This is a genomic window from Nonomuraea sp. NPDC050663 (genome assembly GCF_044456985.1).
In the GTDB taxonomy this organism is placed as follows: domain Bacteria; phylum Actinomycetota; class Actinomycetes; order Streptosporangiales; family Streptosporangiaceae; genus Nonomuraea.
The window spans coordinates 1-55809 of sequence record NZ_JBITGL010000020.1 but is presented as its reverse complement, the minus strand read 5'-3'; the positions used below and the strand labels follow the sequence as shown (position 1 = coordinate 55809).

Below are 55809 nucleotides of genomic sequence, written 5' to 3'. Positions count from 1 at the left end.
ACCGCTCGCTGCCCGACCGGCTCGACGGCGACCCGGCCGTGGCCGGAGTCTCCACCGACGGCGTGATCGGCTTCGCCGCCGCCGTGCCAGCCGCCGTGCCAGCCGCCGGGATGCCCGACGTGTCCTCCATGACGCGCAACGGCGACCCCGCCAAGGCCGAGCCGCTGGCCCGCCGCCAGTGGGACATGAAGATGATCGGCGCCGACCGAGCCAACGCCGCCCAACCCGGCTCGAAGAAGGTCCTGGTCGGCGTCATCGACACCGGCGTCGACGGCAAGCACCCCGACATCGCCCCCAACTTCAACCGCGAGCTGTCGCGCAACTTCGTCACCGACATCCCCAAGGACGCCGACGGCGAGGAACTCGACGGCCCGTGCGAGGTCAAGAGCTGCAAGGACCCCGTGGACGTGGACGACGACGGCCACGGCACCCACGTGGCCGGCACGATCGCCGCCCCGGTCAACGGCATCGGCATCGCCGGCGTCGCCCCGAACGTGCAGATCGTCAACCTGCGCGCCGGCCAGGACTCCGGCTTCTTCTTCCTCAAGGCCAGCCTCGACGCCCTCACCTACGCCGCCGACATCGGCGTCGACGTGGTCAACATGAGCTACTACGTCGACCCCTGGCTGTTCAACTGCGCCGACAACCAGGCCGACAGCAAGAAGCAGCGCCAGCAGCAGCGCGCCATCGTCACCGGCATGCAGCGCGCCCTCGACTACGCCCGCGGCAAGGGCGTCACGCTGATCAGCGCCCTGGGCAACGGCTCCACCGACCTCGGCCACCCGCGCTCCGACACCGGCAGCCCGAACTACCCGCCCGGCAGGGAGAAGACCCGCCGCGTCGACAACTCCTGCATCAACGTGCCCGCCGAGTCCAAGGGCGTGATCTCCGTCGCGGCCGTGGCCCCCAGCGGCACCAAGGCCGGCTACTCCGACTACGGCCTGGAGCAGACCGACCTGTCGGCGCCCGGCGGCGACGTCAGCGACGGCACCGGCCTCGCGGTCACCCGCTCCATCCTGGCCCCCGCGCCTGAGCACGTGCTGCGCGCCACCGGCAAGCTCGACGACGACGGCAGCCCGAACACCAGCGAGGTCGTGCGCGACTGCACCGCGGGCCCCTGCTCGTACTACCAGTACCTCGACGGCACCTCCATGGCCGCGCCGCACGCCACCGGCGTCGCCGCCCTGCTCATCAGCCGCTTCGGCAAGCCCGGCCAGGGCGGCCTGCACCTGGACCCGGCCACCGTCGAGAAGTACCTGTACGGCACCGCCACGCAGAAGGCCTGCCCGGCCTCCTACCCGCTGGACCACAAGTGCGAGGGCGACAAGGCCAGGAACGGCTTCTTCGGCCGCGGCGTCGTGGACGCGTTCAAGGCCGCGACGTTCCAGCCCTGACCAGCCGCCGCACCGGGACGGCCAGCCAGATCGTCGCCAGCGACCCCCACATCGCCGCCAGCACCAGGCCGAACAGCCCGGACACGACCCCGGCGACCACGGCGGCGGCCAGGAGCGCCGCCCACCCGGCCAGCACCCGGCGGGCGGACCTCCCGCCGGTGTAGGCGGCCTCCAGCACGGGCGTGACCAGCGCCAGCACCGCCACGCCCGCCGTCGGCAGCAGCTCGCCGCCCGCCGCGACACCCGCCGCCAGCACCGCCGCGCCCACCGGCAGCAGCCCGGCCGCCAGCGTCGCCGCCCGCACGTGACCACGCTCCAGCAGCAGCCGCGTGTACGACCCGCGCGCCAGCCGCAGCGTCGACAGCGCCTCGGCCACCCACGCCGCCCAGTGCGCCAGCATGACCAGCACGAACACCAGGATCACCGGAGGCACGGCCGGCAGCAGGAAGATCAGCCGCCAGCTCGCCCGGTAGGCCGACAGCCTGGACAGCCACCGGTACAGCGGGTTGCCCCGTTTGAGCGCCTCCACCAGCAGGTCCCTGGCGTGGTCGGCGCCCGGGTCCAGGCGCAGCACCTCACGGAAGGCGCCCGCGGCCGTCCTGGCGTCGTTCACGGCCAGCGCGGTGCGTCCCAGCACCAGGTGCGCGTTCGAGTTCTCGGGATCGAGCGCGATCGCCCGCCCTGCCGCCTCGCGGGCGGCCGCGCGATCGCCCGCCCTGCCGCCTCGCGGGCGGCCGCGCGATCGCCCGCGCCCTCCAGGGCGACCGCCAGCACCAGCGCCACGTCCGCGTCCTCGGGGTCGAGCGCCTGGCCCTGCCGCGCCGCCCGCTCGGCCTCGCGCCAGCGGCCCTGCTTCAGCATGACGCGCCCCAGCAGTTCCCAGGCCGGGGCGTACTCGGGCTGCTGCGACAGGACCGTCTCGACCGCGCGCTGCGCCTCCTGCAGCCGTCCGGCGCGCATCAGCACCTGGGCCGTGACGTAGTGGGCGAACCACCACTGCGGCGCCAGCCGTACCGACTCCAGGGCCTCGGAGACCGCCTCAGGGGCCCGGCCATGGCCCTGCGACACCAGGGCGAGCGCCAGCAGGGCGTGCGAGGCCGCGTGCTGCGGCTCGCGGGCCAGCGCGCCGCGCAGCTCGCGCTCGGCCTGCTCGGGCCGTCCGAGCTGGATCAGGGTGCGGGCCCTTGTCACCGCCTCGTCGGGCGTCGTCATGCTCACCACGCGTCGCGGATCCAGGGCATCAGCTCGTCCCAGGCGCCGCTCTCGTTGGCGTGCAGCACGTAGTTGCGCGCCGTGCCCAGCCACTCCCGCACCGCCGTCGGCTTCACCGACGAGGCGGCGTTCATCAGGTCGGCCATCGTCAGCGGCACCAGCCTGCCCGCCTTGATCGACTCGTGCAGCTTGGCCTCGACCGCCCGGTCCACCAGGCCCTTGAGGTCGGCGCCGACGAATCCCTCGGTCGCCCGCGCGAGCCCGCCGAGGTCGATCTGCGCCAGCGGCTTGTCGCGCAGCAGGATCGACAGGATCGCCGCGCGCGCCGACACGTCGGGCGGCGGCACGAAGATCAGCTGGTCGAAGCGGCCGGGGCGGCGGAAGGCCACGTCCAGGTACCAGGGCGCGTTGGTCGCCGCCAGCACCAGCACGCCCTCGTTCGCCCGGTCGTCGACGCCGTCGAGCTCGGCCAGGAACTGGTTGACGATCTGCCGGTTGTGCGCGGCCCGCATGTCGGAGCGGCGCGCCGCCAGCGCGTCGACCTCGTCGAAGAACAACACGCACGGCTTGCTGCGCCGGGCCAGCTGGAAGACGCCGCGCAGGTTGCGCTCGCTGGAGCCGACCCACATGTCCAGGATGTCGGCCAGGCCGACCTCCACGAACGACGCGCCGAGCTCGCCCGCCGCCGCCCTGGCCAGGTGCGTCTTGCCCGCGCCCGGCGGGCCGTACAGCAGCACGCCGCCGCCCGCCCGCTTGCCGAACGCCTGGAACAGCTCGGGCTGCTGCAGGGGGAGCAGGAGCTTCATGCGGAGGGACTCCTTGACGGCGTCCATGCCCGCGACGTCGTCGAACGTCACTCCCGACCGGCGCGGCTCCGGCCCGTCCGGCTCGGCTCCCACCCTCTCCGCCTCGGGGACCCGCTCGACCGGGGTGATCGTCAGCCGGGCGGCCAGTTCGGGGTCGGCCAGCGAGGCGTCCATCGCCACCGCCCTGCCGTACAACCCGCCCGCGCGCCCCGCATCGCCCTCCTCCAGCGTCGCGCGCGCCGCGACGACCAGGGCGGCGGCGGGGCAGTCCGGGCGCCGCAGCAGCGGCTCCAGGGCCGCCAGGGCGGCACTGTGCCTGCCCTGCCGGGTGAACACCTCGGCCAGGCTCACCGTGATCTCCACGTCGCCCGGCGCCAGCACCAGCACCGCGCGGAACTCCGCCTCCGCCTCGGCCAGCAGCCCGGCGGCCAGCAACTGCCCGGCCAGGTGCCGCCGCAGCGGAAGATTGTCAGGGGACAGGCGGGCCGCTTCGCGCAGCGCGTCCAGACTCACGAGCCAACGTCCTTTCCACGACATAGGGTCGGCTCTATGTTGTATCGCCTGATCGGGGAAGCCGCGATGGTGGTGCACTTCCTCTTTCTCGCCTTCATGGCCGTCGGCGGCTTCCTGGCCTGGCGCTGGAGATGGCTGATCTGGCCGCATCTGGGCGTCGCGGCGTGGGGGATCGTCTCGGTCGTCACCGGCGTCGAGTGCCCGCTCACCGTCGTGGAGAACTGGGGCCGCCACCACGCGGGCCTCGCGGGCCTGCAACCGGGCGGTTTCATCGACACCTACATCGAAGGCGTGATCTATCCGGCGGAACACACGAATCTGGTACGGCTAGGCGTCGTGATCCTCGTGTTGACCTCCTGGACTGGTTTTGTTCTCCGAAGACGGTGACTGCCAAGTGGTCTGTACCAATTAAGGTAGGACCTGTGACTCGTCGCGCGAAAATCGTCTGCACCCTCGGCCCCGCAACCTCCTCCCCGGAACGGCTCCGCGAGCTGATCTCCGCCGGGATGGACGTCGCACGCTTCAACCTCAGCCACGGCACCCATGAGCTCCACAAGGAGATCTACGACCGGGTGAGAGAGGTGGCGGCCGACCTCGGCCGCGGCGTAGGCGTCCTGGCCGACCTGCAGGGACCGAAGATTCGCGTGGGCAAGTTCGAGGAGGGCCCGGTCCGCCTCGGCTTCGGCGACGTGTTCACCGTCACCACCGAAGACGTCCCGGGCGATCGCGAGCAGGTCTCCACGACCTACAAGGGCCTGCCCAACGACGTGCGCGCCGGCGACACCATCCTCGTCGACGACGGCCGCCTCGTCCTGGAGGTCACCCGCGTCGACGGCCAGCGCGTCACCACCCGCGTGGTGATCGGCGGCATGATCTCCGACAACAAGGGCCTCAACCTGCCCGGCGTCAACGTCTCCGCGCCCGCGCTCACCGACAAGGACGAGGCCGACCTGCGCTGGGCTCTGCGCACCGGCTTCGACATGATCGCCCTGTCGTTCGTGCGCCGCCCCTCCGACGCCGACGTGGTGCGCAACATCATGGAGCAGGAGGCCGTCCGGCTCCCGCTGCTGGCCAAGATCGAGAAGCCGCAGGCCGTCGACCGCCTCCCCGAGATCATCGAGGCCTTCGACGGCATCATGGTCGCCCGCGGCGACCTCGGCGTCGAGCTCCCGCTCGAAGAGGTGCCGATCGTCCAGCGCCGCATCATCGAGCTGTGCCGCGAGAAGGCCCGCCCGGTCATCGTCGCCACCCAGATGCTCGACTCGATGATGCACAGCCCGCGCCCGACCCGCGCCGAGGCCTCCGACGTCGCCTACGCCGTCATGGACGGCGCCGACGCGGTCATGCTCTCCGGCGAGACCTCCGTCGGCAGCCACCCCGTCGAGTCCGTGGCCACCATGGACCGCATCGCCTGCGCCGCCGAGAAGGCTTCGCTCACCGCGACCCACAACCTCGACCGGCTTCCCGAGACCACCGGCGGCGCCATCGCCCGCGCCGCCGCCGAGGTGGGCGCCATCGTCGGCGCCAAGGCGCTGTGCGCGTTCACCATGTCGGGCGAGACGGCGCGCCGCCTGGCCCGCTACCGCTCGCCGATCCCGCTGCTCGCCTTCACCAGCGCCCCGCACGTGCGCGGCCAGCTCTCGCTCACGTGGGGCGTGGAGACCTTCCACGTGCCGTTCGTCCACCACACCGACGACATGGTGCGCCAGGTCGAGGCGTCGCTGCTGGCGCTCGGGAAGGTCGAGAAGGGCGACAAGGTCGTCATCGTGGCCGGCTCGCCTCCCGGAACCCCGGGCTCGACCAACGCGCTGCGTGTCCACACCATCGGCTCCGCGGTCTCCCACCCGTAGTCTCACGACGAAGGTCCCGCCTTGCGAGGCGGGACCTTTCTCGTCGCCGGTGAGTTTCCCCGCCCCCGCTGGTCGGTATGTCTGACACACCGTCACCGCGAGGAGAGCACCATGACCGCCAGCTACACCTTCGACGTCTTCTCCAGCCTCGACGGCTTCGGCGCCGCCACCGGCGACTGGACCGGCTACTGGGGCAAGCAGGGTCCCGAGCTCCTGGCCCACCGCCTGGCGGTGTACGGCGAGGAGCAGCGCATGGTCTTCGGCGCCAACACCTACCGGGCCTTCGCCCGGATGCTCTCCGAGAGCACCGAGGACTCCGAAGTCCGCGACCCGTGGGTCACCCGGATGGTCACCCTGCCCGCCACGGTGGTGTCGACCACCCTGCAGGCCCCTCTCGGCGGGCTGGACGCCGACATCGTGAGCGGCGACGCCGTCGAGGTCGTCGCCAGGCTCAAGGAGGAGTCCGCGGTGCCGCTGCGCTCGCACGGCAGCCTGGCGATGAACCGGGCGCTGATGGCCGCCGGGCTGGTCGACCGGGTCCAGGTGACGCTCTTCCCCGTGATCACCGGCCGGACCGGGCTGGACCCCGTCTTCGGCGGCGCGGCCGACTTCGACCTCGAGCTGATCGAGCACCGCACGCTCGACGGCGACATCCAGGAGCTCGTCTACCGTCCCACCCTCCACGCCTGAACCTCCGGATGAGGCGACGGCCCCTCCAGGACAGCCTGCTTGCGCCCCTTCAGGTGCAGGTCGAGAAAGGCTCCCACGTACGTCCTGGTGAGCTCGGCCCCGCGTTCCGCCGCCAGCATCCCCGGCAGCGGCTCCAGGCCGATGGCGTGCGCCAGCAGGGGGACGTCGGTGAACGACTGGTGCTCGCCGTCCTTCAGCACGATCCAGCGTTTCCACCCGGTCAGCAGCTTCCAGTCGCGATCCCACGACTGGTCCCGCCCGCCGGGGACGTGCTCGCGCGAGCCCAGGAACATGAACGGCCGCGCCAGCCCGCCAGGAGGGATGCGCGCGTACGTGGTCCCGTCCATGTCGATCCCGGCCCGGACGCGGGGATCGGCGACCATGACCGCGACCGCGCCGGCCCCGCCGATCGACTGGCCGACCATCGCGATCCTGCCCCGGTCGATCACCTGCGCGTGCGGCCATCGAGAGGCGAGCTCGTCCAGGACGAACGAGACGTCGGCGGCCCGCACCCCCACGAGCGCCGCGCGGAATCCGGGGTCGGTGTCGCTGTCGCAGGCCAGGCATTCGGCGACCCGGCCGTCGCCCAGGGTCGTGGCGTAGCTCTCGTAGGTGTGGTCGACGCCCGCCACGACGTACCCGCGGCTGGCCAGATCCTCGGCCAGCGAGGTGAGCGTGCCGGCGGGCTTGGTGAAGCCGGGCGAGAGCACCACCAGCGGCAGCCCGCGCCCGGCGGGGTCGGCGTCCTTGACGGCGTGGGTGCGGGTCAAGGCCAGCGTGGCGGCGGGCGCGGTGGAGCTGCCCGAGCCTCGCAGCAGGAGCTCGGCCTCCTTGACCGTCATGTACGGCGCGCGCGGGCCGTCGCGCCGCTGCGCCGGGTACCACAGGGTGACCTTGAGCTCCCTGGCGCCGGCGTCGAGGTTCCACGGATCGGGACGCGAGGCGTCGGTCAGGTGCAGGACCGTCGTGCCGACCGGCCGGGGACCCGTGGGGGCGGGCAACGTGACCGGACCCGACGGCTGCGCCTGCCGTACGGCGGAGCGGGGCGGCGCGGGCGCGGAGCAGGCGGTCAGGACGGCCAGCCCCGCGGCGACGATCAGAAGTCTTCTCATGGCGAGTCACGGATCCCTTCACGCGGGCAGCAAGGACAGCGCCTTGGCCAGGGCGGCGTCGTGCCCGGCCGCCGCGTCGGCCGGGGTCGCGGGCACGTGGTGGTCGGGCGGCACCCCGATCCGGTCGATCACCTGGCCGCCCGGCGCGCGGTGGTGCCGGGAGGGCAGGCTCAGGAAGGTGTTGTTGGCGAGCAGGTACGTCCGGGCGGGACCGGAGACCAGTCCGGCGGTCCTGGTGCCGACCAGCGGCCCGAGGCGCAGGTCCTTGACGGCGGCGCCGAAGTGTTCGCAGGCCGAGGCGCAGCCGCGGTCGGCGAGCACCACGAGCGGCAGGCGGAGCAGCTCGACGGTGTCGTCGGTCGGCGTCGTCTGGCAGGCGCCGTCGGCGGTGCACTGGTAGGCGGTGTTCCTGCCGTGGACGAACGCGCTCAGCAGCCGCGTCGCCTCCACCGGGCTGCCGCCGCCGTTGCCGCGCAGGTCGAGCACGACGCCGGACAGCGTGCGGCCGGCGCGCATCCTGGTGACGGCCCGCAGGACCCGGTTGGCGGAGTCGGGGGCGAATCCGGTCATCTTCACGTACGCGACGTCGTCCATCAGCCGGGATCGCACCACCTGCAGGCTCGCCAGGTCGCGTGGGAAGAGGCCGGGCTTGAGCGTCACGCTCCGGCTGGCGCCCTGCCGCAGCAGGCGCAGCCGTACCGGCCGAGCCTCTGGATAGGCGGGATAGAGGGCGGTCAGGGCGGGGGAGGCGCGCCCGTCGGCGAAGGGCGCCGAGCCGTTGATCGATTCGATGACGTCGCCCGGCCGCAGCCCGGCGGCCCGGGCCGCGCCTCCCTGCACGGCGGTGACGAACAGCGGAGGCGCGGCGTCGACCAGGTCGCCGGAGGCCTGCATGCCACTGACGCTCGCCTCCAGGCCCAGGCCGTAGCCATCGCCGTCGTAGAAGCCGGGCGGGCGCGGTGCCTGGCGCGTCCAGGAGGCGTGGTTGTCGCCGAGCGCGGCCACGAGCGCCTCAAGGGTGACGACCGCCAGCTTGTCGCGCAGGCCGGGCACCTGATCGGTGACACGGCCGGCGGCACGGCCGGTGACACGTTCTGTGACACGGGCGGTGACCTTCCGGTAGGCGGCCTCGAAGGCGGCCCAGTCGGCCGTGCGGTCGCCGCTCAGCGCGGGCATGACCGCCTCGGGCACGTCGTGTCCGGCCCGGTCGAGCTCCCTGGCCAGGGCGGCGAAGGCGGCGACCAGCAGCGGGCGGGAGTCGAGGGTGGCGCCGCCGTAGTGGTTGCCGAGGATGCAGCGGTAGGCCTGCCCGATCACGTCGATCGTGGTGGCCGTCTCCGCGCCCGGCGCGGCTCCCGGCGGAGCGCAGGCCGTGCCGGACTGCGCTCCCGCCTCGGCGCGCGGCGGCGCGGGCGCCGTGCAGGCCGCCGCCAGGACGAGCACCAGCGCCGCCACCACGGTTCTGGCGATCGTCATGACAGGCGCCTCCTGATCCACCAGAAGGACAAGCCCGTGAGGCCGAGGGTGAGCAGGCCGTAGATCCCGCTCTCGATCCACTGGAACGCCCAGAACCGCTCCAGCGGGTGGTAGGTCGCCTGCTGCCGGTAGCCGAGCCGGTTGATCTCGGCCGTGCACCCGCCGCCGGACAACGCCTGCGGCGAGCAGGGCCCGGACGTCGTGGAGACCGGGACGGCGCGCACGATCGTCGACGACGGTCCCGAGCTTCCGTCGCTGGCCGAGACCGTACGGCCGGCCTGGTCGACCAGCCTGCTCGACAGCACCCAGGCACCCGGGTGCCCGGGAACGGCCGAGGTCCTCAGGAAGACCTGCAGCGACCCGCCCTGCGGCGCGCCGATGCCGTCGAGGTTCTCCCTGCCGAGCTCGAAGGTCCCGCTGGCCGGCGGCATCAGGTGCGGGCGGACGAGCATCGGCATGGCGAGCTGGATGGCGGCGAAGGCGACCAGCGTCAGGGCCATGGCCGGCAGCATGCGGCGCACCAGCATGCCCACGGTCACGCCGAGCACGAACGCGAAGGCCGCGTACGCCATCGGGGCGATGCCGCGCGCGCCGAACACCACGGGCGCCATCTGCGCCATCTCAGGAACGGCCGAGCGGTCCAGCGGGGCCGACCACCAGGTCACCGCCAGGCCGCACACCCCGGCGGCGGTCATCGCCGCCAGGCCCGCGAGCCCGAGCTTGACCGCCAGCCAGCGGCCGCGGGTGACGCTCTGGTTCCACACGAGCAGGTGGGTGCCCGCCTCCAGCTCCCGGCTGACCAGCGGCGCTCCCCAGAAGAGCCCGACGAGCGCGGGCACGACCAGCACGACGAGGGTGAGGGCCAAGAAGGCGATGTCGTGCCCGGCGAAGAACCGGTCGAAGAAGTCGATGCAGGTGCCGTCGGGGACGCATTCCTCGATCCCGGCGGCGTAGGCGGCGGCCAGCTCCGGCCCGGTCAGGGCCAGGGCGGTGGCCAGGACGGCGAGGACCGCGGCGGTCATCGTGGCCGAGCCGCGGAACTGGCGCCAGGTGAGCCAGATCATCGCCGCACCTCCGCGACCGCGCTGCCGTCCATGTAGGCCAGCACGAGGTCCTCCAGCCCGAGGCGGGGATGGGCGGCCAGCAGCCGGCCCACCTCCCCGGCCACCTGCACGCGCGAGCCGGCCAGGACGATCACGTAGTCGCAGATCTGCTCCAGGTCGGAGACCAGGTGGGAGGAGAGCAGCACGCTCAGCGCGTGCGCGGCGGCCGCCTCCGTCAGCTCGTGCAGGAAGGCGCGGCGGGCCAGCGGGTCGAGCGAGGCGACCGGCTCGTCGAGGATCAGCACCTCCGGCCGCTTGGCCAGGCCCAGGGTCAGGGCGAGCTGGGCACGCTGCCCGCCGGACAGCCGGCCCGCCTGCTGCCCGCGCGCCAGGCCGAGCCGCTCGACGCGTTCCCGGGCCAGGGGCGCGTCCCAGCGGGGGTTGAGCTTCGCGCCGAGGCGCAGGTGGTCGGCGACGGTCAGGGCGTTGTAGACGGGGGTGCCCTGGGCGACGAACCCGACCTTGGCCAGCTGCGCGGGCGCGTGCCCCGGCCGGCCGCCGAGCACGGTGATCGCGCCGGCGGTGGGTTCTAGCTGCCCGGCGGCGAGCTTGAGCAGTGTCGTCTTGCCCGCGCCGTTGGGGCCGACCAGGCCGACGACGCGCCCGGCCGGGATGTCGATGGTGCAGTCGCGCAGGGCCCAGCGCCTGCCGTACTTCTTGCCCAGGGCCTGGGCTTCCAGGACAGAGGTCACGCGATGTCCTCCTGAACCGCTTCGTCGGGGGTCTCGACCGTAGGCGCGGCCCCCGCGGGGACGCCTCGGCCGCCGAAGCGATATCGCCTCCGCCGCGAGGACGAAGGGCCGCGAGGTCATCCCTGCGACCTACTCCCGGAGGCCGTGAGGCTCGTCACGGCGGCCGATGCGGTAACGACGGCGCGGGCGTGACAATGGGCGCGTGGAGACCGGCGAACGGCCGCCCTGGTGGCGGCATCTGCTCGACCTCGGCGGCGGACGCGGGAGGCCGCCGGGCGGCGAAGGACCCGCCCGGCCCTCGCGCCGGGCGCTGGCCGCCGACGCGGCGGTCGCGGTGGTCCTGACCGTCGTCGCGCTCGCCGTCGCGTCGAGGCACCCGGCGATCGGCCCGGTCGCCGACCACCCCGACGTGCTCGACTACTTACAGCTGCGCCCCGCCTCCCCGGCCCCTCCGGACTCCCCGCCGCTGCCCGACCCTCCGATCGGCGCCCCGCCGGCTCCCGACGTCCCGTTCCCGCCCCCCGACCCGGCGTCGTCCGGCGCCCGGCCGTACGACCCGCCCGAGATCCTCGTGGCGCTGACGGCGCTGCCGCTGGCGGCGCGGCGGCGGTTCCCGCTCGTCACCTTCTGGGCGGTGATGGCCGCGGCGCTCGCCACTCACCAGGCGGCGACCTGGATCACGGTGCTGACCTGCGCCGTCGCGGCGTACGGCGCAGCGGCACACGGCCGTAACCGGTTCCTGGCCGTGGGCGGCCTCGTGCTCGCGGCCGGTCTGGCCGGCGGCGCCTTCCGCGACGTCGCACCCGCCCTGCCGGACTGGATGGGCCCCTTCGTTGTCCTGCTGGGCGTCGGCGCCGCCGGGAGCTTCGTGCACGTCTGGCGGCGGCAGCTCGGAGCCAGCAGGAACCGGTTCGCCGAGCTTGAGCAGGCGCAGGCCGACGCCATGCGCAGGGCCGTCGCGGAGGAACGCTCGCGGATCGCCGCCGAGCTCCACGACGTCGTCACGCACAACGTCAGCGTCATGGTCATCCAGGCGGGCGCCGCCCGCAAGATCATGGACGACGAGCCGGAGCAGTCGAAACAGGCGCTGCTCGCCATCGAGTCCGGCGGCCGGGCCGCCATGTCCGAGCTGCGCAACGTGATGGGCCTGCTGGCCGGTCCCGGCGGCGAGCGGCTCGACGGGCCCGCCGACGGGCTGGCGCCGCAGCCGGGGCTCGACCAGCTCGGCGAGCTGGTCGAGCGGGTGCGCGCCGCCGGGGTGCCGGTGCGCGTCACGGGGTCGCCGCCCGCTCCGCTGCCGCCCGGGGTCGACCTCGCCGCCTACCGCGTCGTGCAGGAGGCCCTCACCAACACGATCAAGCACGCCGCCGGGGCCGCCGCGTCCGTGACGATCGGCCACGAGGGCGACTGGCTGGAGATCCGGGTGAGCGACACCGGCGGAACGCGGACCGCCGGCCCACGCGCCGGGGGAGGCAGGGGGCTGATCGGCCTGCGCGAACGGCTCGCCGTCTACGGTGGCACCCTGCACGCCGGAAGCACGGCGGGCGGCGGATTCCTGATCAAGGCCCGTGTCCCGTGGAGGACCCCATGACCGGACGGCTGCGCGTCGTCATCGCCGACGACCAGGCCCTGGTGCGCACCGGCTTCCGCATGATCCTCGCGGCCGACGGCATCGAGGTCGCCGCCGAGGCCGCCAACGGAGAGGAGGCCATCGCCGCCGTCCGCCGCAGCAGGCCCGACGTCGTGCTCATGGACATCAGGATGCCGCAGATGGACGGGCTGGAGGCCACCAGGCGGATCCTCGCGGGCGGCGCCGAGGGCACCCGCGTGCTGATCCTGACGACCTACGACCTCGACCACTACGTGTACGCCGCGCTGGCGGCGGGAGCGAGCGGATTCCTGCTCAAGGACGTCACTCCGGAGCACCTGGTGGCGGCGGTGCGCCTCGTGCGCTCGGGGGACGCCCTGCTCGCGCCCACCATCACCCGCCGCCTGGTCGAGCGGTTCGCCCGCCGCGACAACGCCCGGCCCGACCTCCACCGCGACCTGTCGGAGCTGACGGCGCGCGAGCTGGACGTGCTGCGCCTGCTGGCCACCGGCCTGAGCAACGCCGAGCTCGCCGACCGGCTGACGCTCAGCGTGGCCACGGTGAAGACGCACGTCGCGAGCATCCTGTCGAAGCTCGGCCTGCGCGACCGCGTGCAGGCCGTGGTGGTCGCCTACGAGACCGGCCTGATCGCCCCGGGCGGCCCGGCGTCGTGAGCCCAGGTCGGCCCTGGGAGGGCCTCAGTTGGCGTGCAGGGCCGCGTTGAGCTCGATCCCGGTGCCCTGGCGCTGCACGGCCTCCACGGCGCCGCTGCGCGAGTTACGGCGCAGCAGGAGCCCGTTGCCGCCCGACAGCTCCTTGGCCTTGACGACGCGCCCGTCGGGCAGCGCCACCTTGGTGCCCGCCGTCACGTAGAGCCCGGCCTCGACCACGCAGTCGTCGCCCAGCGAGATCCCGATGCCCGAGTTGGCGCCCAGCAGGCAGCGCTCGCCGACGGAGATGACCTCCTTGCCGCCTCCCGACAGCGTGCCCATGATCGAGGCGCCGCCGCCCACGTCGGAGCCGTCACCCACGACCACGCCCGCCGAGATGCGACCCTCGACCATGGAGGCGCCCAGCGTGCCGGCGTTGAAGTTGACGAAGCCCTCGTGCATCACCGTCGTGCCCGAGGCCAGGTGCGCGCCGAGCCGTACGCGGTCGGCGTCGGCGATGCGCACCCCGGACGGCATGACGTAGTCGACCATGCGGGGGAACTTGTCGACCCCGTAGACGGCCACGGCACCCCGCGCGCGCAGGCGCAGCCTGGTCCGCTCGAAGCCGTCCACCGCGCACGGCCCGTGGCTGGTCCACACGACGTTGGCGAGCAGGCCGAAGATCCCGTCGAGGCTCAGCCCGTGGGGACGCACCAGGCGCGACGACAGCAGGTGCAGGCGCAGGTAGGCGTCGTGCGTGTCGGCGGGCGGCTCGGACAGCTTGGCGATGGCCGTGCGCACCACCACGACCTCGACGCCGCGCGCCGGGTCGGGGCCCGCCAGCTCGGCGAACTCGGCGGCGCGCTCGTCGCCAGCGGCCAGGCGCTCGGTGCCGACGAAGGACGGCTCGCCCAGCTCGGGAGCGGGGAACCAGGTGTCGAGGACGGTGCCGTCGGCGGCGATGGTGGCGAGGCCCGTGCCGTAGGCGCCGGTCACGGTGGGATCGAAAGCAGTCACGTGCCCAAAATACTGGGTGCCCTGGGTGGGATTCGAACCCACACTTGACGCTGTTTGAGAGCGCTCTCTCTGCCGTTGGAGTACCAGGGCAAGGGGATTTTCCCCGTTGGTTGCCGTCAGCTTACCGTCGATCAGATCCACGGGGGCTCCGGCCTCGCTCTAATCTAGCGGACCTCGGTACTCTTGCGCTCGTGAGTACGCAGCGGCGAGTAGTGATCGCGGAAGACGAGGCCCTGATCCGCCTTGACCTCAAGGAGATGCTCCAGGAGGAGGATTACGTCGTCGTGGGCGAGGCCGGCGACGGCGAGAGCGCGATCAAACTGGCCACCGAGCTCCGCCCCGACCTGGTCATCCTCGACGTGAAGATGCCCATTCTCGACGGCATCTCGGCGGCCGAGCGCATCGTGGCCGACCGGATCGCGCCGTGCCTGATCCTGACCGCCTTCTCCCAGCGCGACCTGGTCGAGCGGGCCAGGGACGCCGGCGCGATGGCCTACCTGGTCAAGCCCTTCACCAAGGCCGACCTGGTCCCGGCGATCGAGATGGCGGTCAGCCGCCACGAGGAGATGGTGGCGCTGGCCCAGGAGGTCTCCAGCCTCAGCGGCCAGCTCGAGACGCGCAAGCTGGTCGAGCGGGCCAAGGGCCTGCTCATGGCCAAGCACGGCTGGAGCGAGCCGCAGTCCTTCCGCTGGATCCAGAAGGCCTCCATGGACCGCAGGCTGAGCATGAAGGAAGTCGCCCAGCTCGTCATCGACGACGCGGCCCAGAACGGCTGAGGCGCGGCTACGGCAGCCCGCAGACCTCCTTGGCGTAGTCGAGCATGACCCGCTGGCTCTGCTCGTCGGGCACGACGATCACGACCTTGGCCTCGTCCTGGCCGAGCGCGGCCCGGACGGGGAACAGGTAGGCCTTCTTGGCCTCGGCGAAGGCGTGCGGGTCGCAGCGGCCGGGCAGCACCACCACGGGCACCTCGAGCCGCTGCTCGGTGCCCTTGAGCACCGACTTCGGCGCGCTGATCTGGTAGTGGGTGGTGCCGTCGACGGACACCACGGTCACGGGGTCGGCGCCGGTGCGCCTGCTCACCTGGAGCGTGCCGTGCAGCTCCTCGCCCTTGCGGGTCCACTCGGACCCGAAGCTGAGATCGACGACCTGCTTGACCAGGTAGGCCTGGCACTCGTCGCGCAGGAGGCGCTGGAGCAGCGGGTCGGGGTGCGGCACCGGGAAGATCACCTTGCGCAGCGGCTGGTCGCCGACGCGGATGTGCGCGACCACGGAGGCGGGCTGGAGCGGCGGGACTCCGTCGGGACGGCATCTGGCTGCGCCGTACGGCATCTTGAGGTCGGTTCGCTTCGTACGGCGGAGCGTCGCGTCGGTGCGCGCGGGCGGCACGATCTCGAACGAATCGCTGACGAGCTGGACATCAGCGAAATAGATGGGAATGTCGGTCGAATTTTTAACCGCCGCCTGCAAGCGGTGGACGGGCTCGTCCATCCGCCACTGCCCCAGACCGACGGTGACTCCGACCGGCGGGTCCGTGGACGGCGGGGTTTTCGCGGTCGTATCGGGCTGTGCGGAACAGGCGGCGACTGTCAGGATCACCATCAGTACACGCTTCACCCCTCGCACATTAGGGCTGACCTTCACTCTCGTAAGTTGAGGAGTGATTACGACTCCGCATCCAAGTGCCGACAGTTCTTCCAGGACTCTGGCCCAGATCAGCAGGAGTTTTGTACGTTTCCGTCATTCGATCGGGAACCGTCGGCGGTGCTGACCTCTCCCGGGCCTGGATGGAGGAGACATTTCATGATCCGCATTGCCCCTCTCGGGCGCGCGCTGGCCGTCGCGGCTGCGGCGAGCCTCGCCCTGGCGGCGTGTGGCGGCGGGGGAACCACCGCCAACCCACCCGCGGCCACCGACACCGGCAGCGCGGCGCCCGCCACCTCGGCCGCTGCGCCTGCCAAGGGTGACGGCACGCTGATTCTCGGCACGCTGCTGCCCCAGACCGGCTCGCTCGCCTTCCTCGGCCCGCCCGAGTTCGCCGGCGTCGACGTCGCTGTTCAGGAGATCAACGAGGCCGGTGGTGTTCTCGGCAAGCAGGTCGAGAAGATCCACACCGACTCCGGTGACACGACCACGAACATCGCTTCGCAGTCGGTCGACAAGCTGCTCGCGCAGAAGGCCGACGCCATCATCGGCGCCGCCTCGTCCTCGGTGTCCGAGTCCGTGATCGACAAGATCACCGGCGCCGGCGTGATCCACTTCTCGCCCGCCAACACCTCGGACAGCTTCACCACGATCGAGGACAAGGGCCTGTACTTCCGCGCCGCCCCGCCGGACAAGCTCCAGGGCCGCGTTCTCGGTGACCTGATCCTGGCCGACGGCAGCGACACCGTGGGCATCATGGCCATGCAGGACTCCTACGGCACCGGCCTGGCCGACAACACCACCAAGGCCGTCGAGGCCGGCGGTGGCCAGGTCGTCGCCCGTGTCGACTACGACCCGAAGGCCGCGGACTTCTCGGCGGACATCGCCAAGATCAAGGCCGCGAACCCGAAGGCCATCGCCCTCATCGGCTTCGAGGAGACCGCCAAGGTCATCCAGGAGCTCGTCAAGCAGGGTCTGACCGCCGACAAGCACAAGTGGTACATGGTCGACGGCAACCTGTCGAACACGAACTACGTCAAGATGCCCAAGGGCACGCTGACCGGCGTCAAGGGCACCCAGCCCGGCGCCGCGGCTCCGGAGGAGTTCCAGAAGAAGGCCCTGGCCATCAACCCGGACCTGAAGGACTGGAACTACGCGGCCGAGTCCTACGACGCCGCCAACCTCATCGCCCTGGCCGCCGAGGCCGCCAAGTCCGACGCGGGCGTCGACGTCGCCAAGGAGCTCATCAACGTCTCCAAGGGCGGCGAGAAGTGCAAGGACTTCAAGACCTGCGTCGAGCTGCTGAAGGCCGGTAAGGACATCGACTACGACGGTCTGTCCGGCCCGATCGAGTTCGACGAGGTCGGTGACCCCGCCGTCGCCACCATCGGCATCTACACCTACGGCGAGGACAACACCCTCACCGACAAGGTCGACTACCGCACGGGCAACATCGCCGGCTAAGTCCACCTGAGCACGACGAAACAGCCCCCGGCCGTCACGGCCGGGGGCTTTTTCACGTGCCAGCGCAGTGCTTCCTGATCTCGTCGGTGGCCGCCCGATACCGCTTGAGCAGCTCCACCTGCCTGTCGCGGGGGATGTCGGCGGTCGCCAGCCCGGCGGCCGTGCGCTCCACCTCGCCGGCCGCGGCCTGCGCCCCGGCGGGCAGCCGCCCGCCGAACTCGGCGTTGATGCCCCGCGTCTCGGCGATGCGCCCGAGCACCGCGGCCTCGAAGTTCTGGCTCTCCTCCCGGCCCTTCGGCTCCAGCATCAGCTCGGCGTAGCCGATGGCCGACACGACGCGGGCGCAGGGGGAGTCGGTGTTGTTGTTGCTGCTGTACTTGGGAGGGGGCTCGCTCTGGCAACCGGCCAGGAGCACCAGTACGGCTAACGCCAGAAAAGATCTCACGAACCCACACTAAAGGGGCACGGCCCGCTGGCCGTACCCCTTCAGAGCGGTGCGAAGGTCAGGCGCGCGCGAGCGTGCCCAGGTAGAGCTCGATGACCTTGGGGTCGTTGGCGAGCTGCTTGCCGGTGCCGGAGTAGGCGTTGCGCCCCTGGTCCAGCACGTAGCCGCGGTGGCAGATCTGCAGGCAGCGCCTGGCGTTCTGCTCGACCATGATGACCGTGACGCCCGCCTTGTTGATCTGCTGGGCCTGGATGAACACCAGGTCCTGCAGCTTGGGCGACAGGCCGGCCGACGGCTCGTCGAGCAGCAGCACCGACGGCTCGGTCATGAGCGCCCTGGCCATCGCCACCATCTGCCGCTCACCGCCCGACAGGGAGCCCGCGCGCTGCTTGCGGCGCTCCATGAGGGCGGGGAAGAGCTCGGCGACGAAGTCGAAGCGCTCCTTGAACCTCTTGGGCTGCTGGAAGGCCCCCATCTCGAGGTTCTCCTCGATGGTCAGGCTCGGGAAGACGTTGTTGGTCTGCGGGACGTAGCCGACGCCACGGGAGACCAGCGAGTGCGCCTTCATGTTGGTGATGTCTTCACCGTTGAGCTTGACGGTGCCCCGGCGCACGTTGACCAGGCCGAACATGGCCTTGAGCAGCGTGGACTTGCCGGCGCCGTTGGGGCCGATGATGCCGATCAGCTCGCCCTGCTGGGCGTAGAGGTCGGAGCCGTTGAGGATGTTGACCCCCGGCAGGTAGCCGGCGATCAGCTCGTCGCAGCGCAGGACCGCCCCCTCTGCGCCGCTGAGGTGGGTGCTGCGGTCGATGACCGCCGCCTTGGACTCGGGTGCGGAGCTCATTTGGCGGCCTCCTCCTCAGCGGCCTCGGCCTCGAGAGCGGCCTCGGCTTCGTGCAGCTGCTGCTGCAGCTCCTCCTCCGACAGCGGCGCGTCGTGGTGGGCGCCCAGGTAGGCGTCGATCACCCGGTGATCGGACATGATCGAGTCCGGCGGGCCCTCCGCGATGATGGCGCCCTGGGCCATGACGATGACCCAGTCGCTGATGTCGCGGACCATGTCCATGTCGTGCTCGACGAACAGCACCGTCATGCCCTGCTCGCGCAGGTCCTTGACGTGGCCGAGCAGCGACTGGGTGAGCGCCGGGTTGACGCCCGCCATGGGCTCGTCGAGCATGACCAGCTCGGGGTTGACCATCAGCGCCCGCGCCATCTCCAGGAGCTTGCGCTGGCCGCCGGAGAGGCTGCCCGCGAAGTCCTCGCTCTTGGCGTCGAGCTTGAAGCGCACCAGGAGTTCCTCGGCGCGCTTGGTGATCTCGTCCTCCTGGGCGCGCCACGAGCCGGGGATCAGGGCGCGGAAGAAGTTCTCGCCCTTCTGGCCCTGCGCGCCCAGCCGCATGTTCTCCATGACGGTGAGCTTCGACAGCGCCTTGGTCAGCTGGAAGGTGCGGACCATGCCGGAACGGGCGACCCTGTGCGCCGGCACTCCGTTCATGGCCTTGCCGTTGAAGGTCCACGAACCGGCGTCGGCGGTGTCGAAGCCGGTGAGCTGGTTGAAGAACGTGGTCTTGCCGGCGCCGTTGGGGCCGATCAGCGCGGTGATGGAACCGCGCTGGATCTCGACGTGCCCGACGTCGACGGCGGTCAGGCCGCCGAAGCGCCTCACCACGTTGTCGGCGGTCAGGATCGCGTCGGGCTTGGCCACGCCGGGCTCGTGCTCCAGCCCCTGGAAGGCGGCCAGCGCGGCGGCCTTGCGGGTGGTCGTCTGGTTATCGGGCATCGAGTGCGATCTCCCTCTTGTCACCGAAGATGCCCTGCGGCCGGAAGACGAGCAGCAGGATGAAGCCGAGACCGACCAGGGCGTAGCGGATGGGCCCGACCTGCGTCTCGGTGATGACCGTGATGTACCCCGCCCGGACCGCCTCGCTCAGGAAGTTGCCGATGAAGACGAACAGCACCCAGAAGACCATGGCGCCGACGACGGGCCCGAGAACGCGGGCCGCGCCGCCCAGGATGACGATGGTGTAGGCGAAGAAGGTCATCTCGGTGCCGAACACGTCGGGCTGGACCGAGCCGTTGTACAGGCCGTAGAAGAAGCCGCCCAGGGCGCCGATGACGCCGCCGAGGATCAGCGACTGCATCTTGTACGAGAAGACGTTCTTGCCGAGGCTGCGCACGGCCTCCTCGTCCTCGCGGATGGCCTTCAGCACGCGGCCCCACGGGCTCTTCATGAGCAGGTAGACCACCGCGCAGCACACCGCCAGCGTGACCCAGCCGACGACGAGCAGCCAGAAGGTGCGCTCGTTGAAGCCGAACGGGCCGATGCCGTAGTGACCGGGCGGGAACGGGTTGATCGCGTAGAAGTCGTTGTTGAAGCCGCGACGGCCGTCGGATCCGCCGAAGGTCTCCTTGAAGGCCACCGAGCGGAAGATGAGCCGGATGATCTCGGCCGCGGCGATCGTGACGATCGCCAGGTAGTCGGCGCGAAGCCGCAGAGTGGGCACACCCAGCAGCAGGGCGAGGAGCACGGCTCCCGCCAGGCCCACGAGGATGCCGACCCAGAACGGCAGGCCGATGACGACGATCGTCACCGCCAGGCCGTAACCGGCGACCGCCATGAAGGCGGCCTGACCGAAGTTGAGCAGGCCCGTGTAGCCGAAGTGGATGTTGACGCCGATCGCGGCGAGGCCGTAGACCACCACTTCCCAGCCGATCGCGGCGTGGACGGTGGTCGTGAGAATCGTTAGCCAGTCCATGAGTTACCCCCCGTCAGCCGATCCGCTCGCGGCGGCCCAGGATGCCCTGCGGCCGGACGAGGAGCACGATGATCAGAATGGCCAGCGCGCCGACCGACTTCAGCTCCGGTGGCACCCAGAGCGTCGAGAGCTGGATGAACACGCCCACGACGATGGAGCCGACGAGCGCGCCGAACGCGGTGCCGAGGCCGCCGAGGGTGACGCCGGCGAAGATCAGGAGCAGGATGTCCTGGCCCATGGTGAACTTCAGCGACTGCGACAGCCCCAGCATGATGCCGGCCAGCGCGGCGATGGCGGCGCCGAGGGTCCAGATGATCCGGATCACCCGGTCGACGTCGATGCCCGAGGAGGCGGCCAGCGCCGGGTTGTCGGAGACCGCGCGGGCGGCCTTGCCGAGCCGGGTCTTGAGCAGCGCGATGCCGACGACGACCAGGACGAGCAGCTCGATGCCCATGGCCCACAGGTTCTTGGGAGCCACGGTGATCGGGCCGAGCTCCATGCCGGCCTGGGCGGTGTAGTCGGAGAACGACTCGTTCTGGGCGCCGAAGAAGAACTGGATCAGGTTGCGCAGCAGGATCGCCACACCGATCGAGATGATCATCATCGCGATCACGCCGGTGCCGCGCTTGCGCAGCCGGCCCCAGAAGAAGCGGTCCTGGAAATATCCGAAGGCTCCGCAGACGATCAGCGACAGCAGGGCCGCCAGTTCCAGCGGCATGCCCGACCAGCCGAAGATGCCGGTGTTGAACATGAACGCCACCACGGCGCCCAGCGTCACCAGCTCGCCATGGGCGAAGTTGGTCAGCCCGGTCGTTCCGTAGATCAGCGACAGGCCGAGCGCGGCCAGGGCGATGATCAGGCCCAGGTTCAGGCCTTCGAAGGCGAGCTGCGCCGCCTGACGGAAGAGCGCGCCCTCGCTGGGGTCGGCCGCCGGGGCCTCACCCGGCGCCGCCTTGGCCTCCAAGGGGAAGAGCACCGTACTCACGTTGCCCGCGAAGACCGTGGGCGTGCGGACGTTCTGTCCTCCACGCGGCTGGAGGTTGGGGGGCAACGTACTGGCGTCCAGAGTGACCTTGTACTTCCCGGCCTTCGGGACGGTCACTTCCCACGTGCCCTGGGCGCTGGTGGTGACCTCTTCGACGGGTTGACCGTCGTCCGTGGTCACGACGATTTTCGCGCCATTCACTGGTTGGCCTTGGTGTGTGAGAGTGCCCTTCAGCGCCTCTTTGGCGGGATCGGCGCTCGCCGGTCCGCCGAACAGGAGAATGAGCCCACCCAGGAAGGCCGTGAACGCGATCACGGCTCTGCGCAAATCTTGCTCCCTTGAAGTCCGAGGAGGTCCGGTCAGGACCCCCCCTCTCGACACGCAGGCATCGCAGGCACGACTGGGATGCTGTTGCGGGAGCCTATTCCGGGTACGCCCGGTTCCAAACCGTTCGTCACCAATTAGTGATGGGACTGATGTAAGGAATCCACCGAGGTCAGTGACCTGGTTGGGGCAAAATTGGGACTATCGGGGAAATGTCCTACGAATTCCTTACGGGCGTGATCCGCCCAAGGATTGGGGGCGTCCGGAAGCCGTCACGGACGGTGGGGAAGATCGAACCCGGGGGAGGACCTTTGGGACCATGAAGGGCTTCCCCGGCCCCACACGTTATCTACTCGGCCTCCCCGCGGGCTCTGCTGGGACAACGGTAGCGACCCTGGGAGCCGTGCGCAAAGGGAGACCGAAACTCACAGAAGGTTCACTGGTCGCGGGGTGTGTCCCCCGTTACGGGCGGTCGCGCAGCATGCAGGTGATGCGCGAGGTGCACACCCGACGGCCCCGCTCGTCGACGATCTCCACCTCGTACGTCGCCAGGGTGCGCCCGGCGTGCAGGGCGGTCGCCGTACCGGTCACGAAGCCCTCGGTGGCCGAGCGGTGGTGTGTGGCGTTGATCTCGATGCCGACCGCGATGCGCTCGGGACCGGCGTGGATGGCGGCGGCGATGGAGCCGACCGACTCGGCCAGCACGACCGAGGCCCCTCCGTGCAGCAGGCCGTACGGCTGGGTGTTGCCCTCGACCGGCATGCGGGCCACGACGCGCTCGGCGCCGGCCTCGAGGAACTCGATGCCCATGCGCTCGCCCAGGGTGCCCTGGTTCAGGGAGTTGATGAAGTCGGTGTCTGTCAAGGTCAAGGTGTCGTCTCCTCAGGTTTTCTGTCGCACTTGGAGACTAGGCTGCGTGTGTGCCGAAGAGTGAAGCGACCCCCGTGAGGCCCCGTCTCCTGCTGCTGGACGGGCATTCCCTGGCGTACAGGGCGTTCTACGCCCTCAAGGACGCGAACCTGATGACCACCGACGGTCAGCCCACGGCGGCCGTCTACGGGTTCACGTCGATGCTGACCAACATGATCAGGGATGAGCAGCCCACGCACATCGCGGTCTGCTTCGACCGGTCGGAACCGACGTTCAGGCACGAGACCTACGGCGATTACAAGGCCAACAGGTCGGCCACGCCCGACGAGTTCCGCGACCAGATGCGGCTCATCTTCGAGCTGCTCGACATCCTGCACGTGCCCTACCTGTCGAAGCCAGGCTTCGAGGCCGACGACCTCATCGCCACGCTGGCCACCCAGGCCGCCTCCGCCGACATGGACGTGCTGATCGTCACCGGCGACCGCGACGCCCTGCAGCTGGTCAACGAGCGCATCACCGTGCTCATGACCCGCCGCGGCATCAGCGACATGACCCGCTTCACGCCCGAGGCGGTCTTCGAGAAGTACGAGCTGACGCCGCAGCAGTATCCCGACTTCGCGGCGCTGCGCGGCGACCCCAGCGACAACCTGCTGTCCATCCCCGGCGTGGGCGAGAAGACCGCGGCCAAGTGGGTGCGCGACTTCGGCTCGCTCACCGCCCTCGTCGACCGCGTCGACGAGGTCAAGGGCAAGGTCGGCGAGAAGCTGCGCGACCACCTCGACCAGGTGCTGATGAACCGCCGCCTCACCGAGCTGCTGCGCGACGTGCCGATGGACGTCCCGATCGACGAGCTCAGGCAGGGCCAGTGGCAGCGCGAGGAGATCAACAAGCTCTTCGACTCGCTCCAGATCCGCGGCGAGCTGCGCGAGCGCGTGTTCAAGGTGCTCGGCACCGGCGAGGCGGACCCCGAGCAGGGCTTCGAGGTCGAGACCGTGATCCTCGGCCCCGGCCGCGTCGCCGGCTGGCTGTCGGCGCTGCCAGAGGGCCGCGCCGGGCTGGCGTTCAAGGGCGCGTACGGCAGCGGCACGGGCCGCATCGACGGCATCGCCGTGGCCTCGCCCGACGGCACCGCCGCCCACATCGACCCCGTCAAACTCACCGAGGACGACTTCACGGCCCTGGCCGCCTGGCTGGCCTCCGACGCCCCCAAGGCCGTCCACGACGCCAAGGGGCCGATGCTGGCGCTGTGGACCATGGGCATGGAGCTCGGCGGCCTGTCGTGCGACACCGCGCTCGCCGCCTACCTCGCCATGCCCGGCCAGCGCACCTTCGACCTCGAAGACCTGGCCCGCCGCTACGTCAACCGCGACCTGCGCGCCGAGACCGAGTCCAGCGGCCAGGCCGCGCTGTTCGGCGACGACGAGGACGCCCCCGCCAAGGACCTGGCCCTACGAGCCGCCGCCGTGCGCGAGCTCGCCGACGCCCTCGAAGACTTCCTCGGCGAGCGCGGCGGCACCAACCTGCTCGGCGTCGTCGAGCTGCCGCTGCTGGGCGTGCTGGCCGAGATGGAGCGGGCCGGCATCGCCGTCGACCGCGAATACCTCTCCGGCATGGAGGCCCAGTTCGCCGCCGGGGTCAAACAGGCCGTCGAGGAGGCCCACCGCGTCGTGGGCGAGCAGTTCAACCTCGGCTCGCCCAAGCAGCTGCAGGAGATCTTCTTCACCAAGCTGGGGCTGCCCAAGACGAAGAAGACCAAGACCGGCTACTCCACCGACGCCGAGCAGCTGGCCTGGCTGGCCACCCAGACCGACCACGAGCTGCCCGTCATCATGCTGCGCCACCGCGACCAGCAGAAGCTCATGACCACCGTCACCGGGCTGCTGGCCGAGATCTCCGACGACGGGCGCATCCACACCACCTTCAACCAGATCGTGGCGGCCACCGGACGGCTGTCGTCGGAGAAGCCCAACCTCCAGAACATCCCCATCCGCACCGCCGAAGGCCGCCGCATCCGGCAGGGCTTCACCGTCGGATCCGGCTTCGACACGCTGCTCACGGCCGACTACAGCCAGATCGAGCTGCGCATCATGGCCCACCTGTCGGGCGACCAGTCGCTCATCGAGGCCTTCGCCTCCGGCCACGACTTCCACCAGGCGACCGCCTCGCGGGTCTTCGACATCCCGCCGGAGCAGGTCGACGGCGAGCTCCGGGCCAAGATCAAGGCGATGAACTACGGCCTCGCCTACGGCCTGTCCGACTTCGGGCTGGCCGGGCAGCTCAACATCCCGGTCGCCGAGGCGAGGGCGCTGAAGGACGAATACTTCGAGGAGTTCGGCGGGGTGCGCGACTTCCTCCAGGCGATCGTCCAGCAGGCGCGCACCGACGGCTACACCGAGACCATCATGGGACGCCGCCGCTACCTGCCCGACCTCACCAGCGACAACCGGCAGCGGCGCGAGATGGCCGAGCGCATGGCGCTCAACGCGCCCATCCAGGGATCGGCGGCCGACATCATCAAGGTCGCCATGCTCAACGTGCGCCAGGCGCTGGCGGAGGCGGGGCTGGCCTCGCGGATGATCCTCCAGGTGCACGACGAGCTCGTGTTCGAGGTGGCGGCGGGGGAGCTGGAGGCACTGACGGCCCTGGTGCGCGAGCAGATGGCGGGTGCGTATCCGCTGCAGGTGCCGCTGGAGGTCTCCGTCGGCGTCGGCCGCACCTGGGAGGACGCGGGCCACTGACCCGCCCGCCTCCGGGCCAGCGGCTTTAGGGCCCTCCGGGTCCGCGGCTTCGGGCCCGCCGCCTCCGGGCCGGCGGCTTTTAGGGCCCGCCGCTACCGGGCCCGCGATCTCGGTCGTGGGCCCCGGGCGGGCCGCTCGCTGCCCGCGGGCAAGGCGCACGTCGCCTCGTTCGCGGGCCGGCCGTTTCCGCCCGGCAAGGCCCCAGCGGTCATGACCGCGGTGCCCCTCCGTCATGTCCGTATTTGCGGCCGGTTCCACTACGCTGAAGATTTGCTGGCAGCCCCTTCGGCCATGGAGTTCCGTGCGGAGTACAGCGTCACTCGCCCGAATCATCGCGATAGCCAACGTCGTCGTCGTGGTCCTCGCTCTGACGGCCCTGTGGTTACTGCCCTCCGACGAGCCCGTCACGGCCGCCAGGCCCGCGGCTGATCGGCCGAAGCCGCAGCCGAGCACCGTCTACCAGCCGCCGCCCGGAGTGGTCGCGACGCCGGCCTTCGCCAAGCAGGTAAAGGCGAACGAATCGGGGCTGATCCCGGTCCTCATGTACCACCGGATCATCAAGAAGCGCCTGGCCTCCATCGACCGCACACCGTCGCAGTTCCGCCAGGAGCTGGAGAAGCTGGCCAGGCAGGGCTACGTGCCGATCACCGCCAGGCAGTTCGCCACCGGCGACATCCGGGTGCCGGCGGGCAAGTACCCCGTGGTGCTCACGTTCGACGACGGCCACGAGTCGCACTTCCGCCTCGGCCCCGGCGACCGCCCTGAGCGCAACACCGCGGTGGCGATCCTCATGGACGTGGCCAGGAAGTACCCCCACTTCCAGCCGGTGGCGACCTTCTGGATCAACAAGCGGCCCTTCGGCCTCGACGACCCGGCCGAGCAGGCCAGGGCGGCGCAGTGGCTGGTGCGGAACGGGTTCGAGGTGGCCAACCACACCTGGAGCCACTACAACCTGCGCACGCTGAAGACCAAGAAGGTGCGCGAGCAGATCGTGCGGCTGGAGCGGCTGCTGAAGAAGCTGGGCGTGGAGCCCTCCCAGACGATGGCGTTGCCGTTCGGGAGCATGCCGCGCAGCAAGAAGGCGGCGGCCAAGGGTGCGTGGGACGGCACGCCGTACGGCATCGCGGGGGTGTTCCTCGCCGGGGCCGAGCCGTCGGTTTCGCCCTACGCGAAGTCCTTCGACCCGGGAGCGATCCAGCGGATCCAGAGCAACGGCAAGAAGGGCGAATGCCGCAAGTGGTGCTCGCAGTACTGGCTGGAATGGCTGAACAAGCACCCAGGTGAGCGGTATGTCTCCGACGGAGACCCTGATCACGTCTCCGTTCCCAAGGCGCTGCGAGGTAAAATCCACCCCAAGCGGAGGGGTCAGATCATCGCCTACTAGGCGACCGCCGAACCGGTCCCGGATTGACCCCTGGCTCCAGGTCTCATATGCTGATCGCTGCGCTGTGGGCTCGCGCGCGCCTCAGACGGAGCGGGCTCGCGCTCGATCTGGTCGAACCGGCTTGAACGAACAAAGGCCTGCAACGCGCCCGCCAATCGACTTCTGTCCGCGTTCGGAGCAATTCCACACATGACGTCCAGCACTGAGGCCACCTCGACCACCCCGCAGGTTGCGGTCAACGACATCGGGTCCGAGGAAGCCTTCCTCGCCGCGATCGACGAGACCATCAAGTACTTCAACGACGGCGACATCGTCGAGGGCACCGTCGTCAAGGTCGATCGAGACGAGGTTCTTCTCGACATCGGCTACAAGACCGAGGGTGTCATCCCCTCGCGTGAGCTTTCCATCAAGCACGATGTCGACCCGGCTGACGTCGTGGAAGTCGGCGAGCACGTCGAGGCTCTCGTCCTCCAGAAGGAGGACAAGGAGGGCCGCCTCATCCTGTCCAAGAAGCGCGCTCAGTACGAGCGGGCCTGGGGCACGATCGAGAAGATCAAGGACGAGGACGGCATCGTCACCGGCACGGTCATCGAGGTCGTCAAGGGCGGTCTCATCCTCGACATCGGCCTGCGCGGCTTCCTCCCGGCCTCCCTCGTGGAGATGCGCCGGGTCCGCGACCTGCAGCCGTATGTCGGCCGTGAGCTCGAGGCGAAGATCATAGAGCTCGACAAGAACCGCAACAACGTGGTTCTGTCGCGCCGCGCCTGGCTCGAGCAGACGCAGTCCGAGGTCCGCCAGACCTTCCTCAACACCCTCCAGAAGGGCCAGGTCCGCAAGGGCGTCGTGTCCTCGATCGTCAACTTCGGTGCCTTCGTGGACCTGGGTGGCGTCGACGGTCTGGTCCACGTGTCCGAGCTGTCCTGGAAGCACATCGACCACCCCTCCGAGGTCGTCGAGGTCGGCCAGGAGGTCACGGTCGAGGTCCTCGACGTCGACATGGAGCGCGAGCGCGTCTCCCTGTCGCTCAAGGCGACCCAGGAAGACCCGTGGCAGCAGTTCGCCCGCACCCACCAGATCGGCCAGGTCGTGCCGGGCCGCGTTACCAAGCTGGTGCCGTTCGGTGCGTTCGTCCGCGTCGAGGAGGGCATCGAGGGCCTGGTCCACATCTCCGAGCTGGCCGAGCGCCACGTGGAGATCCCGGAGCAGGTCGTCCAGGTCGGCGACGAGATCTTCGTGAAGATCATCGACATCGACCTCGACCGTCGCCGCATCAGCCTCTCGCTGAAGCAGGCCAACGAGAACGCCGGTGTCGACGTCGAGTTCGACCCGACGCTCTACGGCATGGCCGCGACCTACGACGACCAGGGCAACTACATCTACCCCGAGGGCTTCGACTCGGAGACCGGTGAGTGGCTCGAGGGCTTCGACAAGCAGCGCGAGGAGTGGGAGCGGCAGTACGCCGAGGCCCAGACCCGCTTCGAGGCTCACAAGAAGCAGATCGAGGAGGCCCGCAAGGCTGAGGCCGAGGCTGGCGAGGTTCCGTCCACCTACACCGGTGAGACCGCCCCGTCCGCCCAGGCTCCCGCCACGCAGGGCGCCCTCGCCTCCGACGAGGCTCTCGCCGCTCTGCGCGAGAAGCTCGCCGGCGGCCAGAGCTGAGGCTGGCTCTGAGGTAGCTTCATAGAACGGCCCCGCACTTCGGTGCGGGGCCGTTTCTTCGTTCCGGCACGTTCTCGTGGGGTCTTGTACGGCACGCATGGGTCACCCCCAGCCGCCGCACAGGGCCGGGCTCCGTCCAGGGAGACGGACAACGAGCGGGCGTGCCCGGCCACCGTTACGCGACGGCGGGGAAGGCAGGCGGTGACGCGCTTGGAGGGCCCGGTGGCGCGGCGGGAGCGGCATCGCCGCGAAAGCGGGTGCGGTGTTCCGGTGGCGCACCAGTAGGGTGGCCGCGTGGAGCACACGACGCGGATCGAGCCCGCCGGCCCCGGTGACGCGGGCGAGATCCTCACCCTCACCCGGGCCGCCTACGTCAGCGAGGCCCAGCTCTACGGAGATCCCTTCATCCCGCCCCTGGTCGAGTCGGTGGAGCAGGTCCGCAAGTCCATCGACACCGGCATCGTGTTCACCGCACGCGACGGCGCCCGCATCGTGGGCGCGGTGCGCGCCCGCATGGCGGGTTCGACGTGCCTGGTCGGGCGGCTGGTGGTGGCGCCGGACGCGCAGCGGCGCGGCATCGCGACGGCGTTGCTGGCTCACCTGCACGGGCAGTGCCCGGACGCCGAGGCGTTCGACCTGTTCACCGGTCACCTGTCGGAGGGCAATCTGCGGCTCTACCGCAGGCTGGGCTACCGGGAGACGCACCGCGAGCGCATGGACGACCACCTCACGCTGGTCCACCTGAGGCGAGCGCGACCCGGCGATGGTGCAGGCCGATGACGGGCGTCTCCAGGGGTGTGCCCGCGTACAGGTAGTGGGTCATGCCGAGCAGCAACCGCCGCACGTCGGGGCTGGGCCGTACGACCAGCCGCAGGAACTGGCTGGTGGTTCCGAGCTTGTTGCCGCATTCGCGCACGTGCACGCTGTGCCGTTCGAGCAGGTGGTCGCGCAGCTGTACCCCGTCGTGGCCGTCGGGCAGCTTGACCAGCAGGAAGTTGCCCTGAGAGCCGAAGACCGTCAGGCCCGGCATGGCTCCGAGCTGCTGGAGCATGATGTGCCGGTCCTGGGCCAGGCGGCGCAGGCTGTCGCGGTACTCCGCGAGGTGCTCCTTGAGCATGAAGACGACGACCTCGGCGAAGGAGTTGAGGTTCCATTTGGGCAGGGCGCCGCGGATGCGCCCGGCCAGGGCGGGGTTGGCGATCAGGTAGCCGAAGCGGATGCCGTGCAGGCCGAAGTTCTTGCCGAGGCTGCGCAGGACGATCACGTTGGGCCGCACCGCGGCCTCTCCGGCCAGTCCCGGGTACGGTTCGGCGTCGACGAAGTCGCCGAACGACTCGTCGACGATGACCAGGTCGAGGTCGATGAGCCGGTCGAGCAGCCGCACCACTTCGTGCTTGGGCAGGTAGCCGCCGTCGGGGTTGTTGGGGTTGCAGATGACGGCCACGCGGGAGCCGCGTGAGCGGATGAACCGCACGTAGTCGTCGACGTCGAGGCTGAAGTTGCGGCTCTCCAGCAGGGGGTACATGTCGACGCGCTTGCCGGTCTCCAGGGGCTGGTCGGTCCATCGGCCGAAGGTCGGGATGGGGATGGCCAGCGACTCGCGTACGAGCAGGTGGTCGATCCAGGTGATGAGCTCGGTGGAGCCGTTGCCCATGACGACGGTGCGGGGGTTGAGCCCGAGGGTGGTGCTGAGTTCGGCGGCGATGGTCTCGGAGTCGCTCGGGTAGTACTTGAGGATCGACTCGAGGTTCCCGCCCAGCCTGTCGAAGATCTCCGGGGTGGGGAAGTACGGGTTGCACGGGATGCAGAAATCCACCGGCGCCTGCTGCCCGGGTGCCTCGCGCACCAGCGAGAAGTGGGAACGGCTGTGTGCCTGTGCCAGGTCCAACGCGACCTCCGAGATGAGCCCGTCCGTTATGCGGGGATACGCGGCAGCCGTAGAGAAGGTTCAACGCGCTCGGCAAGCGCTTTCCAGGGGTTGGGCCCTGTCGAGCTCCGGCACGGTGAGGGTTCGCCTATAGGCTGGCCTCTGTGCTGAAAGTAGGCCTCACCGGAGGAATCGGGTCGGGTAAGAGCGAGGTCGCCAGGCGGCTGGCCGAGCGGGGCGCGGTCGTCATCGACGCCGACAAGATCGCCCGCGAGGTGGTCGAGCCCGGCACGCCGGGCCTGGCCCGCGTGGTGGCGGCCTTCGGCGCCGAGGTGCTGCACCCAGACGGCTCGCTCAACCGCGAGAAGCTCGGCTCGATCGTCTTCGCCGATCCCGAGCGCCTGGCCACGCTCAACGGCATCGTCCACCCGCTCGTCGGCGAACGGGTGGGCCTGCTGCAGAGCCAGGCGGCGGGCGACGCGATCGTCGTCTACGACGTGCCCCTGCTGACGGAGAACAAGCTGGCGCCGCTGTACGAGGTGGTCGTCGTGGTCGACGCCGCGGAGGAGACCCGCATCGCCCGCCTGGCCGAGCATCGCGGCATGGCCGCCGAGGAGGCGCGGGCGCGCATCGCCGCCCAGGCCACCCGCGAGGAGCGGCTCGCGGTGGCCGACGTGGTGATCTCCAACGAGGGCTCCCTGGAGGAGCTCGAACGGCAGGTCTCCGAGCTCTGGGAGCGGCTGACCGCACGCGCGCGGGCGTGAGAGGCGGGCTGTCCCGGCCGCTCGGCCCACTCCGGCTGACCGCACGCGCGCGGGCGTGAGAACATGCCGCTGTGCGCAGGCGGCTGAGCTTTCTCGACGGGGTGGCCGTGGGGCTGCCGGTGCTGGGCGCGCTGCTCGTCCTCGTGGGGTTGTTACCCGTCGAGGACGTGGTCGAGAGCCTGGACGAGGTCGTCCCGCTGCTGGGATTCCTCACCGGCCTGATGGTGCTGGCCGCGCTCAGCGCCAGGGCGCAGGTCTTCGACGCGGTCGCGGCCCGCCTGGCCGTCCTGGGCCGCGGCAACTACGCGCTGCTGTTCGCGGCGAGCGCGGCGTTCGCCACGGTCGTCACGATCTTCCTCAACCTCGACACGACGGCGGTCCTGCTCACCCCCGTCCTGCTGGCCCTGGCGGCCAGGTCGGGCATCTCGCCGCTGCCCCTGGCCATGACGACCCTGTGGCTGTCGGCCGCGGCCAGCCTGCTGCTGCCGGTCTCCAACCTCACGAACCTGCTCGCCACCGACAAGATCCACCTGTCGGCTACCGAGTTCGCGCGGCTCATGCTGGCGCCGCAGGCGGCCGTCCTGGCCGTCACGCTGGTCCTGCTGTGGGTGATGTTCTGGCGCCTGGCCAGGCGCGGCGAGCGCCGCTACGAGCCGAGGCCGCCCGAGCCGGTCGCCGACCGCGTCACCCTGATCGCCGCCGCCGTCGCCTGCCTGCTGTTCGCCGCCGCGATCGTGGCCGGGACCGAGGCCTGGCTGGCCGCGCTGGCCGCCGCCGCGATCGTCGTCGCGGTCTTCCTCGTGCGCGACCGCTCGGCGCTGTCGTGGTCGCTGATCCCGTGGCGGCTGCTCGGCCTGGTCACCGGACTGACCCTGATCGTCCCCGCCCTGGCGGCGTACGGCCTGGCCGACCTCATGGCCGCGCTCGTCGGCGACGACCGGGCGCGCACCGCCGCCACCGGGCTGGTGCTCGCCAACGCCGTCAACGGCCTGCCCGCCTACCTGGCCGTGCAGCTCGCCGTCCCGGTCGGGCGGCCCGAGCAGCTCGCCGTCCTGCTGGCCGCCGTCAACGCCGGAGCCGTGATCACCCCGTGGGCCTCGACGACGACGCTGCTGTGGCTGGAGAGCTGCCGGCGGTACGGCGTGAGCGTGCCCCTGGGGCGGTTCATGGCCTCGGGGCTCGTCCTGGCCGTCGCGGTCACGGTCGCCGTGATCCTGGTCACCGGATAATCACCTTTCCGGCTTCGGACAAGCACCGGCGCGGTGCATCAAAAGCGGAGATCGTGGATCCCACCAGCTGTCAGCCGACCAGGGAGGGAACCCATGCTTTGCTCGATCGTCCCGCCGGACCTGCTGCTCGACCTCGGCATCGACGCCCGCCAGCTGGAGCAGGCGAGCGTCATCCGCATCCAGCGCACCCTGCTGGCCGCCGCCCAGCGCAGCCTCAACCTCCGCCTCACCCTCGACGAGGAGGCGCCCGGCCTGCTGCGCACCGTCTACGACGCCGAGCACGGCTCCTTCGGCAGCCTGCCGGGCGTCAAGGTGCGCGGCGAGCACGATCCGGCCACCACGGACGAGGCGGTCAACGACGCCTTCGACAACGCCGGCCGTACCTACGCCTTCTACAAGGAGATCTTCGACCGCGACAGCATGGACGACCGGGGCATGGAGCTGGTCTCCTCGGTGCACTTCGAGACCGACCACAACAACGCCTACTGGAACGGCTTCCAGATGATCTACGGCGACGGGGACGGCGACGTCTTCGTGCGCGGGTGCTTCCCGAAGCTGCTCGACGTGGTGGCGCACGAGCTCACCCACGGGGTGACCGACTTCACCGCCGGGCTCGTCTACAGCAAGCAGCCCGGCGCGCTCAACGAGTCGTTCTCCGACGTCATGGGAGCGCTGGCCACGCAGTACGCCCTGGGCCAGACGGCCGACCAGGCCGACTGGCTGATCGGCAAGGGCTGCTTCGGGCCGGCGATCGCCGGTGAGGCCCTGCGTTCGATGAAGCAGCCGGGCACCGCCCACCCGCACGACCGCCAGCCCGCGCACATGCGCGACTACCTCGACCTGCCCGACGACGGCGACCCGCGCAACGACCACGGCGGCGTGCACATCAACTCCGGCATCCCCAACCACGCCTTCTACCTGGCCGCGACCGCCCTGGGCGGGCACGCCTGGGAGCGGGCGGGAAGGATCTGGTATGTCACACTGACGGAACGGCTGGGGCCGGTGTCCCAGTTCGACGACGTGGTGGAGGCGACCGTGGCGGTGGCGGGGGAGTTGTACCAGGCGGACTCCGACGAGCAGAAGGCCGTGCGGAGCGCCTGGCAGCAGGTGGGCCTGCTGCCGTGAAGGTGACGGTGGTGCAGGGAGGCGGGTTCGGCGGCCTGGTGCTCACCACCACGGCCGACACGGCCGCCCTGCCCCTCGACGACGCCATCAGGCTGCGCGAGGCGGCGCGCGGGTTCTCCGAGCTGCCGGCGACGGTGGGCGGGCCGGGCCACGCCGACCAGCTGCTGACGGAGATCACCGTGGAGGACGACGAGGGCAAGAGCCACACCGTGCGCTTCGCCGAGGACGAGCGGCTGGGAAGGCTGGTCGCGCTGGTCCGCGCGATGGGCGGGCGTGACGGATGACCCGGCGATCCCGGGCGGCGCGAGCCGGTGCTCGCGGCCGCCCGGCATGTCGGGAGCGACCCCACCCGGCGTGAGCGGCCACCCCCCGGCCGCCTGCCGTACTCCTGAGGGCTAGAACCAGCCGCGGTGACGCGCCATGGCCTCCAGGCCCCGCTGCAGGGCCTGGTCGGCGGTGGCGGGCGGGTCGGTGTAGCGGACGGTGAAGCGGTTGTACGCGTCGTGGCCCGAGCTGAGGAAACCGCCGCGCTTGTCGGCCTCCAGGATGACGTCCATCTGCGCGGGACCGGCGATGAAGGTCAGCTCCAGCTCGTTGAAGTAGCGCCGCCAGTTGCCGCCCGCGTAGTACTCGATCTCCTGGAAGAACGGCATCGTCGAGCCGTACAGCGTGCCGCGCTCCAGGTCGGCCTTCTTGAAGTGGAAGCCCATGCGGTCGAGCGCCGCGATGACGTACTCCTGCACGGGCAGCGGGTTGACGAACAGCGGGTCGAGGTCGCCCTTGTCGAGCGCGCCCGCCAGGGCCAGCTCGGTCTGCACGCCCAGGCGCATGCCGTGCAGCGGGTTGCCGCCGATCGCGCTGATCGGGGTCTCCCACGGCATCGGGATCTCGAACGGCTGGCTGTGCGCCGCCCCCGCGGCCAGCTGGAACGATCCGGCCACCTGCTGGCGCAGGAAGCTGTAGGTCGACTTGTACTCGTTGTCGCCGCTTTCCACCTCGACGACGGCGGTCAGGTCGATGAAGATGCCCTCGACCTTGTAGTCGGAGCTCCCGCCGCGGAAGTTGACCACTCCGCGCAGCAGCTCACCCGGGCGGACGCTGGTGCCGCTCAGGACCGTGTCGACTTCGACGCCCGCCCCGAAGGCGGCCATCAGCTTGCGAAACACCATGGGGTTCTCTCCTAGTGGGGTTCTTTCCCGTTTGCGGCGATTCTCGGGAGGAGCTGGGCGAGCAGGAGCGTGGACAGGGCGGAGTCCTCTCCGTTGCCACGCGTGCGGACGACCAGCGGCTGAGGGGCGCTCTCCGCGAGCTTGGCGCCGACGTCGAGTCGCCGGCGAGCCAGTTCGTACTGCAGGACCGCGCGGTTGTCGCGGTAGGAGTCGGCCAGCCGGCGCAGCGCCTTGGCCTCGTTCTCCGCAGCGGTCAGTTCGGCACGGCCGCGGGCCTCGATCTCCCAGCGCACGCGCTGAGCCTCGGTCTCGTGCTCCTCCAGCATGCGCGCGACGTCCTTCTTCGCCTTGTTCAAGGAGGCCTTGACCTCGACGATGCGGGCGTCACGGGTCTTCTTGGCCCGCTCGATCTCCATCGACAGGGTGTCGATGCGACGCTTGCGGGTCAGCTCCCACTCGCGCTCGTAGGCCGACAGCTCCTTGGCGACCTTCTCGCGCGTGGCCAGGTGCTGCTGGTACTGGTCGGGCAGCTGCACGTCAGGGATGTTGGCTCCCGTGACGCGCACGCCGTAACGGCCCAGCTGGCGGTTGAGCGCGTCCTGCATGTCGCCCACGTCGCTGCCGCGCAGGTCGTAGGCGCGTTCGGTGTTGACCCTGCGGCCGCGCTGGCGGATCGCGTCCTGCACGGCGCTGGAGAGCACCAGGTCGAAGTTGCCCGCGCCGATGGTGCGGACGAACGCGACCGGGTCGACGATCCTGAACTTCAGGAAGAACTCGATCGACTTCAGCGGGACGTTCTCCGCGGTCGGGCAGGCCACGATCGGCGCGGAGTAGGGGATCTCGGTCGAGGTGTCGACGACCGCGTCCACCCGGTCCCACGGCAGCCACAGGTAGTGCCGTCCGGGCGGCAGCACCCCGGTGATCGCGCCCCACCGGCTGCGCACGCCGGTGGTGCCCTCCTCGATCTCGATGATGGCCCTGCGCCACATCCAGACCAGGGCGACGAGCATCAGCAGCAGCCCGATCGCGATGCCGAACGGGTTGAGCGTGCCGATCGCGTACAGCGCCAGGAAGATCAGCGAGATCCACGCGAAGCCGCGCCGGTCCTTGGGGATGACGACGGGGACCAGCTGGCCCTGCTCGCCGCCGCGCAGCAGCTGGCGGATCTCGGACCAGGAGGCCAGAGACTCCTTGATCTTGGAGAATTCACGGCTCATCGGACCTCACCACCCGGCAGGGCTCGCTCCACGGTCGTCTCGCTGTCGATCTCAGGCTCCCTGACCTCGGGTGTCTCCGTCTTGAGCAACGAAGAGATCTCCTCCTGGCGTTCCGAGATGCGCTGGGCAATTTCGGAGAGCCGGCCTCGGATGGCGGCCATGTCCTCGTCGGAGAAGAGGGCGGCGTCCTTGCTGCCCACGAGCTGCTTGGCCAGGGCCAGGAAGTCGATGTCGGTGTCGTCGCCGACCTGGACCACCTGCGGCAGCCGCGCGGCCACGCCCTCCAGCTTGTCCATCAGGTCCTGCTGGAAGCGGTAGTCGAGGATCTGCGGCGCCTCGGCGGCGCTGAGGGCGCGGATGTCGAGCGCCTGGGCCTCCAGGAGCGCCGCGTTGGCCTTGGCCGTGGTCTCGGCCTCCACCAGCCGCTGCTGGGCCTGGGCCTTGGCCTGGTGCGTCGCGCGCTCCAGGGCCGTGTCCATGCGGGCCTGGTAGGCGGCGATCTCGGCCTGGATGGCGCTGAGGGTCTCCTGCAGCCCGGCCAGCTCCTTGATCAGGTCGCCCTCGTTCTGCTCCTTGCGCAGCACCAGCTCGTACTCGTAGGTGTAGGCCTCCTTGGCCACCCTGACCATCTCGGGGGCCGCCAGGTCCATGCGGTACTCCTGGCTGGACGGCTCGGCGTGCGTGATGTTCACGTCCGTGAGCCGTACGGCGGGCAGGAACTGCTGGTTGAGCGACTCGAGCATGCCCTGGGTGCTCTCGCCCACCAGGTCGTAGATGTCCTCGGCCCGCTGGGCGTAGATGAGGCTGCGGGTGACCTCGCTGATGGCGTTCTGCAGCTTGGAGGAGAACCCGCTCACGCTGCCGAGCACGAAGATGAACTCGGCCGGGTTCTCGATGCGGAACTGCAGGAACAGGTCGACGCTCGCCTTGACGCCCTGCTGGGTCGGAGCCTCCCTGATGGGGGCGTTGAACGGGTACTCCCGCGTGGTGTTGACGATGTAGCTGACCCGCTTCCACGGGTTGAACAGCGTCACCCGGCCCGGCGGCGCGACCTGCACGAGCTTGCCGAACTTGGTGATCAGCGCGTGCGAGCCGTCGGGCACCATGACGACGCTGCGCCTCCACCACAGGAAGGCCAGCGCGAGCACCAGCACGACCCAGTAGTGGATGCCGAACAGCACCGAGGCGATCTCGATGAACCCGCCGAGCAGCCCGATCAGCCCCAGGACCACCAGGACGATCATCGGGATGATCAGCTTGGCCGTCCCCGCCTTCGGGATCACCACGGGCGAGATCACGTGGTTGCCGGCCTGGTCGGTGAAGCTGCGGGCCAGCACCTCGCCGGCCTCGTTGATGGAGACGCTGCGCGCCTCGATCACGGTGCCGATCGAGACGCTGCCATCCCGGGCCGCGGCGAAGTCGCGCGGGTTGAGCGCGAACGCCGCCGGCTGGCCCTGCTGGCCGGGCTGCCCGCCCGGGCCCATGACCTGGCCCACCGCCTGGTCCATGGCCTGGCCGACGGCCTGCCGTACGTTCCCGCCCTGGACCACGGCTTGCGCTATTCCCTGCCCTGCCTGAAGCAGGGCCTCCCTGGGTCGTGACATTGCACCTCTCTTCGCATATCCCCGTGATTCCGACCGTATCTATCCCGACTTGCTAACCGCTTGCAAGCTATGTCGTACACCTCTTGTGATTCGTAGTAGGTGTGCTACAAAGGAAGCATGAGTGCTATGCCTTCGTTAGAAGACGCAGTGCACGATTTGGCAACGGACGTCATCCGCGTCCATGACCTGCGGATGAGCTACGGCCCTGTCGAAGTGCTCAAAGGCGTCGATTTCACGGTACGGCGGGGCGAGGTGATCGTGCTGCTGGGGCCGAACGGGGCGGGCAAGACGACCACCATCGAGATCCTCGAAGGTTTCCGCATGCGCTCCGGCGGCCAGGCCACGGTGCTCGGCGTCGACCCGGCGCGCGGAGACGAGGCCTGGCGCGCCCGCCTGGGAGTGGTGCTGCAGTCGTGGCGTGACCACGGCCGATGGAAGGTCGGCGAGCTGCTGGCCCACCTGCGCGAGTTCTACACGCCCTACCGCGCGCCCTTCGAACTCGACGAACTGCTCGCCGCCGTCGGGCTCGACGAGCACGCGGGCCGTCGCCTGTCGAAGCTCTCCGGCGGGCAACGCCGGCGCCTCGACGTCGCCATCGGCATCGTGGGCCGCCCCGAGGTGCTCTTCCTCGACGAGCCCACCGCCGGCTTCGACCCGCACGCGCGGCGCGACTTCCACGATCTGCTCCACCGGCTGTCCGACCTGGAGGAGACCACCATCCTGATGACCACGCACGACCTCGACGAGGCCGAGAAGCTGGCCGACCGCATCCTGATCCTCGACGAGGGAAGAATCGTCGCCGACGGCAGCCCGGACGCGCTCGCCCGCAAGGTCGCCAGGGACGCGCAGGTGCGGTGGAGCCTCGACGGCGAGCACTTCGTGCACGCCACCGACGACGTGACCGCGTTCGTGCGCGGCCTGTTCGCCCAGCACGGCGACGCCGTCCAGGACCTGGAGATCCGCCGGGCCACGCTGGAGGACACCTACATGGCGATGGTGCTGAAGGAGGCGCGGCGATGATCTGGCACGCCGTACGGCTGGGCCTGCGCCGCGGGCTGACGGAGACCAAGCACGCCTTCCGCGAGCCCCAGGAGATCTTCTTCACACTCTTCTGGTCCGTCTCCTTCCTGGCGGTCATCTACTTCCAGCGCGACGCCACCATCGCCGGGGTCTCGCTGGCGGCGCTCACGCTGCCCAGCCTGGTCACCCTGGGCATCGCCTTCAACGGGCTGATGGGCATGGTCGGCGGCCTGTCCGTCGAGCGCGAGGACGGCACCCTGCTGCGCGCCAAGTCGGTGCCGCACGGCATGGTCGGCTACGTGATCGGCAAGGTGGTGCTGATCTCGCTGAGCTCGCTGAGCGGGTCGATGGTGGTCCTGCTGCCGTCGTTGTTCCTGGTGTCCGCGCTCGACTCGGTGGGCGTGGCCGGATGGCTCGGCCTGTTCGGGATCCTGATGCTCGGCCTGCTGGCCACGCTGCCCTGGGGGGCGGTCATCGGCTCGTTCGCCAACAGCCCGCAGACCGCGGCCGGGTTCTCGATGCTGGGACTGGGGGGTCTGGCCGCCGTCTCCGGGATCTTCTACCCGATCACCTCGATGCCCGGCTGGCTGCAGGTCGTGGCGCAGGCCTTCCCGCCGTACTGGCTGGGACACGGCGCCAGGGCCGCCGTGCTGCCACCGGACTTCGCGGCGGCGGAGCTGACCGGAGCGTGGCGGGCCGAATGGGCCGTGCTGGTGCTGGCACTCTGGGCCGCGGCGGGTTTCCTGATCGCGCCCGGCGTTCTGCGTAGGATGGCGCGCCGGGAGTCGGGTTCGGCGATGCAGGCCCGGCGTGAGCGTGCGATGCAACGAGTTGGCTGATATTTCGTGACCGAGACCGTATACAACCGCATTGCCCTGCTCCGCGCGGAGCGGGGCATCAGCCGCCGCCAGCTGGCCGACGCCCTGGGGGTGCACTACCAGACCGTCGGCTACCTCGAACGCGGCGAATACAGCCCGTCCCTCTTCCTGGCCCTGCGGATCGCGACCTTCTTCGAGGTTCCGGTGGAGGTGATCTTCTCGGTCACGCCGTTCCCGCGCATCGGCGAACGGTCAGCCTAGGAGCTCGTCGAGCAGCTCGTTCCGGAACTTCGCGCCCGGGTCGAAGCGCCCGGCGAGCTCCAGGAACCGGGGATCGATCCCCGGCCGGGTGACGAAGATCTTCCCCCAGTGCGGCCTGGGATCGAACGGGCGCAGCACGCTCTCCACCAGCTTGACCGCCTCCAGCACCCTGGCCGGCTCCTTCAGCCAGGTGAAGTGCAGCGCCACCGTCGCCCTGCCGTACGCCGGGCTCAGCCACAGCCCGTCGGCCGCGACGCTGCGGATCTCCGAGACGTGCAGCACGGGACGCAGCAGCTCGCCCACCTTCGCCAGCTCCGCCACCGCCTCGTCGGCGTGCTCGCGCGCCACCATGAACTCCGACTGCAGCTCCTCGCCGGCGCTCGGCAGGAACTCGGCGCGGAAGTGCGGCAGCCGCTCGTGCCACGGCCCTGGCACGCCGAGCTGCTGCGTGCAGTTGCCGGTGGGCATGCCCGCGATCGGATGCCGGGGCCCGTCGGCCGCGGTCCTGCCGACCCGCGGCGGCGCGGTGTCCTTGACCCAGAGCTGGGAGGTGTCCCAGTCGGTGAAGACGCTCACGCTGTAACCCGGGGTGGCGTAGTCGGTGGTCAGGGCGTCGTCGAAGACGTACTGCCGCAGCTCGAACGAGGGCACCAGGTCCAGCGTCAGCGCGGTTACCACGCCCAGCGCGCCCAGGGAGACCACCGCGCCCTCGAAGCCCTCGTCGCCCCTGCTCAAGGTGACCTCGTCCCCGTCCGCCGTCACCAGCTCGACGGCGGCCACCGAGGTCGACAGGCAGCCGTTGTGCTCGCCCGACCCGTGCGTTCCCGTGGCCACCGCCCCGGCGACGGAGATGTGGGGGAGCGAGGCCAGGTTCGCCAGCGCCCAGCCCCCGGCGTCGAGCCGCGGGCAGATGTCGGCGTAGGTCAGCTCGCCGCCGATGCGCACCTGGTGGCGGTCGGTGTCGAGGTCGAACGTCTTCGGCATCCTGGCCAGGCTCACCAGGTCGCCCGTGGTGTCGGTGAGCTCGTTGAAGGTGTGGCCGGTGCCCACGACCCTGAGCCTGGGCGACCGGGCGACCAGCGCCCGCAGGGAGGGCCCGGTGGAGGGCGAGTGGAGTTGCCTGGCGCGGAAGGTGACGTTGCCGGCCCAGTTACGCATCACGTCACAGATCGTAAGCTCCACCGTGTCCCGGGGACCGAACGCACCCCACTTCTTCGAGCGATGCAAGAAATGTCGGAGCGGTTTCCTACAGTGGACACCATGCGACCGGTGACAGACTTGCAGCGTAAGGTGGCCCCCTTCGAGGTCGTCACCGAGATGACCCCGTCCGGCGACCAGCCCACGGCCATCGCCGAGCTGGAGCGCCGCGTTCTCGCGGGCGCCAAGGACAACGTGCTGCTCGGCGCCACCGGCACCGGCAAGACCGCCACGGTGGCCTGGCTGATCGAGCGCCTCCAGCGCCCGGCCCTGGTGATGCAGCCGAACAAGACGCTGGCCGCGCAGTTCGCCAACGAGCTGCGCGAGATGCTGCCCAACAACGCGGTGGAGTATTTCGTCTCCTACTACGACTACTACCAGCCCGAGGCGTATGTCCCGCAGAGCGACACCTACATCGAGAAAGACTCCTCGATCAACGACGAGGTCGAGCGCCTGCGCCACTCGGCGACCAACTCGCTGCTCACGCGCCGCGACACGATCGTCGTCGCCTCGGTGTCGTGCATCTACGGCCTGGGCACCCCGCAGGAGTACGTCGACCGCATGACCCGGCTGAAGGTCGGCATGGAGGTCGAGCGCGACCAGCTGCTGCGCCGCCTGGTCGACATGCAGTACACCCGAAACGACCTGTCCTTCACACGCGGCACGTTCCGGGTGCGGGGCGACACGATCGAGATCATCCCCAAGTACGAAGAGCTCGCGGTCCGCATCGAGATGTTCGGCGACGAGATCGAGAAGCTCTCGACGATGCACCCGCTCACCGGCGAGGTCATCACCGAGGACGAAGAGCTCTACATCTTCCCCGCCTCCCACTACGTCGCCGGCGAGGAGCGCATGGCCAGGGCGGTGGCGCAGATCGAGGTCGAGCTGGAGCAGCGCCTGGCCGAGCTCGAACGGCAGGGCAAGCTCCTCGAGGCGCAGCGGCTGCGCATGCGCACCACCTACGACATCGAGATGATGCGCCAGATCGGCACCTGCTCCGGCATCGAGAACTACTCGCGCCACATGGACGGCCGCGAGGCGGGCAGCGCGCCCAACACCCTGCTCGACTACTTCCCCGAAGACTTCCTGCTGGTCCTCGACGAGTCCCACCAGACGGTGCCGCAGATCGGGGCCATGTACGAAGGCGACGCCTCCCGCAAGCGCACCCTCGTCGACCACGGCTTCCGCCTGCCGTCCGCGCTCGACAACCGCCCGCTGAAGTGGGAGGAGTTCCTGGAGCGCATCGGCCAGACCGTCTACCTGTCGGCCACCCCCGGCGCCTACGAGCTCGGCCGCGCCAAGGGCGAGGTCGTCGAGCAGGTCATCCGCCCGACCGGACTGGTCGACCCCGAGGTCGTCATCAAGCCCACCAAGGGCCAGATCGACGACCTGGTCCACGAGATCCGCACCCGCGCCGACCGCGACGAGCGGGTCCTGGTCACGACGCTGACCAAGAAGATGTCGGAAGACCTCACCGACTACCTCCTGGAGCTCGGCATCCGGGTGCGCTACCTCCACAGCGAGGTCGACACCCTGCGCCGCATCGAGCTCCTGCGCGAGCTGCGCCTGGGCGAGTTCGACGTCCTGGTGGGCATCAACCTCCTGCGGGAGGGTCTCGACCTGCCGGAGGTGTCGCTGGTGTCGATCCTCGACGCCGACAAGGAGGGCTTCCTGCGCTCGGAGACCTCGCTCATCCAGACCATCGGCCGTGCCGCGCGTAACGTCTCCGGCCAGGTCCACATGTACGCCGACAAGATCACCCCTTCGATGGAGCGGGCGATCGACGAGACCAACCGGCGCCGGGCCAAGCAGATGGCCTACAACGAGGCCAACGGCATCGACCCGCAGCCGCTGCGCAAGAAGATCGCCGACATCCTCGACTCGCTGCAGCGCGAAGACGCCGACACCGAGCAGCTCATGGGATCCGGGCGCCAGCAGTCCCGCGGCAAGGCGCCGGTGCCGGGCTTCGTGGCCAAGCAGGCCGGCCAGCACGCCAAGGCCATCGCCGGGGAGCTGCCCAGGGCGCAGATGGAGTCGTTGATCGAGTCGCTGACGGAGCAGATGCACCAGTCCGCGGCCGACCTGCAGTTCGAGGTGGCGGCGCGGCTGCGCGACGAGATCAAGGAGCTGAAGCGGGAGCTGCGCGACATGAAGGAAGCCGGGGTCAAGTAAGTGAAGCCGGAGTCAAGCAGGTGACGAGCACCACCGGCACGCTCGAATTCCGCGTTCCCGCTCCCGGCGGAGGGCTGCTGTGGGCGGAGCGCGGGGGTCGCGGGAGTCCGGTGGTGCTGCTTCACGGCGCCGGCATGGACTCCCGCCTGTGGGACTCCGTCGTGCCCGAGCTGCGCCGCCACCACGACGTCATCCGCTACGACGCCCGCGGGCTCGGCCGCTCCGCCCCGCCCGACGGGCCGTTCGACGACCTCGACGATCTGCGTGCCGTCCTCGACCACTTCGGCCTGCCCGCGGCCGCGCTGGTGGGGCTGAGCATGGGCGGCGAGACCGCGCTCGACTTCGCCCTCGCCCGCCCCGAGCGGGTCACCGCCCTGGCCCTGGTCGGCACCTCCGTCAGCGGCCACGCCTGGCCGTCCGACGCCGAGACCGACGCCTACGGCCGGGCCCGCAGGGAGGGCGACGCGGCGGCGCTGGCCGGGCTGGAGCTGTCCGTCTGGGCGTCCATGGGGCGAGCGGCGCCCGGCGGGGCGCTCATCGAGACGATGGTGCGGGACAACGCCGAACGACGCCTCGTCAGCGAACACCACCTCGCCTTCTTCCCCGGCCGTGAGGCCGAATCCCGGCTCGACCGCATCACCGCCCCCACCCTGGTCCTGCACGGCGACCGCGACCACCCGGAGATCGCGGTGATCGCCGGACGGCTCGTCGCCGGCCTGCCCCACGCCCACGGCCAGGTGGTCGCCGGCGCCGACCACTACCTGCCGCTGCGCGCCCCCGATCGCCTCGCCGGGCTGCTGCTCGCCCACCTTCGCACCGGTTGCCCGTGAAGCGCCCGGTCCGATAGGAAGGGCGGGTGCTGAGAGGCGACAAGGTCGGGCTCCGGGCCCGCTACGAGGCCGACATCCCCATCCTGCTGACCGAGCTCTACGACGACCCCGTCAACTCCTCACGCGCGGAGAGCCGCCCGTGGCGGCCGGTCACGCCCGGATTCAAGGATCCGCGCCTGGTGGTCGACGACACCGAGCAGGGGATCGTCCAGTTCTCGGTCGTGGAGCTGGAGGGCGGCACTCTGGTCGGCACCGCGATCGTCTGGGGCATCGACACCCACAACCGCTGCGCCCACCTCGGGCTCAGCCTGGTGCCGTCGGCCCGCGGCAAGGGCTACGGCACCGACGCCGTCGCGGTGTTGTGCCACTACGGCTTCGTCGTGCGCGGGCTGCACCGGCTGCAGATCGAGACGCTGGGCGACAACGCCGCCATGCTGCGCTCCGCCGAGCGCAACGGGTTCGTACGCGAGGGGGTGCTGCGCTCCGCCGCGTGGGTGATGGGGGAGTTCCTCGACGAGGTCGTGCTCGGGCTGCTCGCCCAGGACTGGAAGGCCCTTCCCGGCGCCGGGAACTCATCGTAGAGTGAATTTCTGTGCGAAGAGCTCAGGCGGCCACCGGCTCCACCCTCTTCTTCCTGCTGGCCCCCGGCACGGTGGCCGCCCTCGTCCCGTGGTGGATCACCGGCTGGCGCGTGCTCAGCCCGCTCCCGTCCTGGGCGATGCTCCCGTTGCGGGTCGTGGGCGTGCTCCTGATCCTCGCCGGGCTCCCCGTTCTGGTCGGCGCCTTCGTCAGGTTCGTCGTCGAGGGGCTGGGCACCCCCGCCCCGGTGGCGGCGCCCGAGAGGCTGGTCGTCGGCGGGTTCTACCGCTACGTGCGCAACCCGATGTATGTCGCCGTCTTCGCGATCATCATCGGCCAGGCCGCCCTGCTCGGGCAGGCGTCACTGCTGGCCTACGCCGCCGTCGTCGCGCTCCCCGTCTACCTGTTCGTGCGCTTCTACGAGGAGCCGACGCTGGCTGCCAGGTTCGGCGGTGACTACGACGCCTACCGGGCCCACGTGCCGGGCTGGTGGCCCAGGTGGCGCCCGGCCCGATGGTGACGGGCCGGGCGGGGGAGCACGGCGGTGCGGGTCGCCGGCAAGCGGCGCTACATCTGCGCCCGGTGCTCCTCGCTGATCTGGATCAGCTGCACGTAGTTGCCGTCGGGGTCGACGGCGGTGGCGAAGAAGCTGCCGTCACGGTCCTCCAGCTCGGCCAGCCAGGTGACGCCGAGCGTGTTCAGCCGCTCGACGGCGGCACGGGCGTCGTCGACCTCGAAGTTGAGGATGACCCGCCCCGGCTCGGGATTCTTGTCGCCGATGTCGTCACGGCTGTCGATGAACAGGTGGAACCCGCCGAAGGACAGCACGCCGTAGTGGCCGACGTCGGTGTCGCTCGCGGGCGCGAACGCCCCGGTGTACCAGGCGCGCAGCCGCGCCGGATCGGTGCTGGACAGCAGGATGCTGCCGAGTTTCGTCTCACTCATACCGATGCAGACCCGCCGCGCGGCCGAAACTCATCGCACCCCGGGACGTTCGCCCGGGTTCGTCATCAGCTGAGCCTGGCCTCGCGCAGCAGCAGCGCCGCCACCGTGTCGGGGTCGGCCGCGGCGACGCCCTTGGAGGCGAACCAGGTGGCCACGTTGCGGGCGTCGCGCTCAAGGAACTCGGGCCCGCTCGGATGGGAGATGACGTCCACGATCTGCGGCAGGTCGATGACGACCAGCCGCCCGTCCTGGACGAGCAGGTTGTAGGCCGACAGGTCGCCGTGGGCCAGGCCCTCGTGCGCGAGCCGTACCATCGCCTCGACCAGCTGCTCCCACAGCGACTCCAGGCCGTCGGAGACGGTGGCGAGCCGGGGCGCGGCGAAGCCGTCGGCGGTGCCGATGAACTCCTGCAGGATCTCGGTGCCGACGATCTGCACCGGGTACGGCACCGGCAGCCCGAGAGCGTGCAGCCGGCACAGCGCGTCGAACTCCGCCTGCGCCCACTGCCCCGCGATGAGCTTCATGCCGAACGAGGTGCGCTTGGCCATGGCGCGGTTCATGCGGCTCTCCTTGACCGTGCGCCCTTCCAGGTAGCCCGCGTCGCGGTGGAAGAGCCGGTGCTCGGAGTCGCGGTAGCGCTTGGCCGCCAGCAGGCACACCCGGTCGGTGCCGGGCACGCCGCGCGAGATCAGGTGGACGTCGGCTTCCTTGCCGGTCTTGAGGATGCCGAGCTCGGTGTCGACCGCGGCCAGCTCGGTGACGAGCCAGCCGGGGTACGGCTTGGGCCCGCGCTCGGTGGGCGTGGACTGGTCCCAGGTGGACCAGCGGTCACCGGTGGGCGGGAGGTCGTGGTCGACGGGGTTGGCCTCCAGCCACTCGACGTCGTCGGCGTCGAGGGCCTTCTTGCCGCGGGAACGGTACTGCGTGTGCTTCGGCACGGTGGGTTTCTCCAGAATGAGAGTGGTGCCCACCGGCGCGCAGATCAGAGCGGCGTCCGCCCGGTGGGAGGAATGAGGAGCGTGGAAGGCACGCGGACAGGCGTCATCACGGTCTCATCCTCCTTTCGCGTCGCAGCGATCAACGGGGTCGAGTATGACCCGCGGAAATGCGGTTGCGCAACTCGTTATCGTCGAAGGCATGGAGACGTGCGCCGACTGCGGGCATTTCGCGCCTGCCGGCGCCCCCGCCTGCCTCACCTGCGCGGCCCAGGTCGACGAGCTCGTCGAGCGGGGCTGGCGAGCCTTCGCCGCCGCCTGGGGCGAGGCCGACGCCGCCGACGAGGTCGAGCTGGCCCGCATGGTCGCCGACGAGCCCGACAAGCACGAGTGGCGGGTCGTCGACGCCGCCTACGACCGGCTGCGCTGCCCCGGCTGCGGCGAGCGGCTGACCAGGGGGCCGGTGGGCTGCGGGCCGTGCGATCTCCACCACGGCTTCCGCTTCTCGGCGATCGAGATCGACCGGCCGGGCGTGCCGCCGGGCAACGAGCACGGGCTGCGGGTCAACGTCGCGGTGGTGCGCAGGCCGCACTGGACCTCGGCCAACGAGCTGCTGGCCCGCCGCCTGGCGCTGCCGATCCTCCTGGCCGGCCATCTGCCCGACACGACCAGGGCGCAGGCAGCGGCGGCGATCCTGCGCACCCGCGGACGCGCGGCCTACGAGGACTACATCTACCGGGAGTGGGTCAGGTGACCGGCGGGTCGTGCTTGTCCTGCATGGCGCGGCGGTAGAGCTCGTCGATCTCGTCGAGCGGGTCGGCCGTGCGGCGGCGCGCCTCCAGCTCCAGGTCGGTGCGGGTGCCCAGCTCGTCGATGCCGGTGGTGGCGTGGTGCATCTGGGCGCTCATGAGGTCGGCGCGGATGCGGGCGCAGATGGCCGTCAGCTTCGCCTGGTGCTCGCGCAGCCGCTCCAGCGTGACGTGGTCGACGTAGGGGGAGGTGCGGCGCTGCGCGGCGTACATGCCCAGCTGGGTGTCCTGGATGTCGGCCTGGCGGGCCAGCTCGGCGAACACCTCGGGCAGCTCGCCCAGCCCCCAGCCCTGGCGCTGGGCCTGCTCGATGCCCTGGCGGGTCAGCCCGACCTCACGGCGCAGATCGAGACGCAGCCGCTCGACCTCGGCCGCCTCACCGGTGCCCATGGAGTTGACGTGGGCCGAGAGCCGGGTGGCCGTGTCACGCGCTTTGACGGCGGCCTTCTTGCCGAGCTTGACCATGAAGAAGATGGCGACCCCGCCCAGCACCAGAATGACCAGGATGAACACCAAGAGCAGGGTAAGCAACTCGCCGATCGGAGACACCTCCAGAAGGGGGACCTGATTCGAGCATAGTCGCCGCCACGGACCTGGGGCCCAAGCAAAGTCTTGTTGAACGTTGATCTATGTGCCAGATTCGACGCATGACGGTGGAACCCACCACACGCGCCGTCATCGACGCCATGACGGAGCTCTTCCCCAGGGTCGGCGTCAACGTGCACGACGCGGTCGAAGCCCGGCAGGTGATCGCCCAGATCCCGCCGCTCGATGCCACGCCGCAGCCGGTCCACGCGGTCGAGGACCGCAAGGCCGGCCAGATCCCGGTTCGTGTCTACTGGCCGGGCCCGCAGCAGGGGCTGCCCATCCTGATCTACTTCCACGGTGGCGGCTTCTCGCTGTGCACCCTCGACACCCATGACAACGTCTGCCGCGCGCTGTGCGCGGACGCGGGCGTGATCGTCGTCTCGGTCGACTACCGGCTCGCGCCGGAGGACCCGTATCCCGCGGCGGTCGACGACGCCTACGCGGCCACCCGCTGGGCCCACGAGCACGCCGACGAGCTGGGCGGCGATCCCGCCCGCCTGATCGTGGCGGGCGACAGCGCGGGCGGGAACCTGGCCGCGGTCACCTGCATTCGCTCCCGCGACGAGGGCGGGCCGCCGATCGCCTTCCAGGTGCTCGTCTACCCGGCGACCGACGCGGCGATGGACTCCTCCTCGCACAGGGAGAACGCCGAGGGCTACTTCCTGACCGGCGACGCCATGCGCTGGTACTGGAACAACTACATGCCCGACCCGTTGAGGCGGGAGGAACCGTACTGCTCGCCCATCAACGCCGACCTGCACGACCTGCCGCCGGCACTGGTGCTGACCGCCCAGTACGACCCGCTGCGCGACGAGGGCGAGGCCTACGGCGCCCGGCTGCGTGAGGCGGGGGTCAGGGCGCGCACCGTGCGCTACGACGGCATGTTCCACGGCTTCTTCGGCCTCGGCGCGTTGCTGCCCTCCGCCAAGGAGGCCATGGCCGTGGTGTGCGAGGCCGTCAGGAGAGTGTGAGAGCCCGGCGGCGACGCACCGACGCCGCCGGGCTCTGAACCCGTGAGCACGAGGGGCGGGGGCCACCGTGGCGCTCACGAGGAACACCGTAGAAGGCCGGAGCCCGGCGGCGGATCCGCCGCTAGGGTGATCGTCTGTCCGCCCTCCGGCGGACCCGTCTGACCTTGCGGATCACCCACCAGGCCAGCAGCGCCAGCAGGATCAGCGCCAGGATCACCAGCACCGGGGTGAAGATCGCGATCAGGCTCATGCCCAGCGAGCCCGCGTCCTCAACGGTCGAGACGACCGGAGCGCCGACCCCGGCCGTGCCGGCGTTGACGACCGGCCGCGCCGTCGTCTTCAGGGCGTGGACGGCCAGCGCCACGACGATGCCGAGCACCCATCCCACCCACGGGTTCTCCGTCATCCAGGTGGAGTTGTCGAGCTCGGCGGCGGCGGTGGTGGCGCTGAAGACCACACCGCCCGAGGCCGGCCGTACGGCGGTCTGGATGAGGTCGTTGACGCTGTCGACGGCCGGGATCTTGTCGAGCACGAACTCGGCCGCGAGCAGGACGGCGATGACCGCCAGCACGCCCCAGTTGGACAGCCAGGCGTAGCCGTCGGGCAGCTTCACGGTGTCGGTGAAGTTGGCCAGCACGCCGACGACCAGCAGCGGGATATAGGCGTTCAGACCGGCCGCGGTCGACAGACCCAGGCCGGTGAGAGCAGCGAACATGACACCTTCCTACCCGACGGGGCCGGGTCTAGGGCGTCAGGCGCTCGACCGCCTCGGCATACTCGCTGATCATCTCGTAGACGACCTGCTTGGCGGGCTTGACCTGATCGAGCTGGCCGACGACCTGGCCGACGAAGTAGTTGGCCAGCTCCACCGCGCCCGGCTCGCCCCGCTCGGCGGCCGGGACGATCGTGGCCATCGCCCCTTCGGCCAGGAGCATCTGCAGTGGCATGCCGAGCGGTCCTGGGCTGTCCGCCCCGTCCCACTCCCTGGTCCAGGCGGAGCTGAGCTGGCGGGCGGGCTTGCCGGTGCGCGAACGGGAACGCACGGTGTCGAGCGAGGAGGCGGCCAGGAACTTGCGCTTGACCGCCTGCGGCGTCTCGGCCTCCTCGGTGGTCAGCCAGACCGACCCGCACCACACTCCCTCGGCGCCCAGCGCGATCGCCGCGGCCATCTGACGGCCCGACGCGATGCCTCCGGCGGCCAGCACCGGGATCGGGGCGACGGCGTCGACCACCTGCGGGACCAGCACCATGGTGGAGATCTCGCCGGTGTGCCCGCCCGCCTCGGTGCCCTGGGCGACGATGATGTCGGCTCCCGCCTCGCGCTGGCGCAGCGCGTGCTCGACGGTGCCGACCAGGGCGGCGACGGGCACGTCCGCCTCCCTGGCCAGCGCCACCATCTCGGGCGGTGGCGGGCCGAGCGCGCTGGCGATCAGGCCGATGCGGTGCTTCAGCGCGACCTCGATGAGGCCGGTGGCGCCCGACGCGGTGACCCGGCGGGCGACGTCGTCGGAGGCGGAGCCGCCCTGCGAGCCGCCGCGGGCCGGCGGCGCCATGCCGTACCTGGTGAAGAGGGAGTCGAGGAAGGCGCGGTGCTCCTCGGGGATGAGGTCGGCGACCCGCACGCCGCGCGCGTCGAGCTTGCCGGGGACGAGCACGTCGACCCCGTACGGCCGGCCGCCGGTCTCGCGGTCGAGCCACGACAGCTCGGTGTCGAGCTGCTCGGCGGAGTAGGCGACGGCGCCCAGGACGCCGAAGCCGCCCGCGTTGGTGACGGCGGCGACCACGTCGCGGCAGTGGCTGAAGGCGAAGATGGGGACGTCGATGCCCAAGCGCTCGGTTAACCGCATGCACCGACTTTACGAGTCGTCCTCATCATCGTCATCCCCTTCGACGGTCCAGGTGACCGAGGTGACCGACGGCTCAAGGCTCAGCCGGCTCGTGGCCCTCTCGAAGAGGTTCTCGTCACGCTTGAGGCTGTCGATGAGGGCGTACACCTCCACCTGGCCGCGCTCGTCGGAGTCGTGGCTGTGCAGGCTGCGCAGGCGCAGCTCAGGGCGGGTCAGGGCGGTGACGACGAGGCTGCGCACGTGCGCCTCCTCGTCCTGCGTGCAGGTGACCTCGAAGCGGTAACGGGTGCGCTTGCGGGCCCGCTGCCGGTCGAGGTAGCGCCCCAGCGGCCTGATCGCGGTGTTGGCGCCCACGATCAGCACCGCGCCCGCGGCGGCCAGCAGGAACAGGCCGGCGCCCGCCAGCGATCCCACCGCGGCGGCGCACCACAACGTGGCCGCCGTGTTCAGCCCGCGGATGTTGAAGCCCTCGCGCAGGATCACGCCCGCGCCCAGGAAGCCGATGCCCGACACTATCTGCGCGGCCACTCGGGTGGGGTCGGCCCGGCCCGAGTCGCTGGTGAAACCGTAGGCGCTGAGCAGCACGAACAGCGCCGCGCCCACCGAGACCAGCAGGTTGGTGCGGATGCCCGCCATGCGGGCACTCCACTGGCGCTCGACGCCGATCATCACGCCGAGCCCCGCCGCGACGACCAGGCGCACCAGCATCCAGGTCTCGAACCCGTCCATGATCGTGAGCATTCCCCCGCCGGACAGAGCCTGGCAGCCGCTGACAGAGGTTTGGCAGAGCCATGGGCCAGCGTTTGACCCATGACACACGTACTGATCGCGGGCGCCGGACCGACCGGCCTCACCCTCGCCATCGAACTGGCCCGCAGGGGCGTCGACTTCCGTCTCGTCGAGCGCTCGCACGAGCACCCTGCCGGGGTGCGCGGCAAGGGGCTGCAGCCACGCACCCTGGAGGTCTTCCACGACCTGGGCGTGATCGACGAGATCCTGGCCACCGGCTCGATCTACCCGCCGATCCGCGGCTACCAGGACGGCCGGGTCGTCTGGGAACACCGGATGCACGAGCTGAAGCAGCCCTCCGAGGCCGTGCCGTACCCGATGGTCGTCATGCAGCCGCAGTGGCGCACCGAGCGCATCCTGCGCGAGCGGCTGGCCGCCCTGGGACACCACGTGGAGCTGGGCGCCGAGGTGGCCGGCGCCGAGCAGGACGGCGAGGGCGTCACCGTGACGCTCGGCGGCGGCGAGCGGGTGCGCTGCGCCTACCTGGTCGGCGCCGACGGCGGCAGGAGCACCGTGCGCAAGCTGGCCGGGATCGGCTTCCACGGCGAGACCTTCGAGACCGAGCGCATGACGCTCAAGGACGTCAGGGTCGACGGGCTCGACCGCGACCACTGGCACATGTGGGGCGACGAGAACGGCTTCGCGGGCCTGTGCCCGATGCCGCACAGCGACGTCTTCCAGCTGACCTGCACCCCGGGCGTCGAGCTGCCCGTCGAGATCCGCGAGGTGCTGTGGGAGTCGGAGTACCGGGTCAACATCCGCATGGCCGAGCGGTTCAGGAACGGCCGGATCCTCCTGGCGGGCGACGCCGCCCACGTGCACTCGCCGGCCGGGGGACAGGGGCTCAACACCGGCGTCCAGGACGCCTACAACCTGGGATGGAAGCTCGCGCTGGGCCTCGACCACGTGATCGACACCTACGAGGCCGAACGCATGCCCGTCGCCGAGCACGTCCTCGGGCTGAGCACGCGGCTGCTGCGCGAGCAGGACCCCAAGCGCGACGAGGAGACGCAGCAGCTCAACCTCGGCTACTGGGACAGCCCGCTGTCGGAGGGCGAGCGCGGCGGCGAGCGGCTGCCCGGCCACCTGGAGGAGCTGCGCGGCACGCACTTCACGCTCTTCGGCGCGGCCGAGATCGCCGATCCGCGGGTGCGGGTGCACCCGGGGGAGGGATTCCTGCTGGTGCGCCCCGACGGCTACATCGGCCTCGACAGCGACGACGAGAGCAGGCTCAGGGCGTACCTCTCCGGGCTCGGCATCGTGGCCTGACCCGAGCGCAGCGCCCGCGCCGCGTCCAGCAGCTCCGCCGAGCCGCACCAGGCGGCGGCGTGCTCCAGGATGATCGCCCGCGCCGTCCGGTCCGGGTGCGCGTCCATCAGCTCCAGGGCCCGGCGCAGCGGCTCCGGCGAGCCCGTCGCGTAGGCCAGCTCCACCTGGACCTGGGCGGCGAACTGGTCCGGCGCCTCCTGACCCGACAGCAGCCGCAGCGCCTCCCCGGCCCGCTCGCGGTCGGGCGTGCCGCGCCTGCGAGCCACCTCGGCGCGCGCGTGCGCGATCCTGGCCAGCGCCAGCGGATCGTCCACGGCCAGCGCGTCGAGCGCAGCGTCGGCCGCCGCGAAGTCGCCCAGCTCGGCCTGGAGCCGGGCGACGCGCACCCCGAGATGGGCCGGACCCGGAAGCGCCTGCACCCCGCCGATCTCCGTGGCCGGCTCAACCGAGCGCAGCGCCAGCTCCAGGGCCCCGGCAGGGTCGCCCCGGTTCTCGGCGGCCAGGGAGAGCCAGTAGAGCGCCAGGGCCAGGCCCCAGCGGTCGCCGGTGGCGCGGAAGCCGTCGAGCGCCTGGGGCAGCAGCCGCTCGGCGCGGGCGGCATCGCCGTACTCGAACTGCGCGATCCCCGCCATCAGGGCGGCCACCGGATCGCCGGGACGCCGGGAGACCTCCTCCTCGGCCAGCTCGATCACGTCACGCGGCGGGGCCAGCCGCACCGAGAGCGCCCACCCCGCCCTGGCCGCCGGATGCCCGGACCGCGTCAGTCCGGGCGGCAGCTCACCCGTCGCGATCAGCTCGCACAACGCCCGCGCCGCGCCCGAGGTGTGCTCCATCAGGGCCGCGGCCCAGGTCTGCGCCTCGCGGCGCCTGCCGCGCATCATCCAGAACCAGACCCTGGCCAGGAACGCCCGATCGGGATGGCGCGCCATGGCCGCGTCGAGGTTGCCCGACTCCGCCTCGAACAGGGCCAGCGCTCCGAGCTGCCGCGCGCCGATCCTGAGCTCGGGCTCGGCGCGTTCGGCCAGCTCGACGTAGTAGCGGGCGTGGCGCGCCGCGAGCCCGTCGTCGTCGAGGTGCTCGGCGGCGAACCGGCGGACCGTCTCCAGCAGGGCGTAGCGCTCCCCGCGCAACTGCACCAGCGACTTGTCGACCAGCGACGCCAGCACCTCGCCGTCGGCGCCGCAGACCTCCAGCACCGCCCCGGCCGTGGCGCCGCCGGAGAAGACCGACATCCGGCTCAGCAGCCGCTGCTCGCCGGGTTCGAGCAGGCGCCAGCTCCACTCGATCACGGCGCGCAGGGTGCGGTGCCGCGGCTGGGCCGTACGGCCGCCCCTGAGCCCGAGCACGTCGGCCAGCTGCGCCGACACCATCGAGGCCGACATGGTGCGCAGCCGGGCGGCGGCCAGCTCGATCGCCAGCGGCAGCCCGTCGAGGCGGGCGACCGGGACCGACTCCACGTCGGCGTCGGCCCGTACGGCCAGAGCCCGCTCGGCGAACAGCCTGACCGCGTCCCGCTCCGGCAGCGGCGGCACCACGTGGACGCTCTCGCCCGTCACGTCGAGCGCCTCCCGGCTGGTGGCCAGGACACGCAGCCGGGGATGCGCCGACAGCAGCCGCTGCGCCAGCGCCGCCGCCTCGTCGATCACGTGCTCGCAGTTGTCGAGCACGAGCAGTGGCGCGGTGTCCTTGAGCGGCACGACCGCCTCGACCGCCGCCCGCACGTCGGCGGCGCCCGCCAGCTCCACCAGCCAGGCGCCGTCGGGAACGTCCAGGGCGGCGGCCACCTCCAAGGCCAGCCTCGTCTTGCCGACACCGCCTGGACCGGTGAGCGTCACCAGCCGGCTCGACCTCACCAGGCCGAAGACCCGCTCCACGTCGGCCTGCCTGCCCACGAACCCGGTCAGCGGGGCGGGCAGGTTGCCGCGGCGCCGCCCGCGCAGCGCGTCGAGATGCGCCTGCCGCAGCTCGGGGCCGGGATCGGCGCCCAGCTCCCCGGCCAGCCTCGACCTGATGCGCTCGAAGGCCTCCAGCGCCTCGCCCTGCCGGCCCGCGCGGGCCAGTGCCCGCACCAGCAGCGCGTGGAAGGGCTCGCGCAGCGGGTGGGCGGTCGTGAGCTCCTCCAGCTCGGGCACGACGTCGTGCGGGCCCAGGTCGTCCTCGATGCGGGCGGCCAGCGAGCGCAGCCGCAGCTCCTCCAGGCGCGCAGCAGGAGCCTGGGCGAAGGGCATGCCCGCTGCGTCGGCCAGGGCCGTACCCCGCCACAGGGCCAGAGCCGCGCGGTGCTCGCCCGCGCGGGCCAGCCGCTCGAAGAGCGCGGCGTCCACCTCGGCGTCGAGCACGTAACCGGCCGGATGGGAGGAGATCAGGCCGGGAACCTCGCGGCGGGCGCGGGAGACCAGCGACTGCAGCGCCGCCGCGGGATGCTCGGGCGGCTCCTCCGGCCACAGGTCGTCGATCAGGCGCTCGGACGTCACCACCCGGCCGGGCTCCAGGGCCAGGCGGATCAGCAGCACCCGCAGCCGGCTGCCGCCGACCCGGTGACCCTCGACCTCCAGCGGCCCGAGCACGCCGATCATCAGGCCGGGCTCACGCGCGTGTCCGGCTCGTGCCGCGCCCGGCGCGGACAGGAGGCGGGAACGAGCCCCGTCCGGCGCTCACGCGGGCCGGTCCAGGGCCGCCACGCCCGGCGCCCGCCAGCCGTCCTCCGGCGTGTAGGTGCGCACCACCCGCCCCGGCACCCCGGCGATCACGCTGTGGTCGGGGAACTCCCCGCGCACCACCGCGCCGCCCGCCACCACGCACTGACGCCCGATCCGCGACCCCGGCAGGATGATCGCCCCGGTCCCGATCCACGAACCGCTGCCGATCGAGACCGGGTTGTTGCGCGGCCACTGCCGCCCGATCGGCACGTCGGGATCGTCGTAGACGTGGTTCTGGTCGGTGATGTAGACGTACGGGCCGGTGAAGACGTCGTCGCCGATGTCGATCGACTGGTGGCCGACGATGTGCGAGCCGCGCCCGATCGAGCACGACTCGCCGATCCGCACGATGGAGTGCGGCCCCAGGTCGGGGCCCGGCATCATGCCGCAGGAGATGGAGACCCGCTCACCGATCAGCGTGTTCGCGCCGATCTCGATCCACCGCTCCCCGAAGATCGCTCCCGGCGGGAAGGCGATGCTCACACCCTCGCCGAGATGCCCGAAACGGTACCCGGCGGGGTTGGCGGGGGAAATCGCCCCCGCTCGGCGGATCATCGCGTATGCGCGGTGAACCAGCGCGCCCACAAATGACATAGCCCCTTAAGTTACCGGTCAGTCGCGGGGGGGGGGGGGGGGGGGGGGCCCCCCCGGGCCGCGGGGGGGGGGCGGGGGGGGGGGGCGCCGCCCCCCGGGGGGTGCCGAGGGGTGTGGGGTGTGTTTTTTTTGTTTGTGCG

General features: G+C 70.9%; 54 protein-coding genes and 1 tRNA gene (1 of these 55 only partly in view). 26 read left to right on the top strand and 29 right to left on the bottom strand.

Annotated elements, in window-relative coordinates; translation table 11 throughout:
- Window positions 1–1394, top strand: partial view of a S8 family peptidase gene (locus tag ACIBH1_RS41105; RefSeq protein WP_397319489.1) — the 3' portion only. 205 nt of this gene lie to the left of the window's left edge; 1394 of the gene's 1599 nt are visible here — the last part of the coding sequence; its start codon lies beyond the left edge, outside the window; it ends in the stop codon at window positions 1392–1394.
- Here the strand turns inward: ACIBH1_RS41105 and ACIBH1_RS41100 are convergent.
- Genes ACIBH1_RS41100 through ACIBH1_RS41090 form a run of 3 tightly spaced genes read right to left on the bottom strand, consistent with a single transcriptional unit; the run spans window position 1369 to window position 3925 of the window.
- Window positions 1369–2031 (bottom strand): hypothetical protein, encoded by a 663-nt coding sequence (locus ACIBH1_RS41100; protein ID WP_397319488.1) that lies wholly within the window; start codon window positions 2029–2031, stop codon window positions 1369–1371. The genes ACIBH1_RS41105 and ACIBH1_RS41100 overlap by 26 nt on opposite strands.
- Window positions 2004–2606, bottom strand: coding sequence for a tetratricopeptide repeat protein (locus tag ACIBH1_RS41095; RefSeq protein WP_397319487.1), 603 nt, complete (start codon window positions 2604–2606; stop codon window positions 2004–2006). Before ACIBH1_RS41095 ends, ACIBH1_RS41100 begins: the two co-directional genes overlap by 28 nt.
- Window positions 2607–2608: 2 nt before the next feature.
- Window positions 2609–3925 (bottom strand): ATP-binding protein, encoded by a 1317-nt coding sequence (locus ACIBH1_RS41090; RefSeq protein ID WP_397319486.1) that lies wholly within the window; start codon window positions 3923–3925, stop codon window positions 2609–2611.
- Window positions 3926–3961: 36 nt separating this feature from the next.
- Between ACIBH1_RS41090 and ACIBH1_RS41085 the strand changes: the two genes are divergently transcribed.
- The 3 genes from ACIBH1_RS41085 (at window position 3962) to ACIBH1_RS41075 (ending at window position 6465) form a co-directional block, all read left to right on the top strand.
- Window positions 3962–4312: a DUF2784 domain-containing protein gene (locus ACIBH1_RS41085; RefSeq protein ID WP_397319485.1), complete on the top strand. Its 351-nt coding sequence runs from the start codon at window positions 3962–3964 to the stop codon at window positions 4310–4312.
- Window positions 4313–4347: 35 nt separating this feature from the next.
- On the top strand, window positions 4348–5775 hold the full coding sequence (pyk, locus tag ACIBH1_RS41080; RefSeq protein ID WP_397319484.1) for a pyruvate kinase: 1428 nt from the start codon (window positions 4348–4350) through the stop codon (window positions 5773–5775).
- Between the two features lie 111 nt (window positions 5776–5886).
- Window positions 5887–6465 (top strand): dihydrofolate reductase family protein, encoded by a 579-nt coding sequence (locus ACIBH1_RS41075; protein ID WP_397319483.1) that lies wholly within the window; start codon window positions 5887–5889, stop codon window positions 6463–6465.
- Here the strand turns inward: ACIBH1_RS41075 and ACIBH1_RS41070 are convergent.
- The 4 genes from ACIBH1_RS41070 to ACIBH1_RS41055 are packed head-to-tail and all read right to left on the bottom strand — an operon-like array spanning window position 6441 to window position 10848.
- A complete protein-coding gene (locus ACIBH1_RS41070) occupies window positions 6441–7577 on the bottom strand; it encodes an alpha/beta hydrolase family protein (RefSeq protein ID WP_397319482.1) in 1137 nt (378 codons plus the stop codon). The genes ACIBH1_RS41075 and ACIBH1_RS41070 overlap by 25 nt on opposite strands.
- Window positions 7578–7595: 18 nt before the next feature.
- Window positions 7596–9053 (bottom strand): S41 family peptidase, encoded by a 1458-nt coding sequence (locus ACIBH1_RS41065; RefSeq protein WP_397319481.1) that lies wholly within the window; start codon window positions 9051–9053, stop codon window positions 7596–7598.
- Window positions 9050–10117, bottom strand: coding sequence for an ABC transporter permease (locus tag ACIBH1_RS41060; protein ID WP_397319480.1), 1068 nt, complete (start codon window positions 10115–10117; stop codon window positions 9050–9052). The genes ACIBH1_RS41065 and ACIBH1_RS41060 overlap by 4 nt, the downstream gene beginning before the upstream one ends.
- Window positions 10114–10848, bottom strand: a complete 735-nt coding sequence (locus tag ACIBH1_RS41055) for an ABC transporter ATP-binding protein (protein WP_397319479.1) — start codon at window positions 10846–10848, stop codon at window positions 10114–10116. The genes ACIBH1_RS41060 and ACIBH1_RS41055 overlap by 4 nt, the downstream gene beginning before the upstream one ends.
- 202 nt (window positions 10849–11050) lie before the next feature.
- Here ACIBH1_RS41055 and ACIBH1_RS41050 point away from each other — a divergent pair, with 202 nt between their 5' ends.
- Together ACIBH1_RS41050 and ACIBH1_RS41045 are read left to right on the top strand one after the other, a co-directional pair.
- Complete coding sequence (locus tag ACIBH1_RS41050; protein ID WP_397319478.1) at window positions 11051–12439, top strand: sensor histidine kinase; 1389 nt, start codon at window positions 11051–11053, stop codon at window positions 12437–12439.
- Window positions 12436–13110 carry a response regulator gene (locus ACIBH1_RS41045; RefSeq protein WP_397319477.1) on the top strand — a complete coding sequence of 225 codons (675 nt, stop codon included), beginning with the start codon at window positions 12436–12438 and terminating at the stop codon, window positions 13108–13110. Before ACIBH1_RS41050 ends, ACIBH1_RS41045 begins: the two co-directional genes overlap by 4 nt.
- Window positions 13111–13134: 24 nt before the next feature.
- Here ACIBH1_RS41045 and dapD read toward each other — a convergent pair whose 3' ends face one another.
- Together dapD and ACIBH1_RS41035 are read right to left on the bottom strand one after the other, a co-directional pair.
- Window positions 13135–14103, bottom strand: coding sequence for a 2,3,4,5-tetrahydropyridine-2,6-dicarboxylate N-succinyltransferase (gene dapD / locus ACIBH1_RS41040; RefSeq protein WP_397319476.1), 969 nt, complete (start codon window positions 14101–14103; stop codon window positions 13135–13137).
- Between the two features lie 17 nt (window positions 14104–14120).
- Window positions 14121–14193 (bottom strand) — tRNA-Leu (locus tag ACIBH1_RS41035).
- Between the two features lie 101 nt (window positions 14194–14294).
- On the opposite strand from ACIBH1_RS41035, the gene ACIBH1_RS41030 reads away from it, so the two are divergent.
- On the top strand, window positions 14295–14879 hold the full coding sequence (locus tag ACIBH1_RS41030; RefSeq protein ID WP_397319475.1) for an ANTAR domain-containing response regulator: 585 nt from the start codon (window positions 14295–14297) through the stop codon (window positions 14877–14879).
- A gap of 7 nt (window positions 14880–14886) precedes the next feature.
- Here ACIBH1_RS41030 and ACIBH1_RS41025 read toward each other — a convergent pair whose 3' ends face one another.
- On the bottom strand, window positions 14887–15594 hold the full coding sequence (locus tag ACIBH1_RS41025; protein WP_397319474.1) for a hypothetical protein: 708 nt from the start codon (window positions 15592–15594) through the stop codon (window positions 14887–14889).
- Between the two features lie 312 nt (window positions 15595–15906).
- Between ACIBH1_RS41025 and ACIBH1_RS41020 the strand changes: the two genes are divergently transcribed.
- On the top strand, window positions 15907–17211 hold the full coding sequence (locus ACIBH1_RS41020; RefSeq protein ID WP_397319473.1) for an ABC transporter substrate-binding protein: 1305 nt from the start codon (window positions 15907–15909) through the stop codon (window positions 17209–17211).
- A gap of 52 nt (window positions 17212–17263) precedes the next feature.
- Here ACIBH1_RS41020 and ACIBH1_RS41015 read toward each other — a convergent pair whose 3' ends face one another.
- The 6 genes from ACIBH1_RS41015 to ACIBH1_RS40990 all read right to left on the bottom strand — a co-directional run bounded on the left by ACIBH1_RS41015 (window position 17264) and on the right by ACIBH1_RS40990 (window position 22530).
- Window positions 17264–17656: a hypothetical protein gene (locus tag ACIBH1_RS41015; RefSeq protein ID WP_397319472.1), complete on the bottom strand. Its 393-nt coding sequence runs from the start codon at window positions 17654–17656 to the stop codon at window positions 17264–17266.
- Between the two features lie 58 nt (window positions 17657–17714).
- Window positions 17715–18500 carry an ABC transporter ATP-binding protein gene (locus tag ACIBH1_RS41010; RefSeq protein WP_397319471.1) on the bottom strand — a complete coding sequence of 262 codons (786 nt, stop codon included), beginning with the start codon at window positions 18498–18500 and terminating at the stop codon, window positions 17715–17717.
- Window positions 18497–19435 (bottom strand): ABC transporter ATP-binding protein, encoded by a 939-nt coding sequence (locus tag ACIBH1_RS41005; protein WP_397319470.1) that lies wholly within the window; start codon window positions 19433–19435, stop codon window positions 18497–18499. Before ACIBH1_RS41005 ends, ACIBH1_RS41010 begins: the two co-directional genes overlap by 4 nt.
- On the bottom strand, window positions 19425–20411 hold the full coding sequence (locus ACIBH1_RS41000) for a branched-chain amino acid ABC transporter permease (protein ID WP_397319469.1): 987 nt from the start codon (window positions 20409–20411) through the stop codon (window positions 19425–19427). Before ACIBH1_RS41000 ends, ACIBH1_RS41005 begins: the two co-directional genes overlap by 11 nt.
- Before the next feature lie 13 nt (window positions 20412–20424).
- Complete coding sequence (locus tag ACIBH1_RS40995; protein ID WP_397319468.1) at window positions 20425–21576, bottom strand: branched-chain amino acid ABC transporter permease; 1152 nt, start codon at window positions 21574–21576, stop codon at window positions 20425–20427.
- A gap of 606 nt (window positions 21577–22182) precedes the next feature.
- Complete coding sequence (locus tag ACIBH1_RS40990) at window positions 22183–22530, bottom strand: PaaI family thioesterase (RefSeq protein WP_397319593.1); 348 nt, start codon at window positions 22528–22530, stop codon at window positions 22183–22185.
- Between the two features lie 110 nt (window positions 22531–22640).
- On the opposite strand from ACIBH1_RS40990, the gene polA reads away from it, so the two are divergent.
- The 4 genes from polA to ACIBH1_RS40970 all read left to right on the top strand — a co-directional run bounded on the left by polA (window position 22641) and on the right by ACIBH1_RS40970 (window position 29151).
- A complete protein-coding gene (polA, locus tag ACIBH1_RS40985; protein WP_397319467.1) occupies window positions 22641–25328 on the top strand; it encodes a DNA polymerase I in 2688 nt (895 codons plus the stop codon).
- Between the two features lie 355 nt (window positions 25329–25683).
- Window positions 25684–26712, top strand: coding sequence for a polysaccharide deacetylase family protein (locus ACIBH1_RS40980; RefSeq protein ID WP_397319466.1), 1029 nt, complete (start codon window positions 25684–25686; stop codon window positions 26710–26712).
- A 189-nt stretch (window positions 26713–26901) separates the two neighbouring features.
- A complete protein-coding gene (rpsA, locus tag ACIBH1_RS40975; protein WP_181608565.1) occupies window positions 26902–28371 on the top strand; it encodes a 30S ribosomal protein S1 in 1470 nt (489 codons plus the stop codon).
- 294 nt (window positions 28372–28665) lie between these two features.
- Entirely contained in the window at window positions 28666–29151 is a 486-nt protein-coding gene (locus ACIBH1_RS40970) for a GNAT family N-acetyltransferase (RefSeq protein WP_397319465.1), read from the top strand.
- Here ACIBH1_RS40970 and ACIBH1_RS40965 read toward each other — a convergent pair.
- Complete coding sequence (locus tag ACIBH1_RS40965; RefSeq protein WP_397319464.1) at window positions 29099–30259, bottom strand: pyridoxal phosphate-dependent aminotransferase; 1161 nt, start codon at window positions 30257–30259, stop codon at window positions 29099–29101. The two genes, ACIBH1_RS40970 and ACIBH1_RS40965, sit on opposite strands and share 53 nt — an antisense overlap.
- A 143-nt stretch (window positions 30260–30402) precedes the next feature.
- Between ACIBH1_RS40965 and coaE the strand changes: the two genes are divergently transcribed.
- The 4 genes from coaE to ACIBH1_RS40945 all read left to right on the top strand — a co-directional run bounded on the left by coaE (window position 30403) and on the right by ACIBH1_RS40945 (window position 33640).
- On the top strand, window positions 30403–31002 hold the full coding sequence (coaE, locus tag ACIBH1_RS40960) for a dephospho-CoA kinase (protein WP_397319463.1): 600 nt from the start codon (window positions 30403–30405) through the stop codon (window positions 31000–31002).
- Window positions 31003–31073: 71 nt separating this feature from the next.
- On the top strand, window positions 31074–32231 hold the full coding sequence (locus tag ACIBH1_RS40955; RefSeq protein ID WP_397319462.1) for an SLC13 family permease: 1158 nt from the start codon (window positions 31074–31076) through the stop codon (window positions 32229–32231).
- A gap of 93 nt (window positions 32232–32324) precedes the next feature.
- Entirely contained in the window at window positions 32325–33356 is a 1032-nt protein-coding gene (locus ACIBH1_RS40950) for a M4 family metallopeptidase (RefSeq protein WP_397319461.1), read from the top strand.
- Complete coding sequence (locus tag ACIBH1_RS40945) at window positions 33353–33640, top strand: protealysin inhibitor emfourin (protein ID WP_397319460.1); 288 nt, start codon at window positions 33353–33355, stop codon at window positions 33638–33640. The genes ACIBH1_RS40950 and ACIBH1_RS40945 overlap by 4 nt, the downstream gene beginning before the upstream one ends.
- Before the next feature lie 111 nt (window positions 33641–33751).
- On the opposite strand, the gene ACIBH1_RS40940 is transcribed toward ACIBH1_RS40945, so the two are convergent.
- Genes ACIBH1_RS40940 through ACIBH1_RS40930 form a run of 3 tightly spaced genes read right to left on the bottom strand, consistent with a single transcriptional unit; the run spans window position 33752 to window position 37346 of the window.
- Complete coding sequence (locus ACIBH1_RS40940) at window positions 33752–34525, bottom strand: sporulation protein (protein WP_397319459.1); 774 nt, start codon at window positions 34523–34525, stop codon at window positions 33752–33754.
- 11 nt (window positions 34526–34536) lie between these two features.
- Window positions 34537–35742: an SPFH domain-containing protein gene (locus tag ACIBH1_RS40935; protein WP_397319458.1), complete on the bottom strand. Its 1206-nt coding sequence runs from the start codon at window positions 35740–35742 to the stop codon at window positions 34537–34539.
- Window positions 35739–37346: an SPFH domain-containing protein gene (locus ACIBH1_RS40930; protein WP_397319457.1), complete on the bottom strand. Its 1608-nt coding sequence runs from the start codon at window positions 37344–37346 to the stop codon at window positions 35739–35741. Before ACIBH1_RS40930 ends, ACIBH1_RS40935 begins: the two co-directional genes overlap by 4 nt.
- A gap of 192 nt (window positions 37347–37538) precedes the next feature.
- Here ACIBH1_RS40930 and ACIBH1_RS40925 point away from each other — a divergent pair, with 192 nt between their 5' ends.
- Genes ACIBH1_RS40925 through ACIBH1_RS40915 form a run of 3 tightly spaced genes read left to right on the top strand, consistent with a single transcriptional unit; the run spans window position 37539 to window position 39445 of the window.
- On the top strand, window positions 37539–38366 hold the full coding sequence (locus tag ACIBH1_RS40925; protein ID WP_397319591.1) for an ABC transporter ATP-binding protein: 828 nt from the start codon (window positions 37539–37541) through the stop codon (window positions 38364–38366).
- Window positions 38363–39205: an ABC transporter permease gene (locus tag ACIBH1_RS40920; RefSeq protein WP_397319456.1), complete on the top strand. Its 843-nt coding sequence runs from the start codon at window positions 38363–38365 to the stop codon at window positions 39203–39205. Before ACIBH1_RS40925 ends, ACIBH1_RS40920 begins: the two co-directional genes overlap by 4 nt.
- Window positions 39206–39211: 6 nt before the next feature.
- Entirely contained in the window at window positions 39212–39445 is a 234-nt protein-coding gene (locus ACIBH1_RS40915; RefSeq protein WP_397319455.1) for a helix-turn-helix transcriptional regulator, read from the top strand.
- On the opposite strand, the gene ACIBH1_RS40910 is transcribed toward ACIBH1_RS40915, so the two are convergent.
- Entirely contained in the window at window positions 39437–40603 is a 1167-nt protein-coding gene (locus tag ACIBH1_RS40910) for an FAD-binding protein (protein WP_397319590.1), read from the bottom strand. The two genes, ACIBH1_RS40915 and ACIBH1_RS40910, sit on opposite strands and share 9 nt — an antisense overlap.
- A 102-nt stretch (window positions 40604–40705) precedes the next feature.
- Between ACIBH1_RS40910 and uvrB the strand changes: the two genes are divergently transcribed.
- The 4 genes from uvrB to ACIBH1_RS40890 are packed head-to-tail and all read left to right on the top strand — an operon-like array spanning window position 40706 to window position 44743.
- The gene (uvrB, locus tag ACIBH1_RS40905) at window positions 40706–42814 is read left to right on the top strand and encodes an excinuclease ABC subunit UvrB (RefSeq protein WP_397319454.1); all 2109 of its coding nucleotides are present in this window, start codon (window positions 40706–40708) and stop codon (window positions 42812–42814) included.
- A 20-nt stretch (window positions 42815–42834) separates the two neighbouring features.
- Entirely contained in the window at window positions 42835–43644 is an 810-nt protein-coding gene (locus tag ACIBH1_RS40900) for an alpha/beta fold hydrolase (RefSeq protein ID WP_397319453.1), read from the top strand.
- A 26-nt stretch (window positions 43645–43670) separates the two neighbouring features.
- Window positions 43671–44225 carry a GNAT family N-acetyltransferase gene (locus tag ACIBH1_RS40895; protein WP_397319452.1) on the top strand — a complete coding sequence of 185 codons (555 nt, stop codon included), beginning with the start codon at window positions 43671–43673 and terminating at the stop codon, window positions 44223–44225.
- Window positions 44226–44236: 11 nt separating this feature from the next.
- A complete protein-coding gene (locus ACIBH1_RS40890) occupies window positions 44237–44743 on the top strand; it encodes a methyltransferase family protein (protein WP_397319451.1) in 507 nt (168 codons plus the stop codon).
- Window positions 44744–44790: 47 nt separating this feature from the next.
- On the opposite strand, the gene ACIBH1_RS40885 is transcribed toward ACIBH1_RS40890, so the two are convergent.
- Together ACIBH1_RS40885 and ACIBH1_RS40880 are read right to left on the bottom strand one after the other, a co-directional pair.
- Window positions 44791–45168 carry a VOC family protein gene (locus tag ACIBH1_RS40885; RefSeq protein WP_397319450.1) on the bottom strand — a complete coding sequence of 126 codons (378 nt, stop codon included), beginning with the start codon at window positions 45166–45168 and terminating at the stop codon, window positions 44791–44793.
- Between the two features lie 65 nt (window positions 45169–45233).
- Entirely contained in the window at window positions 45234–46106 is an 873-nt protein-coding gene (locus ACIBH1_RS40880) for a serine protein kinase RIO (protein ID WP_397319449.1), read from the bottom strand.
- 199 nt (window positions 46107–46305) lie between these two features.
- Between ACIBH1_RS40880 and ACIBH1_RS40875 the strand changes: the two genes are divergently transcribed.
- Window positions 46306–46857 carry a hypothetical protein gene (locus tag ACIBH1_RS40875; protein ID WP_397319448.1) on the top strand — a complete coding sequence of 184 codons (552 nt, stop codon included), beginning with the start codon at window positions 46306–46308 and terminating at the stop codon, window positions 46855–46857.
- Here the strand turns inward: ACIBH1_RS40875 and ACIBH1_RS40870 are convergent.
- Complete coding sequence (locus ACIBH1_RS40870; protein ID WP_397319447.1) at window positions 46850–47425, bottom strand: hypothetical protein; 576 nt, start codon at window positions 47423–47425, stop codon at window positions 46850–46852. The genes ACIBH1_RS40875 and ACIBH1_RS40870 overlap by 8 nt on opposite strands.
- Window positions 47426–47559: 134 nt before the next feature.
- Here ACIBH1_RS40870 and ACIBH1_RS40865 point away from each other — a divergent pair, with 134 nt between their 5' ends.
- Window positions 47560–48471, top strand: a complete 912-nt coding sequence (locus tag ACIBH1_RS40865) for an alpha/beta hydrolase (protein WP_397319446.1) — start codon at window positions 47560–47562, stop codon at window positions 48469–48471.
- 121 nt (window positions 48472–48592) lie between these two features.
- Here the strand turns inward: ACIBH1_RS40865 and ACIBH1_RS40860 are convergent, their stop codons facing one another.
- From ACIBH1_RS40860 to ACIBH1_RS40850, 3 genes are read right to left on the bottom strand one after another with little or no spacing between them, the layout of a single operon-like run.
- A complete protein-coding gene (locus ACIBH1_RS40860) occupies window positions 48593–49186 on the bottom strand; it encodes a DUF4126 domain-containing protein (protein ID WP_397319445.1) in 594 nt (197 codons plus the stop codon).
- 28 nt (window positions 49187–49214) lie between these two features.
- A complete protein-coding gene (locus ACIBH1_RS40855) occupies window positions 49215–50318 on the bottom strand; it encodes an NAD(P)H-dependent flavin oxidoreductase (RefSeq protein ID WP_397319444.1) in 1104 nt (367 codons plus the stop codon).
- 9 nt (window positions 50319–50327) lie between these two features.
- Window positions 50328–51047 (bottom strand): MgtC/SapB family protein, encoded by a 720-nt coding sequence (locus tag ACIBH1_RS40850; protein ID WP_397319443.1) that lies wholly within the window; start codon window positions 51045–51047, stop codon window positions 50328–50330.
- A gap of 81 nt (window positions 51048–51128) precedes the next feature.
- On the opposite strand from ACIBH1_RS40850, the gene ACIBH1_RS40845 reads away from it, so the two are divergent.
- Entirely contained in the window at window positions 51129–52376 is a 1248-nt protein-coding gene (locus tag ACIBH1_RS40845; RefSeq protein WP_397319442.1) for an FAD-dependent monooxygenase, read from the top strand.
- Here the strand turns inward: ACIBH1_RS40845 and ACIBH1_RS40840 are convergent.
- Window positions 52304–54952, bottom strand: coding sequence for a BTAD domain-containing putative transcriptional regulator (locus ACIBH1_RS40840; protein WP_397319441.1), 2649 nt, complete (start codon window positions 54950–54952; stop codon window positions 52304–52306). The two genes, ACIBH1_RS40845 and ACIBH1_RS40840, sit on opposite strands and share 73 nt — an antisense overlap.
- A 78-nt stretch (window positions 54953–55030) precedes the next feature.
- Complete coding sequence (locus ACIBH1_RS40835; RefSeq protein ID WP_397319440.1) at window positions 55031–55669, bottom strand: DapH/DapD/GlmU-related protein; 639 nt, start codon at window positions 55667–55669, stop codon at window positions 55031–55033.
- Window positions 55670–55809 lie beyond the last annotated feature (140 nt).

Coding starts and splice junctions, on each gene's coding strand:
- ACIBH1_RS41095 (WP_397319487.1), bottom strand. CDS start 2,606: ATGACGACGCCCGACGAGGCGGTGACAAGGGCCCGCACCCTGATCCAG.
- ACIBH1_RS41085 (WP_397319485.1), top strand. CDS start 3,962: ATGTTGTATCGCCTGATCGGGGAAGCCGCGATGGTGGTGCACTTCCTC.
- ACIBH1_RS41075 (WP_397319483.1), top strand. CDS start 5,887: ATGACCGCCAGCTACACCTTCGACGTCTTCTCCAGCCTCGACGGCTTC.
- ACIBH1_RS41070 (WP_397319482.1), bottom strand. CDS start 7,577: ATGAGAAGACTTCTGATCGTCGCCGCGGGGCTGGCCGTCCTGACCGCC.
- ACIBH1_RS41065 (WP_397319481.1), bottom strand. CDS start 9,053: ATGACGATCGCCAGAACCGTGGTGGCGGCGCTGGTGCTCGTCCTGGCG.
- ACIBH1_RS41060 (WP_397319480.1), bottom strand. CDS start 10,117: ATGATCTGGCTCACCTGGCGCCAGTTCCGCGGCTCGGCCACGATGACC.
- ACIBH1_RS41045 (WP_397319477.1), top strand. CDS start 12,436: ATGACCGGACGGCTGCGCGTCGTCATCGCCGACGACCAGGCCCTGGTG.
- ACIBH1_RS41025 (WP_397319474.1), bottom strand. CDS start 15,594: ATGGACGAGCCCGTCCACCGCTTGCAGGCGGCGGTTAAAAATTCGACC.
- ACIBH1_RS41020 (WP_397319473.1), top strand. CDS start 15,907: ATGATCCGCATTGCCCCTCTCGGGCGCGCGCTGGCCGTCGCGGCTGCG.
- ACIBH1_RS41010 (WP_397319471.1), bottom strand. CDS start 18,500: ATGAGCTCCGCACCCGAGTCCAAGGCGGCGGTCATCGACCGCAGCACC.
- ACIBH1_RS41005 (WP_397319470.1), bottom strand. CDS start 19,435: ATGCCCGATAACCAGACGACCACCCGCAAGGCCGCCGCGCTGGCCGCC.
- ACIBH1_RS41000 (WP_397319469.1), bottom strand. CDS start 20,411: ATGGACTGGCTAACGATTCTCACGACCACCGTCCACGCCGCGATCGGC.
- ACIBH1_RS40990 (WP_397319593.1), bottom strand. CDS start 22,530: ATGGGCATCGAGTTCCTCGAGGCCGGCGCCGAGCGCGTCGTGGCCCGC.
- rpsA (WP_181608565.1), top strand. CDS start 26,902: ATGACGTCCAGCACTGAGGCCACCTCGACCACCCCGCAGGTTGCGGTC.
- ACIBH1_RS40950 (WP_397319461.1), top strand. CDS start 32,325: ATGCTTTGCTCGATCGTCCCGCCGGACCTGCTGCTCGACCTCGGCATC.
- ACIBH1_RS40940 (WP_397319459.1), bottom strand. CDS start 34,525: ATGGTGTTTCGCAAGCTGATGGCCGCCTTCGGGGCGGGCGTCGAAGTC.
- ACIBH1_RS40935 (WP_397319458.1), bottom strand. CDS start 35,742: ATGAGCCGTGAATTCTCCAAGATCAAGGAGTCTCTGGCCTCCTGGTCC.
- ACIBH1_RS40930 (WP_397319457.1), bottom strand. CDS start 37,346: ATGTCACGACCCAGGGAGGCCCTGCTTCAGGCAGGGCAGGGAATAGCG.
- ACIBH1_RS40925 (WP_397319591.1), top strand. CDS start 37,539: ATGAGCTACGGCCCTGTCGAAGTGCTCAAAGGCGTCGATTTCACGGTA.
- ACIBH1_RS40920 (WP_397319456.1), top strand. CDS start 38,363: ATGATCTGGCACGCCGTACGGCTGGGCCTGCGCCGCGGGCTGACGGAG.
- ACIBH1_RS40910 (WP_397319590.1), bottom strand. CDS start 40,603: ATGCGTAACTGGGCCGGCAACGTCACCTTCCGCGCCAGGCAACTCCAC.
- uvrB (WP_397319454.1), top strand. CDS start 40,706: ATGCGACCGGTGACAGACTTGCAGCGTAAGGTGGCCCCCTTCGAGGTC.
- ACIBH1_RS40885 (WP_397319450.1), bottom strand. CDS start 45,168: ATGAGTGAGACGAAACTCGGCAGCATCCTGCTGTCCAGCACCGATCCG.
- ACIBH1_RS40875 (WP_397319448.1), top strand. CDS start 46,306: ATGGAGACGTGCGCCGACTGCGGGCATTTCGCGCCTGCCGGCGCCCCC.
- ACIBH1_RS40865 (WP_397319446.1), top strand. CDS start 47,560: ATGACGGTGGAACCCACCACACGCGCCGTCATCGACGCCATGACGGAG.
- ACIBH1_RS40860 (WP_397319445.1), bottom strand. CDS start 49,186: ATGTTCGCTGCTCTCACCGGCCTGGGTCTGTCGACCGCGGCCGGTCTG.
- ACIBH1_RS40855 (WP_397319444.1), bottom strand. CDS start 50,318: ATGCGGTTAACCGAGCGCTTGGGCATCGACGTCCCCATCTTCGCCTTC.
- ACIBH1_RS40850 (WP_397319443.1), bottom strand. CDS start 51,047: ATGGACGGGTTCGAGACCTGGATGCTGGTGCGCCTGGTCGTCGCGGCG.
- ACIBH1_RS40845 (WP_397319442.1), top strand. CDS start 51,129: ATGACACACGTACTGATCGCGGGCGCCGGACCGACCGGCCTCACCCTC.
- ACIBH1_RS40840 (WP_397319441.1), bottom strand. CDS start 54,952: ATGATCGGCGTGCTCGGGCCGCTGGAGGTCGAGGGTCACCGGGTCGGC.
- ACIBH1_RS40835 (WP_397319440.1), bottom strand. CDS start 55,669: ATGTCATTTGTGGGCGCGCTGGTTCACCGCGCATACGCGATGATCCGC.